Origin of the sequence: Streptomyces geranii (genome assembly GCF_002954775.1) — a bacterium.
GTDB lineage: Bacteria > Actinomycetota > Actinomycetes > Streptomycetales > Streptomycetaceae > Streptomyces > Streptomyces geranii.
Window position 1 is genome coordinate 113,972 of sequence record NZ_PJME01000005.1, and the last position, 57,671, is coordinate 171,642.

At 71.1% G+C, this 57,671-nt stretch carries 48 protein-coding genes (2 of these 48 running past the window's edge); 22 read left to right on the forward strand and 26 right to left on the reverse strand.

Annotated elements, in window-relative coordinates; all coding sequences use genetic code 11:
- The 4 genes in view from CW359_RS09485 to CW359_RS09500 are tightly spaced (at most 12 nt apart) and all read right to left on the reverse strand, a layout consistent with a single transcriptional unit that may run on beyond the window.
- Positions 1-759, reverse strand: the 5' portion of a protein-coding gene (locus tag CW359_RS09485; protein ID WP_105969370.1) for an NAD(P)/FAD-dependent oxidoreductase. The gene continues 525 nt to the left of window position 1, outside the view; the window shows 759 of its 1,284 coding nt (coding positions 1-759); its start codon is at positions 757-759; its stop codon lies beyond the left edge, outside the window.
- The gene (locus CW359_RS09490; protein ID WP_105969371.1) at positions 756-1,550 is read right to left on the reverse strand and encodes an amino acid ABC transporter ATP-binding protein; all 795 of its coding nucleotides are present in this window, start codon (positions 1,548-1,550) and stop codon (positions 756-758) included. The genes CW359_RS09485 and CW359_RS09490 overlap by 4 nt, the downstream gene beginning before the upstream one ends.
- Entirely contained in the window at positions 1,547-2,323 is a 777-nt protein-coding gene (locus tag CW359_RS09495; RefSeq protein WP_105969372.1) for an amino acid ABC transporter permease, read from the reverse strand. The genes CW359_RS09490 and CW359_RS09495 overlap by 4 nt, the downstream gene beginning before the upstream one ends.
- A 12-nt stretch (positions 2,324-2,335) precedes the next feature.
- Positions 2,336-3,268, reverse strand: coding sequence for a substrate-binding periplasmic protein (locus CW359_RS09500; RefSeq protein WP_105969373.1), 933 nt, complete (start codon positions 3,266-3,268; stop codon positions 2,336-2,338).
- A 171-nt stretch (positions 3,269-3,439) separates the two neighbouring features.
- On the opposite strand from CW359_RS09500, the gene CW359_RS09505 reads away from it, so the two are divergent.
- Positions 3,440-4,636 carry a CdaR family transcriptional regulator gene (locus tag CW359_RS09505; protein ID WP_198655159.1) on the forward strand — a complete coding sequence of 399 codons (1,197 nt, stop codon included), beginning with the start codon at positions 3,440-3,442 and terminating at the stop codon, positions 4,634-4,636.
- Positions 4,637-4,664: 28 nt separating this feature from the next.
- Here CW359_RS09505 and CW359_RS09510 read toward each other — a convergent pair whose 3' ends face one another.
- The 9 genes from CW359_RS09510 to CW359_RS09550 form a co-directional block, all read right to left on the reverse strand.
- A complete protein-coding gene (locus CW359_RS09510; RefSeq protein ID WP_105969375.1) occupies positions 4,665-8,540 on the reverse strand; it encodes a glycoside hydrolase family 2 TIM barrel-domain containing protein in 3,876 nt (1,291 codons plus the stop codon).
- A gap of 279 nt (positions 8,541-8,819) precedes the next feature.
- Positions 8,820-10,460 (reverse strand): thiamine pyrophosphate-binding protein, encoded by a 1,641-nt coding sequence (locus tag CW359_RS09515; protein WP_105969376.1) that lies wholly within the window; start codon positions 10,458-10,460, stop codon positions 8,820-8,822.
- Positions 10,457-11,242: a cyclase family protein gene (locus CW359_RS09520; RefSeq protein WP_105969377.1), complete on the reverse strand. Its 786-nt coding sequence runs from the start codon at positions 11,240-11,242 to the stop codon at positions 10,457-10,459. Before CW359_RS09520 ends, CW359_RS09515 begins: the two co-directional genes overlap by 4 nt.
- 65 nt (positions 11,243-11,307) lie before the next feature.
- A complete protein-coding gene (locus tag CW359_RS09525) occupies positions 11,308-12,504 on the reverse strand; it encodes a cytochrome P450 (protein WP_105969378.1) in 1,197 nt (398 codons plus the stop codon).
- Positions 12,505-12,571: 67 nt separating this feature from the next.
- Positions 12,572-13,438, reverse strand: coding sequence for a MurR/RpiR family transcriptional regulator (locus CW359_RS09530; protein ID WP_105969379.1), 867 nt, complete (start codon positions 13,436-13,438; stop codon positions 12,572-12,574).
- A 93-nt stretch (positions 13,439-13,531) separates the two neighbouring features.
- On the reverse strand, positions 13,532-14,482 hold the full coding sequence (locus tag CW359_RS09535) for an ABC transporter substrate-binding protein (RefSeq protein WP_232838320.1): 951 nt from the start codon (positions 14,480-14,482) through the stop codon (positions 13,532-13,534).
- 57 nt (positions 14,483-14,539) lie between these two features.
- Positions 14,540-15,229, reverse strand: coding sequence for an ABC transporter permease (locus CW359_RS09540; protein WP_105969380.1), 690 nt, complete (start codon positions 15,227-15,229; stop codon positions 14,540-14,542).
- Positions 15,226-15,891, reverse strand: coding sequence for an ABC transporter permease (locus CW359_RS09545; protein ID WP_105969381.1), 666 nt, complete (start codon positions 15,889-15,891; stop codon positions 15,226-15,228). Before CW359_RS09545 ends, CW359_RS09540 begins: the two co-directional genes overlap by 4 nt.
- A complete protein-coding gene (locus CW359_RS09550; protein ID WP_105969382.1) occupies positions 15,888-17,006 on the reverse strand; it encodes an ABC transporter ATP-binding protein in 1,119 nt (372 codons plus the stop codon). The genes CW359_RS09545 and CW359_RS09550 overlap by 4 nt, the downstream gene beginning before the upstream one ends.
- A gap of 136 nt (positions 17,007-17,142) precedes the next feature.
- On the opposite strand from CW359_RS09550, the gene CW359_RS09555 reads away from it, so the two are divergent.
- The 4 genes from CW359_RS09555 to CW359_RS09570 all read left to right on the forward strand — a co-directional run bounded on the left by CW359_RS09555 (position 17,143) and on the right by CW359_RS09570 (position 22,838).
- Positions 17,143-18,144: an ornithine cyclodeaminase family protein gene (locus CW359_RS09555; RefSeq protein ID WP_105969383.1), complete on the forward strand. Its 1,002-nt coding sequence runs from the start codon at positions 17,143-17,145 to the stop codon at positions 18,142-18,144.
- Positions 18,141-19,691 carry an HAL/PAL/TAL family ammonia-lyase gene (locus tag CW359_RS09560; protein ID WP_105969384.1) on the forward strand — a complete coding sequence of 517 codons (1,551 nt, stop codon included), beginning with the start codon at positions 18,141-18,143 and terminating at the stop codon, positions 19,689-19,691. Before CW359_RS09555 ends, CW359_RS09560 begins: the two co-directional genes overlap by 4 nt.
- Entirely contained in the window at positions 19,688-20,593 is a 906-nt protein-coding gene (locus tag CW359_RS09565) for an amidohydrolase family protein (protein ID WP_105969385.1), read from the forward strand. The genes CW359_RS09560 and CW359_RS09565 overlap by 4 nt, the downstream gene beginning before the upstream one ends.
- A 175-nt stretch (positions 20,594-20,768) precedes the next feature.
- Positions 20,769-22,838, forward strand: a complete 2,070-nt coding sequence (locus tag CW359_RS09570; protein ID WP_105969386.1) for a glycoside hydrolase — start codon at positions 20,769-20,771, stop codon at positions 22,836-22,838.
- A gap of 39 nt (positions 22,839-22,877) precedes the next feature.
- Here the strand turns inward: CW359_RS09570 and CW359_RS09575 are convergent, their stop codons facing one another.
- On the reverse strand, positions 22,878-23,696 hold the full coding sequence (locus CW359_RS09575; RefSeq protein ID WP_105969387.1) for a CoA-transferase subunit beta: 819 nt from the start codon (positions 23,694-23,696) through the stop codon (positions 22,878-22,880).
- Complete coding sequence (locus tag CW359_RS09580; protein ID WP_105969388.1) at positions 23,693-24,574, reverse strand: CoA transferase subunit A; 882 nt, start codon at positions 24,572-24,574, stop codon at positions 23,693-23,695. Before CW359_RS09580 ends, CW359_RS09575 begins: the two co-directional genes overlap by 4 nt.
- 108 nt (positions 24,575-24,682) lie before the next feature.
- Between CW359_RS09580 and CW359_RS09585 the strand changes: the two genes are divergently transcribed.
- The 5 genes from CW359_RS09585 to CW359_RS09605 are packed head-to-tail and all read left to right on the forward strand — an operon-like array spanning position 24,683 to position 29,668.
- Complete coding sequence (locus tag CW359_RS09585; RefSeq protein WP_232838321.1) at positions 24,683-25,798, forward strand: NAD(P)H-dependent flavin oxidoreductase; 1,116 nt, start codon at positions 24,683-24,685, stop codon at positions 25,796-25,798.
- Positions 25,799-25,835: 37 nt separating this feature from the next.
- A complete protein-coding gene (locus CW359_RS09590; RefSeq protein ID WP_105969389.1) occupies positions 25,836-26,600 on the forward strand; it encodes an enoyl-CoA hydratase family protein in 765 nt (254 codons plus the stop codon).
- Positions 26,601-26,603: 3 nt separating this feature from the next.
- Positions 26,604-27,740 carry an acyl-CoA dehydrogenase family protein gene (locus CW359_RS09595; protein ID WP_105969390.1) on the forward strand — a complete coding sequence of 379 codons (1,137 nt, stop codon included), beginning with the start codon at positions 26,604-26,606 and terminating at the stop codon, positions 27,738-27,740.
- Between the two features lie 9 nt (positions 27,741-27,749).
- Positions 27,750-28,790: an acyl-CoA dehydrogenase family protein gene (locus CW359_RS09600; RefSeq protein ID WP_105969391.1), complete on the forward strand. Its 1,041-nt coding sequence runs from the start codon at positions 27,750-27,752 to the stop codon at positions 28,788-28,790.
- Positions 28,787-29,668, forward strand: coding sequence for an SDR family oxidoreductase (locus CW359_RS09605; RefSeq protein ID WP_105969392.1), 882 nt, complete (start codon positions 28,787-28,789; stop codon positions 29,666-29,668). Before CW359_RS09600 ends, CW359_RS09605 begins: the two co-directional genes overlap by 4 nt.
- 262 nt (positions 29,669-29,930) lie before the next feature.
- On the opposite strand, the gene CW359_RS09615 is transcribed toward CW359_RS09605, so the two are convergent.
- Both CW359_RS09615 and CW359_RS09620 read right to left on the reverse strand, forming a co-directional pair.
- Positions 29,931-31,337, reverse strand: coding sequence for a cytochrome P450 (locus CW359_RS09615; protein ID WP_105969394.1), 1,407 nt, complete (start codon positions 31,335-31,337; stop codon positions 29,931-29,933).
- 156 nt (positions 31,338-31,493) lie between these two features.
- Complete coding sequence (locus CW359_RS09620; RefSeq protein WP_105969395.1) at positions 31,494-32,600, reverse strand: NAD(P)/FAD-dependent oxidoreductase; 1,107 nt, start codon at positions 32,598-32,600, stop codon at positions 31,494-31,496.
- A gap of 175 nt (positions 32,601-32,775) precedes the next feature.
- Between CW359_RS09620 and CW359_RS09625 the strand changes: the two genes are divergently transcribed.
- The 11 genes from CW359_RS09625 (at position 32,776) to CW359_RS09675 (ending at position 44,282) form a co-directional block, all read left to right on the forward strand.
- Complete coding sequence (locus tag CW359_RS09625; RefSeq protein WP_105969396.1) at positions 32,776-33,756, forward strand: NADPH:quinone reductase; 981 nt, start codon at positions 32,776-32,778, stop codon at positions 33,754-33,756.
- 108 nt (positions 33,757-33,864) lie between these two features.
- Entirely contained in the window at positions 33,865-34,464 is a 600-nt protein-coding gene (locus tag CW359_RS09630) for an acyltransferase (protein ID WP_105969397.1), read from the forward strand.
- 263 nt (positions 34,465-34,727) lie between these two features.
- The gene (locus CW359_RS09635) at positions 34,728-35,894 is read left to right on the forward strand and encodes a hypothetical protein (RefSeq protein WP_105969398.1); all 1,167 of its coding nucleotides are present in this window, start codon (positions 34,728-34,730) and stop codon (positions 35,892-35,894) included.
- The gene (locus CW359_RS09640) at positions 35,891-36,661 is read left to right on the forward strand and encodes a WecB/TagA/CpsF family glycosyltransferase (protein ID WP_105969399.1); all 771 of its coding nucleotides are present in this window, start codon (positions 35,891-35,893) and stop codon (positions 36,659-36,661) included. Before CW359_RS09635 ends, CW359_RS09640 begins: the two co-directional genes overlap by 4 nt.
- Complete coding sequence (locus CW359_RS09645) at positions 36,661-37,920, forward strand: nucleotide sugar dehydrogenase (protein ID WP_105969400.1); 1,260 nt, start codon at positions 36,661-36,663, stop codon at positions 37,918-37,920. The genes CW359_RS09640 and CW359_RS09645 overlap by 1 nt, the downstream gene beginning before the upstream one ends.
- A 4-nt stretch (positions 37,921-37,924) precedes the next feature.
- Positions 37,925-39,055, forward strand: a complete 1,131-nt coding sequence (gene wecB, locus CW359_RS09650) for a non-hydrolyzing UDP-N-acetylglucosamine 2-epimerase (protein ID WP_105969401.1) — start codon at positions 37,925-37,927, stop codon at positions 39,053-39,055.
- 51 nt (positions 39,056-39,106) lie between these two features.
- Positions 39,107-40,045 (forward strand): YveK family protein, encoded by a 939-nt coding sequence (locus tag CW359_RS09655; protein WP_105969402.1) that lies wholly within the window; start codon positions 39,107-39,109, stop codon positions 40,043-40,045.
- Entirely contained in the window at positions 40,008-41,561 is a 1,554-nt protein-coding gene (locus CW359_RS09660; RefSeq protein ID WP_105969403.1) for an oligosaccharide flippase family protein, read from the forward strand. The genes CW359_RS09655 and CW359_RS09660 overlap by 38 nt, the downstream gene beginning before the upstream one ends.
- A 5-nt stretch (positions 41,562-41,566) precedes the next feature.
- A complete protein-coding gene (locus CW359_RS09665; protein WP_232838322.1) occupies positions 41,567-42,709 on the forward strand; it encodes a right-handed parallel beta-helix repeat-containing protein in 1,143 nt (380 codons plus the stop codon).
- Positions 42,706-43,533 (forward strand): glycosyltransferase family 2 protein, encoded by an 828-nt coding sequence (locus tag CW359_RS09670; protein ID WP_232838323.1) that lies wholly within the window; start codon positions 42,706-42,708, stop codon positions 43,531-43,533. The genes CW359_RS09665 and CW359_RS09670 overlap by 4 nt, the downstream gene beginning before the upstream one ends.
- Positions 43,534-43,604: 71 nt before the next feature.
- The gene (locus tag CW359_RS09675) at positions 43,605-44,282 is read left to right on the forward strand and encodes a class I SAM-dependent methyltransferase (RefSeq protein ID WP_105969405.1); all 678 of its coding nucleotides are present in this window, start codon (positions 43,605-43,607) and stop codon (positions 44,280-44,282) included.
- A gap of 59 nt (positions 44,283-44,341) precedes the next feature.
- On the opposite strand, the gene CW359_RS09680 is transcribed toward CW359_RS09675, so the two are convergent.
- Positions 44,342-45,241, reverse strand: a complete 900-nt coding sequence (locus CW359_RS09680; protein WP_105969406.1) for a glycosyltransferase family 2 protein — start codon at positions 45,239-45,241, stop codon at positions 44,342-44,344.
- Positions 45,238-47,304 carry an O-antigen ligase family protein gene (locus CW359_RS09685; RefSeq protein ID WP_105969407.1) on the reverse strand — a complete coding sequence of 689 codons (2,067 nt, stop codon included), beginning with the start codon at positions 47,302-47,304 and terminating at the stop codon, positions 45,238-45,240. Before CW359_RS09685 ends, CW359_RS09680 begins: the two co-directional genes overlap by 4 nt.
- Before the next feature lie 125 nt (positions 47,305-47,429).
- Here CW359_RS09685 and CW359_RS09690 point away from each other — a divergent pair, with 125 nt between their 5' ends.
- On the forward strand, positions 47,430-48,107 hold the full coding sequence (locus CW359_RS09690) for a hypothetical protein (protein ID WP_105969408.1): 678 nt from the start codon (positions 47,430-47,432) through the stop codon (positions 48,105-48,107).
- 41 nt (positions 48,108-48,148) lie between these two features.
- Here CW359_RS09690 and CW359_RS09695 read toward each other — a convergent pair whose 3' ends face one another.
- The 7 genes from CW359_RS09695 to CW359_RS09725 form a co-directional block, all read right to left on the reverse strand.
- Positions 48,149-49,195, reverse strand: a complete 1,047-nt coding sequence (locus CW359_RS09695; protein ID WP_105969409.1) for a glycosyltransferase family 2 protein — start codon at positions 49,193-49,195, stop codon at positions 48,149-48,151.
- 93 nt (positions 49,196-49,288) lie between these two features.
- Complete coding sequence (locus tag CW359_RS09700) at positions 49,289-52,846, reverse strand: DUF4082 domain-containing protein (protein WP_232838324.1); 3,558 nt, start codon at positions 52,844-52,846, stop codon at positions 49,289-49,291.
- Positions 52,847-52,974: 128 nt separating this feature from the next.
- Complete coding sequence (locus CW359_RS09705) at positions 52,975-54,087, reverse strand: DegT/DnrJ/EryC1/StrS family aminotransferase (protein WP_105969411.1); 1,113 nt, start codon at positions 54,085-54,087, stop codon at positions 52,975-52,977.
- A complete protein-coding gene (locus CW359_RS09710) occupies positions 54,084-54,776 on the reverse strand; it encodes an acetyltransferase (RefSeq protein ID WP_105969412.1) in 693 nt (230 codons plus the stop codon). The genes CW359_RS09705 and CW359_RS09710 overlap by 4 nt, the downstream gene beginning before the upstream one ends.
- Positions 54,773-55,912 carry a DegT/DnrJ/EryC1/StrS family aminotransferase gene (locus CW359_RS09715; RefSeq protein ID WP_105969413.1) on the reverse strand — a complete coding sequence of 380 codons (1,140 nt, stop codon included), beginning with the start codon at positions 55,910-55,912 and terminating at the stop codon, positions 54,773-54,775. The genes CW359_RS09710 and CW359_RS09715 overlap by 4 nt, the downstream gene beginning before the upstream one ends.
- Positions 55,909-56,895, reverse strand: coding sequence for an NAD-dependent epimerase/dehydratase family protein (locus CW359_RS09720; RefSeq protein WP_105969414.1), 987 nt, complete (start codon positions 56,893-56,895; stop codon positions 55,909-55,911). Before CW359_RS09720 ends, CW359_RS09715 begins: the two co-directional genes overlap by 4 nt.
- A 62-nt stretch (positions 56,896-56,957) precedes the next feature.
- Positions 56,958-57,671 carry the 3' portion of a Gfo/Idh/MocA family protein gene (locus tag CW359_RS09725; protein ID WP_232838325.1) on the reverse strand. Its footprint extends 372 nt past the window's final position, so 714 of the gene's 1,086 nt are visible here — the last part of the coding sequence; its start codon lies off the right edge, out of view; it ends in the stop codon at positions 56,958-56,960.

The following is a 57,671-nucleotide window of genomic DNA, read 5'->3' on the forward strand; positions in this document are numbered from 1 at the left end:
CGTCGAGCAGGGGATGTCACCCTGGTCGGTGCGCAGGGCGGTGACCTTTCCTCCCTCGGTCCTGAAGCCAGTCACCTCCGCGTTCTCGTGGACCTTCACCCCGGCCGCGCCGAGCGCCTCCCCGAGGGCCCGCGCGAACGCCTCCGGGTCCACCACCCCCTCCCCCTCCACCAGATACGCCGCACGCACCCGGGGCGACAGCGCCCCGTCCAGCAGATGCGCCTCGGCGCCCGTGGTGACGTCGGACGGCATCGGGTAGTGGCCGTCCGCCATCTCCCGCTGGACCGCGAGGTGGTGTCGGGCCTCGGACTCGGACAGGAACGCGTGCACCATGCCGGGCCGGGTCAGCGTCGTGTCCACGCCCGCCTCGCGCAGCCCGTCGAAGAGGTCGAAGGTGGGCCGGTTCAGCTCGGCCATCGCCGCGTAGCCGCGCCGGAAGGCCGCCGGAGTGCTGCTTCGCCAGAACCGCCACAGCCACCGCGCGAACGCCGGGTCTGGCAGGGGCCGTAGATAGAGCGGTGAGTCGGGGCGGCCCAGTGAGTGCAGCGCGTAGCGCAGTACGCCGGGGGACGGCACCGGCGTCGAGTGGCTGAGGCAGACCCAGCCCGCGTTCCCTCGCGAGACGCCCGAGCCGAGGCCGCGCCGCTCGATCACGACGACCGGGAGTCCCGCCGCGGCCAGGTAGTACGCCGTGCACAGCCCCACCACACCGCCGCCCACCACGGCCACCGGACTGTCGTCCGGCACACCGCCGGTCATGAGGGGGAGCCGTACGACGCGAGGAACTCCCGGGTGCGGGGTTGCGCGGGTGCGCCGAGTACGTCCTCCGGGATGCCCTCCTCCACTATCCGGCCGCCGTCCACGAAGACGACGTGGTCGGACACCTCGCGGGCGAAGGGGAGTTCATGGGTGACCAGCATCATCGTCATTCCGTCCGCGGCGAGTTCCCGCATCACGCTCAGTACCTCCCGGGTGGCCTCCGGGTCCAGGGAGGACGTGGGCTCGTCGAAGAGCAGCAGTTCGGGTTTGAGGGCCAACGCCCTTGCTATCGCCACGCGTTGCTGCTCACCGCCGGAGAGCTGGTCGGGCAGCGCGAGGGCCCGGTGGGCGACGCCGACCCGGCGCAGGAGCGCGACCGCGCGTTCCAGCGCCTCCGACTCCCCGACTCCCGCCCGGCGTTGGGCCAGGACCACGTTCTCCACCGCCGTGAGGTGCGGGAACAGGTTGAACCGCTGGAAGACCATGCCGACCGTACGACGCAGCCGTGGCAGGTCGCGGCAGACCGTACGGCCGTCCTGGTGGACGACTTCTCCGGCGACCTCGATCGTGCCGTGCTCCGGCTGTTCGAGCAGGTTGACGCAGCGCATCAGGGTCGTCTTCCCGCCGCCGCTCTGGCCGATGACACTGACGATGCGCCCCCGGCCGATGGTGAGGTGGACGTCGTCGAGGACGAGCCGCCCGTCGAAGGACTTGCGCAGCCCCTCGATCCGTACGACTGCTTCCGGGAGCGCCCGCGGTGTGCTGCGCGCCGTTGCCAGTGACTCGGTCATACGGCACCTGCCTTCACGTCGGCGGCCGAGGCCCGGTCCGGAGCGGTGTCCTGGGCGAGCAGCGCACGCGCCGCCCGCAGGCGTCGGCGGCGCCACGGGGAGAGGGGGACGCCCGCTCGCACCTTCCGTTCCAGGAGAAGGAGCAGTTGGGAGAGGGGGTAGCAGAGGGCGAAGTAGATGGCGGAGATGACCAGGTACACCTCCAGCGCCCGGAAGGTGGAGGACGTGATGAGGCGCCCTTCGGACATCAGCTCGGCCGCCGAGACGGTGACGAGCAGCGAGGTGGACTTCAGCAGGTCGACCAGCATGGTGTTGGTGCCGGGCAGCGCCTGCCGTACCGCCTGCGGCAGGATGATCTGGCCGAAGATGCCCGCCCGGCCGAGGCCGAGCGCCTGTCCCGCCTCGGTCTGGCCGGTGTGCACGCCGCTGATCGCCGAGCGGAAGATCTCGGAGAGGTAGGCGGCGTAGAAGACGACCAGACTCAGACAGCCGGCGGTGAAGACGTCCAGCCGGATGCCCGCCGAGGCGAGGCCGAAGTAGCTGAGGAAGATGATGGCCAGCAGCGGGATGTTCTTGAACAGCTCGGTGTAGACGGCGGCGACGGCACGTGCGGGCCAGGCCCTGCTCAGCCGCAGCAGTGCCACCGCCAGACCGAGCAGTACCGCGCCGAGGAAGCTCACGGCCGTGTAGGAGAGGGTGCGCCAGAGGGCGTCGAGGAGGTCGGACCGGTAGTCGGACCAGGGGACTTCGAAGGCGGCGGCGAGGTCGGTCATGTCAGCGGCCCCTCACTGTGCGATGGACGGCGGGGTCCAGTCCTGGGGCCGGTCGACGCCCCGGCGGGCGGTGGCGACGTCGGCGGCGGGCCTGAGGAACTGCTCGGGGTCGCCGCCGTACTTCTTGACGAGTTTCGCCAGCTCGCCGTTGGTGTACATGGCGTCGATCTGCGCGGAGATCGCCTGTTCCAGCTTGGTGGCCTTCTTGGGCAGGTAGAAGCCGGTCTGGTAGGGCTGGAAGTACTGGTAGTCGGGCTTCGCCTTGACCTCGGCAGCGGTCGGCGGGGTCAGGTACTGCGTGCTGATCTTCAGTTCCGGGCGTTCCTTCTGCGCCGCGATGATGATCAGCGGGTCGAGGAAGCCGACGTCGACCCGGCCCGCGCCGAGGTCGTCGAAGACGCCGTTGGCGTCGGGGTAGGCGTGCAGCTTGGCGTCGGGCACGGACTGGATCGACTTGACCCACACATAGCCCTCGACGGTGCCGAGCTGGAGGCCCTTGAGGTCGTCGACCGTCTTGTACGTCTTGCCGTTGCGGACGGCCATCGCCGGGGGCGAGTAGTAGGGCGGGTCGGTGAACAGCCCCTGCTTCTGCCGTTCGGCGGACCAGGCGACGCCACCGATGGTGATGTCGACGCGCCGGGACTGCACTCCGGCGAGCATGCCGGCGAAGTCGGTCACCTGGGGCTTGATCTCCAGACCGAGCTTTTCGGCCACGTAGGTGAGGATGTCGCCGTCCAGGCCGACGATCCTGTCGCCCTGGACGGTGGTGTAGGGGGCGTAGGGCTGGACGGCCACCTTGATGACACCGGGCGTGAGTGTGCCCAGCGCGGCGGTCTTCGCGGACACGTTCGTCGGGGCGTCGTCGTCGCCTGAACCGCAGGCTGTGGCCGTCAGCATCAGGAGTGCGGCCGACAGGGCGGCGGCGAGTGGGCGTATACGGGTCATGGGCGTGAGCCTTCCGCGCTGTGCCCCCGGCAGGGAGGTGATGAGGCCCATACGCTAGGCACCCGGACACCGTGCGTCACCGGTCACTCCGTACGAGGTTATGGCCGAATTCGATCGATCTCCTGTACGTTGCGTCCAGTCGCCGAGGGGATGAGGACCGGAGGAACACGCGTGCTGAGCCCGTCACTCGCGCAGGAGATCGCCGGGGACACCTCCGCCGTCATCGGCTTCAACGTGCTGATCACCGACGCGGACGGCATGGTCATCGGCAGCGGCGACAGCAGCCGGGTCGGCACCTTCCACGAGGCCTCGGTCGAGGTGATCCGCACCCAGGAGTCCGCCACGCACAACGCCTCGCAGGCCCACCAGCTGCGCGGAGTCCGCCCCGGGGTCACCTTGCCGCTGGTCACGGGCGGGCAGGCGGTGGGCACGGTCGGCATCACCGGAACCCCTGCCCAGGTGCGCCGGTTCGGCCTGCTGGTGAAGCGCCAGACGGAGATCCTGCTCCGCGAGTCCGTGATGCTGCGCTCCCGGCTGCTCGCCGAGCGCGCGGCGGAGACCCTGCTGGCCGACATCGCCGCGTACGACCCCCAGGTCGTGGAGGGCGACTTCCTCGTCTTCCGGGCCGCCGAACTGGGCTTCGACCTGCGGTTGCAGCGGGTCGCGGTGGCGATCGAGGTGAGCGTGCCCGACGCGGGCGCCCGACGGCAGGGAGCGCCCACCCGGGACATGGCCCTGGTCCGCTCGGAGCTGCTGCGTACGGTCCGTGAGGTCTTCGCCGATCCGCAGGACATCGTGGCCTCGACCGCCCCCGGCTGGGTCGGTGTCCTGCGCCGCCTGCCCGCCCGGGCCGAGGTGGCCTCCCTGGTCGCGGACTGCCGGCGCCTGACCGATGTCGTCACGGCGCAGGACGGTCTCACCGCGCGCGTGGGCATCGGCGAACCGGCCGTCTCCGTCGCGGGACTGCGCGACTCCTGGCAGGACGCCCGCGACGCGCTGCGCCTCGGCCCCCGGGTGACCGGCGGCCCCCGGGTGCATCTGATCGCCGACCTGCGCGTCCACCAGGTCCTGGCGGCGGTGAACCAGCCCGCCCGGCGGCGTCTGGTGGACCTGACGGCCGCGAACCTGCGGGCCCAGCCGGACTGGCCGGTGCTGCGCGACACGATCACCGCGTGGTGCGAGAGCGGCTTCAACCTGGTCCGGACGTCCGCCGCCCTGCACATCCACCGCAACACCGTCGTCTACCGCATGAACAAGATCGAGCAGCTGACCGGCCGCCCGCTGCGCGAGCACCGGACCACCATGGCCCTGTATCTCGCCTGCTTGACCGACGAGTTGGGCGAGGGCGCCACCCCCGAGGAAGGGTGACGTCCCCGCGCCCGAAGCAACTGCCCGGCTACTCCGTCGCGGTGGGCCGCCGCGAGGCAGCCGTCGCCTCGTCGACGTCCGTCAGCGGGCGCAGCCGGTAGCTGTACGCGTAGTCGCGGTTGGCGAACAGCTTGAACTCGTCGTGGGTGTGCGCACCCCAGCTGTTGTCGCCGCCGACGCCCATCTGCCGGTGGTTCAGCCGCAGGACGACCTCCTCACGCGGGGTGAGCTGGTAGTCGTGCCGGGCCCCGACCGACAGGTCCTCGGGGGTGAAGTGCGAGGCGTTGACCTCCAGGAGGGGTTCGGCGGAGACCAGCAGGCCGGTGCCCTTGCGGTCCGTCAGGGCGATCCAGCGGACGTCGGTCTTGTTGCCGTTCTCCTGCGGACGCAGATAACCGCTCCACTGCCCGTCGACGGTCCCGGAGTACAGGCCCACGTCGGTGGCGTTGTTGCGGTCCCAGTGGTTCTCCTCGGGGCCGCGCCCGTAGTAGTGCAGCCGGTCGAGCCGGCCGGGCAGGAGCAGCAGCGTGCCCACCTCCGGGATGTACGGCAGTGAACTCGCCCCGGGATGCAGGGTGTTGTCGACCTTGATCTCGCCGTTGCCGAAGACGGTGTAGGTGGTGGTGTACGTCGAGGCCGTCGTCGTGGGCAGGGTGCCTGCGACCTTGATCTCGACGGCCCGGTCCCGCAGGGCGCGCACGGTGACACCGGTGACCGTGCGCCGGGTGCCCGCGTCGCGCCAGGTCTGGTTGCGGGTGTGCTGGCCGTTGCCCCGGTCGTTGTCGGTGGGCGCCCGCCAGAAGTTGGGGACGGGCCCGGCGGCGATCAGCTGGGTGCCGCCCGCCTTGTAGGAGGTGATGGCGCCGGTCTTCTTGTCGACGGTGACGGAGAACGCCTTGCCCTTGACGGTGACCGACGTGTCGCCGTCCTGGTGGCTGAGCGCCGGGACGCTGTCCAGCGGCTTCGGGGTGACGGCGGGGCTACCGGCGTCTATGGGGAGTTGCTGCCGGGCCACTTCGAAGCCGGACTTGGCCCACTTGGTGGATTCCCGTGTGTGGAAGGACAGTTGGAGGAAGTACTCGGCGCCCGCTGCCGGCTTGCTCGGCAGGGTCAGCGGCACGGTGATGGCCTTCGCGGACAGTGGCGGCACGTCCAGCTGACCGCGGCTCAACTTGCCGCGCTGCACGACCTCGCCGTCCCGCACCAGCTCCCAACGCCCGTCGAATTCGCGGAGGTTGGTGAAGAGGTACTCGTTGGTGAGGGTGACGGCACCCGGCACCGACCCCGAAGTCGCTTGCACGGCCTGGTAGATGCGCTTGACCTCGGCCGACTTGCCGGTGAGCCCGCGGTCGGCGGTGACGATGCCGTCCCCGGAGAAGGCGCCGTCGTTCGGGTTGTCGCCCCAGTCACCGCCGTACGCGTAGAACGTCTTCTCGCGGGGCCGCTTCTCGGCGACTCCGACGGTCGCCGCGTCGAACCAGAACCGCACGCCTTCGTCGCCGGGACCCCGGCTGTCGGAGGCCAACTCGGCGGCGCTCAGGGCGCGGGCGTAGACGCGGGCCCGGCGGATGGTGCCGCTGAACTCGCGGGTGGGGTTGTCGACATCGGTGGCCAGGGCGAGGGGCGCGGTGTTGATGTCGGGCCGCCGGGTGGTGGTTCTCGTCGCCCGGGCCACGCCGTCGGCGTAGAGGGTCAGGGTGCCCGTCGTCGCGTCGAAGACACCGGCGATGTGGTGTTCCTTGCCGGTCCAGTCGTCGGGCAGGGACCAGTAGGCGCTGATCCACTGGCCGCCGCCGTAGATGAAGAACTCCAGGCCCCGGTCCGACTGCTTGAGGGCGTACTGCGTGTCGCCCTTGGCGATGACGGGCTGGTGGTAGCCGAGGAAGTGCGGGGTGACCCACGCCTCCAGCGTCAGGGAGCCGGTGAGGTCGAGGCTCGTGTCGCGGGCGAACACGGTGCCACCGGAGACGCCCTGTTCGCGGCTGAAGGTGCCGCCACCGGCGACGGCCTCGCCCCGGAGCGCGGCGGGGCCGGACTCGGTGAGCAGTTTGCGGGTCGGGGTGGGCCAGGCGAGGGCCTGGTCGACGAAGTCCCAGATCCAGCCGCCCTGGAGGACGGGGTAACGGCGGACGAGGTCCCAGTACTTCTTGAAGTTGCCGTTGGAGTTCCCCATGCCGTGCGAGTACTCGATCATCACGTACGGCCGGGTGTCGTTGGTGTCCTTGGCGCGCTGCTCGACGCGCGCCGGGCTGTCGTACATCTCGGAGCGGATGTCGCTGATCCCGGGGCGGTCGTCGCCCTCGTACTGGATGACGCGGGTGGTGTCGTAGGAGTGGATCCAGTCGTACATGGCGTTGAAGGTGGTGCCGCCGCCCGCCTCGTTGCCGAGCGACCAGATGACGACCGAGGCGTGGTTCTTGTCCCGGTGGACCATGTTCTGGGCGCGGGCCACGCACGCGGTGGTCCACTCGGCGTGGTTGCCGGGGTACTCGCCCCGGACGCCGTGGGTTTCGAGGTTGGTCTCGTCGACGAGGTACAGGCCGTACTCGTCCGAAAGCTCCAGCCACAGCGGGTTGTTGGGGTAGTGCGAGGTGCGGACGGTGTTGATGTTCAGCCGCTTGATGATGCCGATGTCCTCGACCATGTCCGCGCGGGTCAGCGCAGAGCCGTGGACGGGGTGCATCTCGTGCCGGTTGGTGCCCCGGAGGGAGACCGGCTGACCGTTGATGCGCATCAGCCCGTCCTTGAGGGCGAACTCGCGCAGCCCGACCCGGTGGGAGAGGGTCTCGATCACCTTGCCCGACGGGTCACGCAGACGCAGAACAGCCGTGTAGAGATTGGGGTGTTCGGCCGACCACAGGCGCGGCGCGGGTACCGCCTTGGCAGCCTGTACGGACTTCTCCTCACCGGCGCCGAGCGCGACCGTCTGCTGGAGCGGACGCGACCACACCGGGTGCCCGCCCGCGTCGTACAGCTGGGTCTCGACGGAGTACTGGCCAGCTCCCTTGCCGCCGTAGTCCCGGACGTTCGCGGTGACCGACAGTTCGGCCGCCGTGTAGTCGTCGCTGAGCGGGGTGTCGAGCCGGAAGTCGCGCAGGCGCACTGCGGGCGTCGAGTAGAGGTAGACCGAGCGGAAGATGCCGCTCAGCCGGATCATGTCCTGGTCCTCCAGCCAGTCGCCGTCGGAGTAGCGGTAGACCTCGACGGCTATCTGGTTGGTGCCGCGCTTCAGGTACGGGGTGATGTCGTACTCGGAGGGGTCGTAGGAGTCCTCGTGGTAGCCGACCAACTCCCCGTTGATCCATACGTAGTGGGCCGACTTGACGCCCTCGAAGTGCAGGAACGTCCGCCGTCCGGACCAGTCGCGCGGGATCGTGAAGGTGCGCCGGTACTGGCCGACGGGGTTGTGGACGGTCGGCGCGACCGGCGGCTGAGCCTCCTCGCCCCGGCCGTTGGCGCCCCACCAGGGGTAGTCGCTGTTGATGTAGATCGGGCTGTCGTAGCCGTGCAGTTGCCAGGCGGAGGGCACGGGGATGGTGGACCAGGTGCTGTCGTCCACGTCGGTACGGTGGAAGTCGACGTCCCGGTCGTCGGGGCGGTCGACGTACGCGAACTTCCAGGTCCCGTCGAGGTTCAGCCGGTACGGGGATCGGGTGCGGTCGGCGGCCAGGGCCTGGGCGACGTTCGCGTACGGCATCAGCGTGGTGTGCGCGGGCTCGGTGCCGAGCCGGAAGACGTCGATGTGGCCGTTCCACTCGGGGGTGGCGTCCGACGCGTCCAACGCGCCCGCTGCGACGGCCTGTTGGGCGGTGGCCGCTCCGGACAGGGCGAGCGCGCCCAGGACGGCGGCCCCTCCCTCCAGAAGACGGCGGCGGCTGACGGCGAACTCGTGGGGGTGCGGCATGACCGTGGCCTTCCTCGGTACGACAGACAGGGCGCTGCACGGACTGAGGGTGTGTCAGATTGTGTTCGGTACTGTTGACAAACCGACCCGGAATCCGGCAGCGCTGTGGTCTTCGGTGGCGGCTCAACCCACCTGGGCGGTGCGGGAGTTGATATTGGGTCAGCACACAACTGCTGGTGACAGTGGGAGCTGCCGAGCCAGGCTCACCCTAGGACTTCGAACACAGCCGAAGCAATAATCTTGTCGGACTCTGTTGGATCCTGATGACTCATCCCGCGCTCAGTGGCCCCGGAACGCCTCCTCCAGCCACCACGAGCCGTGGTCCCTGACCACCTTGGCGTCGATGAGCAGCGGCGCGGATCGTGGTCCCGCCACCCAGTCGGCCACGGCCTTCAGGTCGCCCGGCACGCGCACGGTGACCGCCTCGAAGCCGTACCCCCGGGCCACGGCGGCGATGTCCGTCGGCGGGAAGGTGACCGTGTCGAGCGGGTGCCCGTCGGGCCCGAAGTGGTGGACCTCGGCTCCGTAGCCGTCGTCGTTGTAGACCACGACCACCATGGGCAGCCCGAGCCGCCGTACCGTGTCGAGTTCGGCGGCGCCCATCAGCGCGCCCCCGTCCCCGAGCGCGGCCACCGGCAGCCGGTCCGGGCGGGCGAGGGCAGCGCCGATCGTGGTCGCCAGCCCCAGACCGATCGACTGGAACGCCTGCGTGAAGCAGAAGCCGTGCTCGTCCGGCACCGACAGATACGCGCTCGGGTACCCCATGAAGTTGCCCGAGTCGACGCCGACGACCCGCTCGGCGGGGAGGAGGTCGTCGAGGGCGATGCTGAGCGTGCGCGGGTCGATCCGCTCCCGGGTGCCCGTGTCCTCGTACGGCACATCGCGCAGCCGCACCCGGGCGGCGATCGCCTCGCGGACCTCGGCCGTGCGGTAGCCCTGCCGTCGGTCGCCGCGCGCGTCGAGAGCGAGCCGCGCCGTCAGTGCCACGTCGCCGGTGACGCCGAGCCAGACCTCCCGGTGGGCGCCGAGCGCCGCCGTCTCGTCGTCGACCTGGACGACCGTCGCCCCGGGCCCGATGAGGGCGCCGTGCCGCATGGTCCACATGTTGAGGGCGCAGCCCCAGCCGACGATCAGGTCGGCGCCCCGGATCAGTTCGGCGGCGAGGGGCGAGGCGAAGCCGCCGGAGACGTCGAGCGTCCAGGGACTGCCGTGGAAGAGGCCGCGTGCGACGGCCGAGGTGGCGAGGAGCGCGCCGTGCCGTTCGGCGAGGTCCAGGAGGGCGTCGCGGGCGCCGGGGCCGCGGGCGCCTCGGCCGGCGACGAAGACCGGGCGCCGGGCGTGCCCGAGGAGTCCGGCCAGTGCCGTCACGTCGGCCTCCGACGGCTCGACCGGCTGCCGTGCGGACGGTGGTACGACCTGGGCCAGGGCTCCGTCCGGGACGTCCAAGGTCTGTACGTGGAGCGGGAGGTTGAGGAGGACGGTACGTCGTTCGTGGACGGCGCGTCGGACGGCGGCGCAGGCCACCTCCACGGCGTCCTCGGCCGAGGTGACCCGAGCGGTGACGGCGCCCACCGCCCGGGCGAGGGCGTCCTGGTCGACGTAGAAGTTGGACCTCGGCTCGGTGACCTCGGCCGCCAGCACGACCAGCGGGGTACGGCTCTTGGCGGCCTCGGCGATGCCGGTGACGGCGTTCGTCAGACCGGGGCCCTGGTGCACGCTCAGCACCGCCACCGTGCCGCTCGTCCGCGCGTACGCGTCGGCCATCGTCGCCGCGCCGCCCTCGTGCCGTGCGGCGACGAAGCGTGCGCCCGCCGCCACCAGCGCGTTGGTGACATGGAAGTTGCCCGAGCCCACGACGCCGAAGACCCGGTCCACCCCGGACGCGGCCAGCGCCCTGCCGACGGCCTCCGCGACCTTCATGACCGCTCCACCAGGGCGAGCACGCGTGCCGGGGCCCCGGACCCGCTGACGATGGGCAGCGGGCCGGCGACGACGACCGCGCCGGTCGGCGGCAGTTCGGCCAGGTTCCGCAGCTGGGTCAGGCCGTACTTGTCGCTGCCCATCAGATACGAGTGGCAGGGGAACGCCGGGTCGAAGGAGTGCGCGCCTCCGGCGTCGGTGCCGACCGTCTCGACGCCGAGGCCGATCACCGGCGACTCCTCGGCCACCCAGCGGGCGCACTCCACGGACAGGCCCGGGGTGTGCGGGCCGTTCTCGTCCGCGTTGAGGAAGGGTTCCTGGGCGTGTGCGCGGGCGTCCCAGCCCGTACGGAGCAACAGCCAGCCCCCGTCGGGGAGTTGGCCGTGTTCCGCCTCCCACGCCTGCACGTGGTCGACCTCGACCAGGAAGTCCGGGTCCTCGGCCGCCTCGGCGGTGAAGTCCAGTACCGCCGCCGGTGCGACGAGGCGGCCCGCCGGGACCGAGGCCACGTCGGCGAGGTCCTTGCCGGTGACCCAGTGGTTCGGGGCGTCGAAGTGGGTGCCGGTGTGCTCGCCGCTGCGGAAGTTGTTCCAGTACCAGGCCGGTCCCCGGTCGTCGTACCGGCTGATCTCCTCCAGCTCGAACACGGCGGTCTGGCCGAACTCGGGCGGCAGTTGCAGCACGGGGGTGGACGACGACAACGGCGAGGTGAGGTCGACGACTTGGATCGACCCGCCGCGCAGACCCGACACCAACGAAGCGAGGACGGACGGCTGGGACATGGAGGCCTCCTGGGACGCTGCTGGAGCCCTCAGCATCCCAGCCAGGCGCGGTGTCCGACGGGGTGTCAGGAGGCGGGGTGTCGGGCGGGCGCGTCCCAGAGGACGTTCAGGGTGGCGGGCTTGCGGAAGACCAGGCCCTGCGGGGTGCTGGGGTGTTCCGGGTCGAGGCGCAGGCCCGGCAGGCGTTCGAGGAGGCGGTGGAGGGCGATCCGGGTCTCCAGCCGGGCCAGATGTGCGGCGAGGCAGTAGTGCGGGCCGTGGGCGAAGGCCAGTTGGAGGCGGGCGTTCTCGCGGCGCACGTCGAAGTGGTCGGGGTCGGGGAAGACGGCCGGGTCGCGGTTGGCGCCGGTGAGGGAGACGGTGACCAGGTCTCCCCGGCGGATGGTGGCCGGACCGAGTTCGGTGTCGCGGGTGGCGTAGCGGTCGACGACCGCGGCGCCGGGTTCGAGGCGCAGCGACTCCTCGATCGCGCCGTCGAGGAGGCCGAAGTCGGCCCGGACGAGGGCGAGTTGGTCGGGGTTCCGGAACAGGTGCAGCAGGGCGTTGGTGATCATCGCCTCGGTGGTCTCGATGCCGCCGAACATCAGCACGGCGGCGTTGGAGGCGACCTCGGGCACGGTCAGGCGTCCGGCGGCGGTCAGGAGCAGGGAGGCGGTGTCCCGGTCGGCGACGGTGGCCTCGACGGCGGCCCGCAGTTGGGCGTAGGCCGCGGTACCGGCGGGGCTCGCCGCGTGACCGGCGGTGATGTCGGAGACCGACTGCACGATGGCGTCGTACCAGGTGAGGACGGTGTCGGCGGTGGTGCCGGTGAGGCCGAGCGCCTCGGTCACGACGGCGACCGCGAGGGGTCCGGCGAAGGCACGCCGGAGTTCGGCGGCGCCGGTCGGCGGGAGGGCGGTGATGAGCCGGTCGGTCTCGCGCTCGATGCAGGCGGTGAAGCCCTCCCGGACCTCGCGCGGGCGGAAGGGTGCGTTGAACGGCTCGCGGTGGCGGGCGTGTTCGTCGCCGTCGAGGGAGAGCATGCTGGGGCCGACGACCTGGGCGGTGGAGAAGCGCGGGTCGTCGACGGTGAACGTCCCGGAGTCCCGCATCACGGTCAGTGCGAGATCGCGCCGGGTGACCAGCCAGCCGCCCAACTCCGGTAGCCAGGAGACCGGTTCGTGGGCGCGGAGCAGGGCGAGGCGGGCGTGCGGGTCGTCGGCGAGTTCGGCGAGGGTGGTCCCGGCGCCGAGCGGGCTGGAGTCGACGAGGTGGGCTGTCATCGGGGGCGAACTGCCTCTCGGTGGCTGGTACTTGGGCATGATTCCTTCACCCCTGGAGATGAGCCGTTCACTCGACGAACAGTCCTCGCGCGGCGGCCCGGGCGTCGAACTCCTCCAAGTGGGCCTGCGCGTCCGGCAGTGCGTCGCACATGGCCTCCAGGAGCACCTGACCGAGGAGCATCGGGGCGCTCACGGTGTCGAAGACCAGACCGGTGCCCACGGCGGCCGGAAGCAGCACATCGCTGTGGGCGGCGACCGGGGCGAACGTACCGTCGGCGATCGTCACCACCGTCAGCCCCGCGTCCCGGGCGTGGTCGAGGGCGTCGAGGAGTTCGCGCGGATGGCGCGGCAGCGCGAAGCACAGGAGGGCGCTCGCACCGGCCTTGCGGGCGGCGTCTATCCGGTCGGCGAGCAGGGAGCCGCCCTCGTCGAGCAGCCGTACGTCGGGGTGGACCTTGGCCGTGAAGTAGGCGAAGCCCCGGGCCTGGGCGGCGGAGGCGCGCAGGCCGAGCACCGGCAGCGGGCGGGACGCGGCGAGGAGCCGTCCCGCGCGTTCCACGGGGCCGGGGTCCGCGAGCAGGGAAGCCAGTTGCCGCAGGTTGTCGATCTCGGCCTGTACGGCCTGCTGGTACGGGTTGTCGGACCGCTCAGGCGTGTCCGTGCCGGTGGGGGCCACGTCCCGGAGGTGTCTGCGCAGTGCCGGGTAGCCGTCGAAGCCGAGGGCGACCGCGAAGCGGGTCACCGACGGCTGGCTGACGCCCGCCAGTTGGGCCAGTTCCACGCTCGACAGGAAGGGCACGTCCGCCGCCTGCCTCACCAGACAGTGCGCGATACGGCGTTGCGTCGGGGTGAGTCGACGTCCCTCGAAGAGCCGGTGCAGCCGTGCGGAGGAACCGGCCGCCTCGGCCGTGTCGGTGCCGACGCCGTCGCTCATCTGCTCCCCAGCCGGTCGTGTTCGGGACCCTCTCCCCCGCCCGGTGGGCCGGGCCGGGGAGAGGGCGGACGATATTGCCACAGCGCAGCCGGGTCAGCTCACGAGACCGGCGCTCGTCAGCCAGTCCTTGGCGACCGTGCTGGAGTCCTCCTTGTCGTTGACGAGCTTCTTCATCATCTCCAGCAGGTCCTCGGTGGTCAGCTTGGCGGAGACGCTGTTGAGCGCCGCCTTGGCCGTGTCGTCGACCGCCGACTTGTAGACCAGGGGCGTGACGTTCTGCGAGGAGAAGAGGTTCTTCGGGTCCTCCAGGACGACCAGCTTGTCCTCGACGATCGCCGGGTCGGTGGTGTACAGGTTCGCGGCCTGTACCTCGTCGTCCTTGAGCAGCTTCACCAGGGTGGTCTGGGCGCCCGCGTCCAGCGGCTGGAACTTGCCGAACTCGACGCCGTAGACCGACTTCAGGCCGACGCCGCCCTGTGTGCGGGTCTTGAACTCCGAACCGGCCCCGATCGTCATGTCCTTGGCGACCGGCTTGAGGTCGGCGATGGTCTTGAGCTTGTACTTGGCGGCGGTCTCGGCGGTGACGGTCACCGAGTCCTTGTCCTCGGCGGTGGCCGAGTCGAGGATCTCCACCGAGGAGGGGAGCTTCGCCTTCAGTTCGGTGTTGACCTGCTCCGTGCTGGTCGCGGTGCTGTTCTTGTCGACCGCCACCGAGAGCAGGGCGCCGTTGTACTCGGGGACGACTCCGATGCCGCCCTTGACGACCTGGTCGTAGTAGACCTCGCGGGCGCCGATGTCGAACTTCCGGGTCACCTTGAGGCCCTTGGACTCCAGGGCCTGGGAGTAGATCTCGGCGAGCAGCTGGCTCTCGGGGAAGTTCGCCGAGCCGACGACGATGGATTTGCCGTTGCCGCCGCTGTCGGCGCTGTCACCGGTCAGCGGGTTGCTGCTGTCACTGTCGCCGCCGCCTCCGCAGGCGGTCAGCGAGAGTGCGGCGATCAGACCGAAGGCGGCGCTGCGGTAGATGCCTCGCTTGGTGCTCATGGGGTTTTTTCCTTTCTCGGAGCCCGCGGGCTCGGCAATTCTTCATGACGAATGAATTCAGGATTTCGACGCCGCGACCTGGAGGCCGGGCGAGACGATGACGCGCCGGAGCGCGGTGAAGGCGACCTGGACGACGAGTGCCAGTGCGACGACGACGGTCGAGCCGCCGATGACCAGTTCGTAGTCGTTGCGGGAGAGCCCGTCGACGATGAAGCGGCCGAGTCCGCCGAGCCCGGGGTAGGCGGCGACGGTCGCGGTGGCCACGACCTGGATCGCGGCGATCCTGAGGCCGAGGAGGATCAGCGGCAGCGCCATCGGCACCTCGACCCGCAGCAGCACCTCCCACTCGGTCATCCCGACCCCGCGTGCCGCGTCCCTGGTGTCGGGGTCGACGCCCCGGACGCCCTCGTAGGTGTTGATGAGGATCGGCGGGACGGCGAGCGCGACCAGGGCGATCAGTACGGGGGTGGTGCTGAGCCCGGCGAGGGTGACGACGAGAACCACCAGACCGAAGGTGGGGATCGCCCGCGCCAGGTTCGCCACGGTCGCCACGGCGAACGCCCCCCGGCCGGTGTGCCCGACGAGCAGCCCGAAGGCGAGTCCGATCAGCGCGGCGAAGAACAGGGAGATACCGCTGTACGTCAGATGTTCGATCAGCCGGTGCGGGATGCCGTCGTCGCCGTGCCACTGCTGGGAGGACGTCAGCCAGTCCCACACGAGCCGGACCTGGTTCAGGAAGTCGTTCATGACGCCCTCACCTTGTTCCGGGACCACGGGGTCAGCAGCCGCTGCGCGAGCACCAGCAGTGCGTCGGTGGCGAGGGCGAGCAGCATGATCAGCACGATGGCCGTGATGATGGGGGTCGGGAAGTCGAGTTGGAGACCACGGGTGATGTAGTACCCGAGTCCGCCCTGTCCGATCAGCTGTCCCACCGCCACCAGGCTGATGGACGACACGGCGGCGACCCGGACCCCGGCGATCACGACGGGTACGGCGATCGGCAGCTCGACCTGGACGACCCGCCGTATGGCGCCGAAGCCCATCGCGGTGGCCGCGAGCCGGACCGGTTCAGGAACCGAGGCCAGCCCGTCCACCACGTTGGGCACCAGCACCGACAGCGTGTACAGCGTCAGCGGGATCATGACCGTGCGTTCGGTGAGCCCCGTATAGCGCACGAAGATCATGAACAGGGCCAGCGACGGGATCGAGTACAGGATGTTGGCCACGGTCAGCACCGGCGGGTACAGCCAGCGCCAGCGGTGGCACAGGATGCCGAGCGGGATCGAGATGATCAGGCCGAACAGGACCGGCAGCAGGCCGAGGCGCAGATGGATTCCGGTGTAGTCGGCCAGCTCGGCGGCGTGGTCGCCGATCCACTGCCACCGGATCAGCGGTTCGTCGTCACTCATCGTTTCGCACCGTCCGCCCCGCCGGTGCCCGCGTCCGCGCTCCCGCCGGAGAGTTCGTGGGCGTCCGCGACCCCCACGACCGCGCCGTCCGCGTCAACGCCCACCGCGAGCCGGGCGGGCGACAGGAGTGCCGAGTCGAGGGCGGCGCGGGCCGAGTCGCCGGCGAGGCTGAAGGTGTGGCCGAGCGGTGCCAGGGTCGCGTCGGCGAGGGTGCCGCTGTCCGGCAGGTCGGCGACCGCGGCCCAGCCGAGCGGGCGGCGGTCGCCGTCGACGACCAGTACCCAGGGCTCGCCGGCCGTCCGCGCGGACGCCACGGACGAGGTCGCGGGCAGTACCGGACCCTCGCGCAGCGGCACATCGGCCCCGTCGACGAAGGACAGTCTGCGGATGCCCCGGTCGTGTCCCACGAAGTCGGCCACGAAGTCGTCGGCGGGGTCGGCGAGCAGCCGCTCGGGCGTGTCGAACTGGGCCAGCTTGCCGCCGGTCCTGAACACGGCGATCTTGTCGCCGAGTTTGATCGCCTCGTCGATGTCGTGGGTGACGAACACGATCGTCTTGTGCAGCTCCTTCTGGAGGCGGATGAACTCGGCCTGCAGTTCCGCCCGGACGATCGGGTCGACCGCGCTGAACGGCTCGTCCATCAGCAGTACGGGCGGGTCGGCGCCGAGCGCTCTGGCCACCCCGACGCGCTGCTGCTGACCCCCGGAGAGCTGGTTCGGATAGCGCTTGGCCATGCTGCTCGGCAGCCCCACCAGTTCCAGGAGTTCCGCCGCCCGCGCGCGGGCCTTCTTCCGGCTCCAGCCGAGAAGCAACGGAACGGTGGCGATGTTGTCGAGAATGGTGCGGTGCGGGAAGAGTCCCGCGTGCTGGATCACGTACCCGATGCCACGGCGCAGCTCGGGGGCGTTCACCTCCCGGATGTCCTGGCCGCGCAGGCTCACCGTCCCGGACGTGGGCTCCACCATGCGGTTGACCATGCGCAGTGTGGTGGTCTTGCCGCAGCCGGAGGGACCGACCAGGACCGTGAGGCCACCCTCGGCCAACTCCAGCGACAGTTCGTCCACCGCTGTCGTCCCGTTTGGATAATTTTTGCTCACCGCATCGAATCTGATCAAGGCTGCCCCTTACCCGACTGCATATGGTCATGCAGAGTTATCCGTGACTGAATGACAGTCAATGCCCATCTGTAAACGGCACGTTACAGTCACACAAAATCAGGCCAGGGCGTCCGAAATGTAGGGAGACACCGCCATGAAACCGGTCTGGTTCACCTTTCTGAACGGCTCGGACATCGACCAGCTGGAATTGACCGACGGCGAGATCCTCGACGCCGTAGAGCAGGGGCTGCGCGCCCAGGGGCAGGGCGAGACGGTGATCGAACCGCGCGTCCATCTCGTCCCCGACCCCGCCTTCGACGGCCACTTCAATGTGCTGCGCGGCTATGTCGCGCCGCTCGCGCTGGCGGGCGTCAAGATCGTGGGCGACTACGTCGGCAACTACAAGGCCGGGCTGCCCTCCGAGATGGCCCTGCTCAACCTCTTCGACCCGCGCACCGGCATGCCGGTGGCCGTGGTCGACGCGACCGCCCTCACCGAGATGCGCACCGGCGCGCTCACCGCTCTGGGCGCTCGCCATCTGGCCCGCCCGGACTCCCGGGTGCTCGGTCACATCGGCGCCCGGGCCACCTCGTACTGGAACGTCCGGCTGCTCGACCGGCTCTTCGACCTGACCGAGATCCGCGTCCACTCGCGCCGCCCGGAGAGCTGCGAGGCCTTCGCGGAGCGGCTGGAACGGGACCTGGGCAAGCCGGTCGTCGTCACGAAGGACTGGCGGAGCTGCGTGGAGGGCGCGGACATCGTGGTGGAGGCCTCCCGCCTGGAACGCCCGGAACCGCTCCTGAAGACGGAGTGGATCTCACCGGGCGCCCTGGTCGTGCCCTACGGCACGAACAGCGCGGTCGAACTCTCCCTCACCGACATCATGGACAAGATCGTCGTCGACGACTGGGGCCAGGCCCACGCGGGCCCCTTCGGCGCCCTGCGCACCCACGTCGACTCCGGCAGGCTCAACAAGGACAACCTGCACGGCGAACTGGGCGAGATCGTCGCAGGCCGCAAACCGGGCCGCGAGAGCCCAGACGAGACCAATCTCTTCTGGCACCGGGGCCTCTCCCTCTCCGACATCGCACTCGGCGCGGCCATGCTCAGAAAGGCCGAACAGCTCGGCCTCGGCCAGAAGCTCCGCTTCTCATGAGGGCACCCGTCGTCGTCGACGGCCGGACACTGTCGTACGAGGCTGTCGTCGCCGTCGCCCACCACGGCGCCCGGGTCGCCCTCGCCGACGACGTCCTGCCACGCCTGGAGCGGGAACGGGCCGTCGTCGAGGACGTCGTCGACCGCCAGGTACCGACGTACGGCCTGACGACGGGCCTGGGCACCCGCTCCTCGTACGCCCTGCCGCGCGCCGAGCTGGCCGAGTTCAGCGTCCGCACGGTCCGGGGCCGGGCCAACGCGGTGGGCGATCCGCTGCCGGTGCCCGTCGTCCGCGCCACCGTCCTGGCTCGCGTCAACGGCGTCGCGGGCGGTGGCAGCGGAGTGCGGCCCGAGATCGTACGGCTGCTGGTGGCGATGCTCAACGCGCACGTGCACCCCGTCGTCCCCGAGGTGGGGTCGATCGGCGCCTCCGACCTGTGCCAGCTCGCGCATGTCGGGCTGGTCGTCATCGGGGAGGGCAGCGCCGAGTTCGCGGGCGAGGTGCTCGACGGCGCGACGGCACTGGAGCGGGCCGGTCTCGCGCCCGCCGAGCTGGGCCCCAAGGACGGGCATGTGCTGTGCAGCGCGAGCCCGCTCGCGGCCGGACAGGGGGCACTCGTCCTGCACGAGGCCGCCGCGCTCCTCGCGCTCGCACAGGCGGTCACAGCACTGACGTACGAGGGATTCCGGGCGAACACGAGTCCGCTGGACGCCCGGGTACTGGGCCTGCGTCCCGCGCCCGGTCAGGCGCGCGCCGCGCGTGAGCTGCTCGCCCTGCTGGACGGGGGTGAGCTGGGCGATCCGCGCAACGCCCGGCGCGTCCAGGACCCGGTCAGTCTGCGCTGCGCCGCGCAGGTGCACGGGGCCGCGTACGCCGCCCTGGACTTCGCCGGGGCCGCGCTCGACCCGGAGCTGAACGGCTGCGGCGACAACCCGGTGGTGCTGCCGGACAGCGGCGAGATCCTCTCCTCCGGAAACTTCCACACCCCGGCGCTCGCGCTGGCCCTCGACACCCTCGCGCTCGCCCTGGCCCAGACGGCGGCGGTGTCCGCCGAGCGGATGCGGCGGCTGCTCGACCCCGGGGTGAGCGGGCTGCCCGCGAACCTCTCGCCGTACGGGCCCGAGCGCTCGGGGTTCGCGCCCCTGACCAAGACCGCGCAGGCGCTCGTCGCCGAGATCCGGCTACTGTCCGCGCCGGTGTCCACCGACCCCCGGCACGGCGCGGACGCCGTCGAGGACGACTCGACCAACGCCTCGCTCGGCGCCCGGCGGCTGGCCGCGCTCCTGGACCGGCTGCGGCTCCTGCTCGCCGTGGAGGCCCTGGTCGCCGCCCAGGCGGTGGACCTGGCGGCGCCGTCGGCGCTGGGCCGGGGACCCCGGCTGCTGCACGACGCGATCCGGACAGTTGTGCCCCCTCTCGACGACGACCGGCCCTGCGGGGTGGACGTGACGGCGGTCGGCGACGGCATCCTGGGGTCCGACGACGTCCGGGGAGCGCTGCACGCGCTGCTGGAAGAATCGTCACCCCCGGTCGGAGGAGCGTCATGACCAGCGTCGACGTACACCAGCACCTGTGGACCCCCGAGCTGGTGGCGGCCCTGCGCGAGCGCCGCGAACCACCCTTCCTGGACGGCTGGACGCTGTACCTGCGCGGTGAGCCGCCCTTCCGGATACCGCCCGCCGACCACGACATCGCCCGCCGCGCCGAGCTGGCCGCCGCCGACGGAACGGGCCGGGTGCTCGTCTCGCTGTCCGCCCCGATCGGCGTGGAGTGGCTGCCCGCCGCCGAGGCCCGGCCACTGCTGGACGCCTATCACGAAGGATCGGCCGGGCTTCCGAAACCGTTCGGCGCCTGGGCCGCCGCCGGGGTCCGGGACATCGACGCGGACGCGACGGCCAAGGACCTCGACGGAGGCTTCGTGGGCCTCCAGCTCCCGGCGAACGCCCTTGCCGACGCGGCCGGTTACGCGCGCTGCGCCCCGCTGCTCGACCTGCTGGAGGAGCGCGACCTGCCGTTGTTCGTCCACCCCGGACCGGCGGCCGGTGGGCCGGAGGGGCCCGGCTGGTGGCCCGCGATGGTGCCGTACGTCCAGCAGATGCACTCCGCCTGGTTCGCCTTCCGCGCCTTCGGCCGGCCGCGTCACCCCCGGCTGCGGGTGTGCTTCGCGCTGCTCGCCGGGCTGGCCCCGCTGCACGGGGAGCGCTTCGCCGCCCGGGGCGGCGGCCAAGAGGCGGCGGAGGTGGACCCCGGTGTCTTCGTCGACACGTCGTCCTACGGTCCCCGTGCCGTCGACGCGGTCGTCCGCGCCCTCGGCACCGGTGCCGTCGTCCAGGGCTCGGACCGGCCCTACGCGGAGCCGCCGCTGCATCCCGGGTTCGGGCTGGGCGGGGCGGCGGCGTACGCGTTCCGCATCGCCAATCCGCGGCGGCTGCTCACCGGGAAGGGCTGACCGAGGAGAGCTGACCGGGGAGCCGGCCGCGGAAGTCCAGAAGTATCAAAGTGTCGAAACATTTCGATGTGAAATGCGAATGATGCGAGGGGGATTGACGCGCGCCGGGCGCCTCCTAGTATCCGTGACGATCTCGCACACCTCTTAACCCCCACCCAAGAGGAGCGCATTTCGCATGTCATGCCTACATCACAAAGGAGCGGGGTGGCGCCGGACACCGGCGCTGGCGCTGCTGTCCGCGACCGTCCTGCTGGCGACCGGCACCGCCACGGCCCTACCCGCCGCCGAACCCACGGCCGAGCCCTCGGCAGGCATCCGGGCCAGCACCCTGGGTGCCCAAGCGGCCCAGTCCGGGCGGTACTTCGGGACCGCGGTGGCCGCCGGGAAGCTCGGCGACACCGTCTACACCGGCATCCTGAACCGTGAGTTCAACATGGTCACGCCGGAGAACGAGCTGAAGTGGGACACCACCGAGCCCTCGCGCGGCTCGTTCAACTTCGCACCCGCCGACCGGATCGCGAACCACGCCTCGGCGAACGGGCAGCGGCTGCGCGGCCACACCCTGGTCTGGCACTCCCAACTGCCCGGCTGGGTCGGCTCGATCACGGACGCGAACACCCTGCGGACCGTCATGAACAACCACATCACCACGGTGACGAACCGCTACAAGGGCAGGATCCACTCCTGGGACGTGGTCAACGAGGCCTTCGCCGACGGCACCAGCGGCACCCACCGCCCGTCGGTGTTCCAGAACCTGCTGGGCGACGGCTTCATCGAGCAGGCCTTCCGCACCGCGCGGACCGCCGACCCGGCGGCGAAGCTCTGCTACAACGACTACAACATCGAGAACTGGACCGCCGCGAAGACCCAGGGCGTCTACCGCATGGTCCGCGACTTCAAGGCCCGGGGCGTGCCCATCGACTGCGTCGGCTTCCAGGCACACTTCGGCACCGGCGGCCCGCCGTCGAACTTCCAGACCACGCTGTCGAGTTTCGCGGCGCTCGGCGTGGACGTACAGATCACCGAACTCGACATCGCGCAGGCGCCGTCGGCCGCGTACACGAACACCGTCCGGGCGTGCATGAACGTGTCGCGCTGCACCGGGATCTCCGTATGGGGCATCCGGGACACCGACTCCTGGCGGAGCGGGGAGAAGCCGCTGCTGTTCGACGGCGGCGGCAACAAGAAGGCGGCCTACGGGGCGACGCTGACCGCGCTGGGCGGCAGTGCGGCCACGGTGGCGGCGAAGCCCGGCGCGAGCACCCGCTCGGCCGGTTCGGCCGCCGCGCTGCCCGCCAACTTCGCCTGGAGTTCGAGCGGTTCGCTGATCGCGCCGAAGTCCGACTCCGCTCATCCCAACATCGCCGGGATCAAGGACCCGTCGGTCGTGTACTACAACGGCAGGTACCACGTGTTCGCCAGCACGGCGAGCGCCGCCGGCTACAACCTGGTGTATCTGAACTTCACCGACTGGTCGCAGGCCGGTTCGGCCACGCACCACTACCTGGACCGGTCCGCGATCGGCACCGGATACCGGGCCGCGCCGCAGGTGTTCTACTACGCGCCGCAGAAGCTCTGGTATCTCGTCTACCAGACGGGGAACGCGTCCTTCTCCACCAACCCGGACATCAGCAACCCCAACGGCTGGACCGCGCCCCGCCACTTCTACTCGGCGATGCCGGACATCATCAAGCAGAACATCGGGAACGGCTACTGGGTCGACATGTGGGTGATCTGCGACAGCGCCAACTGCTATCTGTTCTCCTCCGACGACAACGGCCATCTGTACCGCTCGCAGACGACCGTCGGCCAGTTCCCGAACGGCTTCACCAACACCGTCATCGCGGCCCAGGACGCCAACAGATACGCCCTGTTCGAGGCCGCCAACATCTACAAGGTGCAGGGCACCAACCAGTATCTGCTGCTCGTCGAGGCGATCGGCTCGGACGGGAAACGCTGGTTCCGCTCCTGGACGTCCACCGGTCTCGCCGGGTCGTGGACGGCGCTGGCGGCGACCGAGAGCAACCCGTTCGCCCGGGCGAACAACGTCACCTTCCCAGCCGGGACTTGGACGCGGGACATCAGTCACGGCGAGATGATCCGCGCGGGGTACGACCAGACGCTGACGATCCCCGGCTGCAGGCTCCAGTACCTGTACCAGGGCCTGAACCCGAGCGCGACGGGCGACTACAACACCCTGCCGTGGCGGCTCGGCCTGCTCACGCAGACCAACTCGCCCTGCTGACAGCGCAGTAGCTCTGGTGAGGTGCCGGGGTGCCGGGTCCTACGATCCGGTGCTCCGGCTCACCTCGCGGTCGCGCAGGCCGCGCGGGTCGATCACCTCGCGGATGAGCCGCAGTTCGGTCTCGTCGGGCAGCCGGGTCTCGGTGGCGCCGCTCGCGTCGATCTCGAAGCCGGTGTTCGCCCGGACCTCCGCCTCGGTGACACCGGGATGCAGCGAGCGCACACGCAACCGTCCGTCCTCCGCGTAGTCGAGGACGGCGAGGTTGGTGATCACCACGCCCAGGTGGTGGAACCGCAGGCCCTGTCCGCCGACACCGCGCGCGCGGTCGTTGCCCACCCCGCAGACCACGTCGACCCGCTCGACGAAGACCTTCGGGGTGTGCCGGGCCACCCAGTAGTCGGTGCGGTGGTTGGCGGTGTTGCCGGGAGCGCCGCGTACACCGATGAGCTGGCGGGTGGGGCGGCGCCAGTCGCCGATGAGGGAGATGTTCTGGTTCCCGTACCGGTCGAGCTGGCTGGCCCCCATCATGCTCTGCCGACGACCGCTGGCGACGATGTCGAAGATCTTCCGGTACGGCACCCAGCCTTCGACCACGCCTCCGTCGGCGGCTGTTCGGCCGAGTGGCGGCGGGTCGCTCATGAAGTAGGCCTCGCCGTCGGTCAGGACCAGGTCCGGGCTGGTCGTCAGCCGGGCGAGACGGGCGCCGATCGAGGGCACCACCCCGGCCGTGTGCGCGAGGATCTCCCCGGCACCGCGCCAGACGTCGGCGCAGGCTGCGGCGCACACTTCGGCGCGGGTGATGTCCGTCCCGGCCCCGGCCGCCTCCGTCGCCGTCTGGTCGCGTGTGCTCTCCGTCATCGCCCCTCCCCCTGTCGTCCGTCGCGGTTGGCGTGAAACTCCACCACGGCCTCGTGGTACGCCTGTTCGTCGCCGTCGAGGAACGTCTTGCGGAACAGCTGCCAGGAGTCGGCGTCCCTGGCCGCCGAGGCGTAGTGCGCCTGGAATGCCTCGTCGCGCGCGTAGTCGGGGTCGCAGGAGGTGAAGTGGGCGCCCCGGGGCACCTCGATCACCCCGTTGACGAACAGTCGGCTGATCAGCAGCGACTGCGCGGGACCTCCGGCGAGCAGTTCCCCCGGCTCGACGATCCGCTCGGTGCTGACGTAGCAGCGGTCGGCGGCCATCGCGAACAGGTCGTCGAAGTACGGGTCCGGGCCCAGGTACTGGGCGTTGCCCGCCGCGTCGGCGCGGTTGACGTGGACCAGGGCCACATCGAGGCGCAGCGCCCGCATCGCGACGTACTCCTCGTCGGCGTACGGGGAGGCGATGGTCACGAGGTCGGGGTTCATCGTGAGGACGTCCGAGCCGAGGCCGGCCCGGGTGGGCAGGAAGGAGAGGCGGCTCGCGGCGGCCCGCAGGCCGGTGACGAACATGCCCTCGTCGTACTCGGCGGTCTCCACCTCACCGCGCTCGCGTACGGCGCGGAAGTGCGGGTCGAGGGCGATGCTGTCCAGCGAGACGAAGCCGTAGACGAGCTTGCGGACCCGGCCCGCCGCGCACAGCAGCCCCACGTCCGGGCCGCCGAACGAGACGACGGTCAGGTCGCGTGCCTCGCCGCGCAGGAGTTCACGCACCAGCGCCATCGGTTTGCGCCGCGATCCCCAGCCGCCGATCCCGATCGTCATGCCCGATTCGACGGTGCCGGCGAAGTCCGCCAGGGACATCGACTTGTCACCCATGGACTGTTCCTCCCGAGCGTCCAAGTTATCCACAGCCTTACCTAGCAAACAATTGTTAGGTTACGTTGGGTCGACCGACAACCCCTCGGCAGCGGAAGGAGTTCCGGCATGAGCGACCCCATGACCCCCTTCGTCCCCCTCGCCCCCGTCCATCCCGCCCTGCGCACCGCGCTGTGCGATCTGGTCGGTGTCCGGTACCCGATCGTGCAGACCGGCATGGGGTATGTGTCCGGGCCGGAGCTGACGGCGGCCACGGCGGCGGCCGGCGGGCTCGGCATCCTGGCGAGCGCCACGCTCTCCCTGGAGGAGACCCGGGACGCGGTCCGGGCCGTCCGGGAGCGCACCGACGCGCCGTTCGGGGTGAACATGCGCGGCGACTCCCCGGACGTACTGGAGCGCGGCCGGCTCCTGGTGCGCGAGGGCGTGAAGGTCGCCTCCTTCGCGCTCGCTCCCCATGAGCGCGTGATCCGTGAGCTGAAGGACGCCGGGCTGATCGTCATACCGTCCGTCGGGGCCCGCCGCCATGCCGAGAAGGTCCAGGCGTGGGGTGTGGACGCGGTCCTCGTGCAGGGCGGCGAGGGCGGCGGCCACACCGGGGGCGTGCCGACCTCGATCCTGGTCCCGCAGGTCGTGGACGCCGTCGACATCCCGGTCGTCGCGGCGGGCGGGTTCCGGGACGGGCGGGGGCTGGTGGCCGCGCTCGCGCAGGGCGCCGTGGGCATCGCGATGGGCACGCGGTTCCTGCTGACCAGCGACAGCACCGTGCGGGACTCGGTCAAGGCCGAGTATCTGAAGCGGGGCGTCACCGACACCGTGGTCACCCCGGTGCTCGACGGCATACCCCAACGCGTCCTGCGCACGGAGGCGGTGGAGCGGCTGCTGCGGGAGCGGGCGCCCGCGCGGCTCGTCCGGTCGCTGCGGCACGCCGTCGCGTTCCGGAAGGTGTCCGGGACCTCATGGCCGAACCTGGTCCGTGAGGGGCTGGCGATGCGGCGGAGCCATGAACTGGGCTGGTCGCAGGTCGTGATGGCGGCCAACACCCCGATGATGCTGCGCGCGAGCATGGTCGACGGCCGCACGGACCTCGGCACCCTCGCCTCGGGCCAGATCGCGGGCGTCATCGACGACCTGCCCAGTTGCGCGGAACTCGTCGAACGCATAGTCGCGGAGGCCGAGGCGGTCCTGACCCGCCTGACCAAGGGCGAGGCACAGAGCGAACGGTGAGCAGGACAGGAACGGCGACCAGGACGGGAGTGAGCGCATGGGCACGGAGATCATCAGGGCCGCCGTCGACGAGCGCGGAATCGCCGAGGTGGTCGTCGACTGCCCGCCGGTCAACGCCCTGCCGGTGGCGGGCTGGTGGCAGCTGGCGGAGACCCTCGGGCGGCTCAGCCGCGACCCTGACGTACGGGTGGTGCTGCTGCGGGCCGAGGGGCGCGGCTTCAACGCCGGTGTGGACGTCAAGGAGTTGCAGTCCGACACCGGCCACGCCGCGATCATCGGCGCGAACCGCGGCTGCTTCGCCGCGTTCGCCGCGGTCTACGAGTGTGCGGTGCCGGTGGTCACGGCGGTCCAGGGTTTCTGTCTGGGCGGCGGGATCGGTCTGGTCGGCAACTCGGACGTGGTCGTCGCGTCGGAGGACGCCTACTTCGGGCTGCCGGAGGTGGACCGGGGTGCGCTGGGCGCAGCGACGCATCTCTCCCGTCTCGTGCCGCAGCACCGGGCGAGGGCGATGATGTACACCTGCGCCACCGCGTCCGCCGCCGAACTGCACGCCTTCGGCTCGGTGTTCGACGTCGTACCGGCCGACCGCCTCCGGGAGCGGGCCCTGGAGGTCGCCGCCGACATCGCCGGAAAGAACCCGACGGTGATCCGGGCCGCCAAGGAGGCCTTCAACGGCATCGACCTGTGGGACGTCAAGCGCAGCTACCGCTACGAACAGGGCTTCACCTTCGAGATCAACCTGTCGGGCGTCGCCGCCGAGGTCCGCGACGGCTTCGGCGGCCGTACGGGCGGGGAGGGCTGAGCCGTGGATCTCACCTGGAGCCCGGAGGAGGACGCCTTCCGGCGGGAGGCCAGGGAGTGGCTGGCGGCGAACGTGCCGCGCGACCCGCTCCCGTCCGGTGACACCCGTGCGGGGTTCGCCGCCCATCTGGAGTGGGAGCGCACGCTGTTCGAGGCCCGCTGGTCGGTGGTGTCCTGGCCGGAGGCGTACGGCGGGCGGGACGCGTCGCTGTGGCAGTGGCTGGTGTTCGAGGACGAGTACCACCGGGCGGGCGCACCCGCCCGGGTCACCCAGAACGGCATCTTCCTGCTGGCCCCGACCGTCTTCGCGTTCGGCACGGAGGAGCAGCAGCGCCGCATCCTGCCGAGGATGGCCGCCGCCCAGGACCTGTGGGCGCAGGGCTGGTCCGAGCCGGGCGCGGGCAGCGACCTGGCCGCGATCCGCAGCCGGGCGGTCCGTGACGAGGGGGCGGGCGGCTGGCGGCTGACCGGCCAGAAGACCTGGACGACCCGTGGCGCCTTCTGCACCCACCTGTTCGGTCTCTTCCGTACGGACCCGGAGGCGGAGCGGCACCGGGGGCTGACGTACTTCCTGGTCCCGCTGGACGCGCCAGGTGTCACCGTGCGCGGGTTCGAACGCCTCGACGGTGACGAGGGGTTCGCGGAGGTCTTCCTCGACGACGTGCTCGTGCCCGACGCGGATGTGCTGGGCGGGGTCGGGGAGGGCTGGCGGGTGGCGATGGCGACGACGGGGTCCGAGCGCGGGCTGACGCTGCGCTCGCCGGGCCGGTTCCTGCACACCGCCGACCGGCTGGTCGACCTGGCGCGCACCACGCCGGAAAGTACCGGAGCACACCGGGACCGGGTCGTGCAGGCGTGGATCGAGGCGCAGGCCTACGAGTTGTTCACGCTTGAGCAGGTGACCTCGATCGTGGAGGGGCGGCCGGTCGGTGCGGAGTCGAGCCTGAACAAGCTGTTCTGGTCCCAGCTGGACATCGCCCTGCACGAGACTGCGGCCGAACTGCTCGGCCCCGAGGCGGAGATCGACGGTCCCTGGAGCCGGGGTTTCCTCTTCTCCCTGGCGGGCCCCATCTACGCCGGCACGAACGAGATCCAGCGCAACATCGTCGCCGAGCGGCTGCTCGGCCTGCCGAGGAGGTGACCGGAAGCGATGCGTTTCGCCGTAGCCGAACGGGACGCGGCGCTGGCCGAGGCGGCCGGCGAGGTGCTGGCCAAGCAGGCCGGTGCCGAACGGATCCGGGCCGGGTGGCCGGGGGGTGACGCGGAGGCGGTGGACGCCGTGTGGCGCACGCTCGCGGGAGTGGGCGTGAGCGGCGCCCTGGTCCAGGAGAGCGCGGACGGCCTCGGCCTCGGCCTCGACGAGAACGCGCTCCCGCCGCTGATGGAGGCCCTGGGCCGCAGCGGTCTGCCGGTACCGGCGGCCGAGACGGTGGCCGTGGGCGCTCCCCTGCTCGCCGCGGCGGGCGCACCCCAACTCCCGGACGTGCTGAAGGGATCGGCACTGATCACGGTGTCCCTCACCCCCGGTGCCCCGGTCCCCTTCGCCGCACGCGCCGACCTGATCGCCGTACCGGACGGCGAGGGGTTACGTCTGTTCGCGCGAGACGAGGTGGCGTTGGAGCCGGTCGGCTCGGTGGACGGTTCCCGGTGGCTGGCCCAGGTCGGTGCCCCGGCAGGCGGGGGGCTGTTGCTGGCCGAGGGGCCGGCCGAGCTGGCCGTCGCGCACCGGCGCGGGGTGCTGGCCACGGCCGCCCTGCTGCTCGGGCTCGGTGGTCGGATGCTCGAACTGACGGTGGCGCATGTGCGGGAGCGGCAGCAGTTCGGGGTGCCGGTCGGCTCGTTCCAGGCGGTCAAGCACGCCCTGGCCGATGTGGAACTGGCGCTGCGGTTCGCCCGGCCCGCGGTCCTCGCGGCGGGCTGGGCGCAGGCGGCGGGCGACTCGGAGGCGGCCGTACGGACGTCGATGGCGAAGGTGCTCGCGTCGGAGGCGGCCCGGAAGGCGGCCCGTACGGCGATCCAGTGCCATGGCGCCATGGGGTACACGACCGAGTACGACCTCCATCTGTACGCGAAACGGGCCTGGGCGCTGGCGGCGGACTGGGGCGGGCCCGCGGAGCACCGGGAGTCGATCGGACGGCGGCTCGGTCTCGCCGGTCCGGCGGATCACGTCAGCGAAGGGGCGGACGCATGAGCGGAATCTGTCGGGACCGGGTCGTGATCGTCACCGGGGCAGGGCAGGGGCTCGGGCGTGAGCATGCGCTCGCGCTGGCCGCCGAGGGGGCGTTGGTCGTCGTCAACGACCTGGGTGAGGCGGCGAAAGCGGTGGCCGAGGAGATCGGGGCGGCCGGTGGCACCGCAGTCGCCGATCTGGGGGACGTGAGCGACTGGGGGTACGCGGAGCGGCTGGTCGGGCGGGCCGTCGCCGAGTTCGGGGCGCTGCACGCGCTGGTGAACAACGCGGGCATCAACCGTGACCGGATGCTGGTCTCCATGACCGAGGCGGACTGGGACCTGGTGCTGAAGGTCGACCTCAAGGGGCACGCGGCGCCGTTGCGGCACGCCGCCGCGTACTGGCGGGAGTCGAGCAAGCAGGGTCGGCCGGTCGACGCGCGGGTCGTCAACACCACCTCCGGAGCGGGGCTGTTGGGCAGCGTCGGCCAGGGCAACTACGGTGCCGCGAAGGCGGGTGTCGCGGCGCTCACCGTGATCGCCGCCGCCGAACTGGCCCGGTACGGGGTCACCGTGAACGCCGTCGCGCCCTCCGCCCGCACGCCGATGACCGAGGCGGTCGAGGCCTTCGCCGAGCAGATGCGGGCGCCGGAGTCCGGCTTCGACTCGGCGCATCCCGGCAATGTCTCGCCGCTGGTGGTGTGGCTGGCGTCGGCGGAGTCGGGCGGGGTCACGGGGCGGGTGTTCGAGGCCGAGGGCGGTGTCATCGGCGTTGCCGACGGGTGGCAGCACGGGCCCCGGCGGGTGCGTGAGCGGCGCTGGTCGCCGGCCGAGGTCGGGCCGGCGGTGCGCGCGTTGCTCACCGAAGTGCCCTTGCCGGGGGCGGTGTACGGGGCCTGAGTGCGGGCTTGTGGTGCGTCCCGAGGCCTTTTTCGCCCCCGCCGCCCCTACCCGTCCCATCCCTGGGGGGGGGGCCCCCCCCCCCCCCCACACCCCCCCCCCCCCCCCCCGGCGCCCCCCCCCCCGGGGGGGGGGGGGGGGGGGGGGCGTGGGGGGGGGGGGGGGGGCCCCCCCCCCAAAATCGGCCTGGACGGCCTCGTCCTCGCACACCGGACGGGCTCAAAGATCAAGCCCAGCCCGGTGTCCGAGGTGCCCGGGAAGCTCACCGACCCGTGCGGATCAGCCCCGTCAGATAGCGCCAGAGCGACGACCGTTGGCGGGCCGACGGGTCCGGCAGGTCGGTGTCTGTCGGTGGGGTCGCCGGGTCGTGGTCGTACGCCAGGCGGCGTTCTGTCACCGGGGCCAGTTCGTAGCGCACCGGCAGTGATCGCAGGCCCCGCATGAACGGCGAGGAGCGCCAGGGGAGTTGGTCGACCGGGAGGGCGAGGTCCAGGTGGGTGAAGCGTTCGAAGAGGCGGTCGACGCCCACCGCCGCGACCGTGGAGGCGAGTTCGCGTGCCGGGCACTGGCGTGGGCCCGCGCCCCAGGACAGGTGTGCCCGGGTGCTGACCGTGGTGCTCGGGCAGACGTTCTTCGCGAAGACGGGGTCCGCGTGTGCGGCGGCCGAGGAGACCCACACCGGGTCGCCCTCGCGGATCGTGTAGTTGCCGAGCGGCGTGTCCTTGGCGGCGAAGCGGGGGACGAAGTTGACCAGGGGCGGCTTGCGCATGACCACCCGGTTCATGGTCTCCTTCACCATCCCGGCGGAGAGGCTGGCCCGTACGCTGCCCTCGCCCGAGATGACCTCGACCACCGTGTTGGATATCAGGATGCCGACGTGGTCGGAGGTCATGCCCAGCAGCATGAACAGCTCGCGGGCCAGTTCGTCGACCGAGAGGCCGGGGTGTGCGGCCAGCAGGTAGGAGGGGAAGTCGTCCCCGGGCCGGTCCAGTTTCGTCGCCGCCAGTTCGGCCAGGGTCGCCAGCAGCCGCTCCAGGGCGGGTTCGGCGTCCGGGCCCGCGTCCAGTACCCGCCACATGTCCATCAGGGCGTCGTCGCCCTGGGAACCGGGGATGCCGAGGAGGTGGCTCGCCACCATCAGGGGCAGCGGCCGGGAGAACTGGGCGGACAGGTCCGCGAGGCCTGTGGTGCCGCCCTGGCCCATGAGGCTGATCAGTTCGTCGGCGTAGGCCGTGACGGCCCGCTTCAGGCGCCTCGCCTGGGGGTGGCCCTGGTCCTGGAAGGGCTTCAGCGCGATGTCCCAGGCCGCCCGCAGCGGCCGGTAGCCGGGGCCGCCCTGGATCAGCACATGGTTGACCTCAAGGGACGGTCCGAGCGGCCAGTCGGAGGGGACCCGGCCCTCCGAGCGGGCACGCCAGTTCTCCAGGCCCTTCGGCCAGCCGTCGTCGTCCTGGAGGACCTGGAGGGACTCCTGGTAGCCCAGGACCAGCCAGGCGGGCACGCCCAGCAGATCGACCGGTGCGACCGCGCCGTGCCGCTGCCTCAGCCGCTCGTACACGAGCGAGGGGCGCGTCTCGTAGTCCCTGGTCAGCAGCGGTTCAGGTGACATCTCCTCCAACCGTGCGCCGTCCACGTCCACGGATCCGCCGTCGCCCCACTGGGATTTCATCGTCGCGTCGCCCCTCCAACACTCCCCGTACCGGCTTGGGTTCAACCGGTAGTTGGAAACGGTGGGGACCATACCGCAGGGCGTACGGCGCGGTAACAACGGGGGCGGGGGCCGCGGTCGCGGGTCCGGCGGTGGCTCGGCCCGTGGGTACGGGGGTCAGGCCGCGGTGTAGCCGAGCTGGCGGCGCATATAGGGGGTCATAAGGGTTTTGGCCTTGGCCAGAGTGGCCGTGCGACCGCCGAGGACCGCGGTCTCGCCGCCGGGGACGGGCAGCATGGTCACCCCGTCGGCGGGGCCGAAAGGCACCACCAGCGGGGTGCGGTGGATGGGCCGGTAGAAGCGGGGTTGTCTGCGGTGCCTGCCCGGATTCTGCAGGTAGGCGCGGATGTTGTGGACGGCGAGGTCCGCCTGGGCGAGCGCGACGGGGGTGATCTTCAGCTCGCTGACGTCGTTCACGTCCCCGACCGCGAACACATCCGGCCATCCTTCGACCCGGAGCGTCCGGTCGACCCGCACATGCCCGGAGGGGTTCAGCCAGTCGCTGTGTCCGGCCATGCGCAGCCAGAAGGTGTTGGGGGTGGTGCCCGTGGCCCAGAAGGAGCGGTCGGCGTCGATGATGTTGCCGCGGGCGTCGCGGTAGGTGCCGAAGTCGTTGCCCGGCGACATGAAGGAGTCGAGCCGTACCTCGACGTGGTGCGACTCCAGCCAGGCGAGGGCCTTGCGTCCGGCCCGTTCGCTGCCCGTGGCGTGCAGCAGGGCCGATCCGGAGTGGGCGAGGGTGACGCGGGCGTCGGGCCTGGCGAGGCGTATCTCGGCGGCGAGTTCGACCCCGGAGGGCCCGCCGCCGACGACGAGGACGTGCTCGGCGGCGGCGATGTGCCGCTGATGCCCGGCGAAGGACTCGGCGGCCTCCTCGACGGTGGTCCCGGCGAAACGGGCCGGCTCGGGGTAGTCGGCGCCGGTGGCGATCACCACGACGTCGTACGGGAGCCGCTCGCCCGTGCCCAGCACCACCTGCCGCTCGGCCGTCTCGATCCGGACCGCCTTGCCCACCACGACCCGGCCGTTGCGCAGCAGCCGGTCGTACGGGATGAACGGCGTGATGGTCCACTCCGGGTGGACACCCGCCCGCAGGGAGGCAATACGGTGGAAGAAGACCTCCTTGCGGTCCACCAGCGTGACCCGCGCCGTGTCGTCCAACCGTTTCGCCAGCCGCACGCCGGCATAGCCGCCGCCGATCACCACTACGTCGCCGTCACGCACGCCGGTCTCCTGTGCCTGTGGGGGGAGCGAGTGACACGGCGCGGTGGGGTGGACTCCGACGGCCACTCGACTGCCCCGAGCGTAGCGCTTGAAACTTAAAGATCCGACGTGTTTCTGTGTGCATTCCGTGAAGCACTGCGGAAGCACTCCCCAGAGAGACACCGGAGGTACGTCCATGCTCGCATCCTGGTACGACGAACAGGGCCCCGCCGCCGACGTCCTGCACGTCGGCGATCTCCCCGACCCCGAGCCGGGTCCCGGCGAGGTCCGCGTCCGGGTGAGCGTATCCGGCGTCAACCCCGGCGACACCAAGAAGCGGCGCGGCTGGCTCGGTTCCTCGATGCCCTACCCGAGGGTGGTCCCGCACAGCGACGGCGCCGGGGTCGTCGACCGGGTCGGCGACGGGGTCGACTCCCGCCGGGTGGGACAGCGGGTGTGGGTCCACGGCGCCCAGTCCTACCGGGCGTTCGGCACCGCCGCCCAGTACACCGTCGTACCCGACCAGCAGGCCGTGCGGCTGCCGGACCACCTCGGCGACGAACTGGGCGCGAGCCTCGGCATCCCCGGGATCACCGCCCACCGCGCGGTCTTCGCCGACGGCCCGGTCGACGGCCTGCTCGTCCTCGTGCACGGCGTCCTCGGCGGCGTCGGCTCCCTCGCCGCCCAACTCGCCCGCTGGGACGGCGCCACCGTGATCGGCACCGTACGCCGCGCGGCCGACCTGGACCGGATCGATCCGGCCATTGTCTCCCACGCCGTCGCCCTGGACGCCGAGAACCCGGCGGCGGAGATCCGCGCGTACGCGCCCGGCGGGGTGCGGCGGGTCGTCGAGGTGTCCCTGTCCGCCAACGCGGACCTCGACAACGCGGTCACCGCGCCCGACGCCGTCATCGCCGCCTACGGCACCCACGCCGACCGCACCGAGATCCCCTTCTGGCCGCTGCTCTTCGACAACATCACCCTGCGTCTGCTCGGCAGCGACGACTTCCCGGCCGCCGCCAGACGACAGGCCGCCCGCGATCTCACCGCGGCGGCGGCCGTCGGCGCCCTCGGCGTCGACATCGGCGCCCGCTACCCGCTGGCGGACATCGCCGAGGCCCACGAGCGGGTCGACGCGGGCGGGCGCGGCCGGGTGCTCGTCGCCGTCCCTGACTGACCGAAAGCAAACGTTCATATATGAACCCTCCCGTATCCAAGTTCGGCATACATATGGTGATCCCGTGAAACATCTTTGCCGTTCCGATGCGAGGAAGGGTTCAACCACTTGAGCTTCAGAAGCCAGCCGACCGCTCAGGTCGACGAGACAGCCACGGTCGGCGACGGGACGACCGTCTGGGATCTGGCCCAGATCCGGGAGGACGCCCGCCTCGGCACCGGATGCATCGTGGGCCGGGGGGCCTACGTCGGCCCGGGCGTGCTGATCGGCGACAACGTGAAGCTCCAGAACTACGCGCTCGTGTACGAGCCCGCGGTGCTCGGTGACGGGGTCTTCGTCGGCCCGGCGGCGGTCCTGACCAACGACTACTTCCCCCGCTCGGTGGACCCGCAGGGCAAGCTCAAGCGCGGGGACGACTGGGAGGCGGTGGCCGTCCTGGTCGACGAGGGGGCCTCGCTGGGGGCCCGTTCGGTGTGCGTGGCGCCGGTCCGGGTCGGCCGGTGGGCGCTGGTGGCGGCGGGCGCGGTGGTGACCCGGGACGTGCCGGACTTCGCGCTCGTGGCGGGTGTTCCCGCGCGCCGGATCGGCTGGGTCGGCCGGGCCGGCGTACGCCTGATCGAGCGGGCGGACGAACCGGGCGTATGGGAATGTCCTGGGACAGGAGAGCTGTTCGACGAGAAGGATGGCGAACTCATGGAGCGCGCATGACGCCTGTTTCCCACAAAACGCAAATCTTCGAACATCCTCAGGCATAACATGTGTGCGAAGTATGCAGACCAAGCACAATGAGCACACGGACCAGTGCCCAGGGGGGGTTACCGGGTAGGGACAGCTGTGCCTGCGGCGAGGGGTGAGGACCGCCCCGACGCCTGATGTTCGACGTCTGTCTTCCGCCGTGCGGCCATGTGCGCCCCGGCGATCTCCAGTCTGTTCAAGCAGAGGACCCACAGGGGGGTTGGTGTGCCCAAACGATGACCACAACACGTCTGGCGGCGCTCGGTCGTGAGGAGCCGCCGCTGCTTCCGCTCGCGCAACGGCTCCTCGGAGTCGCCGAGTCCGGGCTCCCGTCGATGCTGCTTCCCGGCGGCGAGGCCTTCGTCTTCACCATGTCCGGGCAGCAAACACCCGGCGGTTCCTGGACCCTGGAGCGGCGCGGGACCAGCACCCGGTACGCGGCCATCACCGTGCTCGGCGCCCGGTTCCTCCCCGAGGACCGGCAGCGCGCGGTGCTCGGCGGGCACACGGCCCAGGAGTTCGCGGGGCTGCTGGTCGAGTCGCTGCCCGCGGTGACCAATCTCGGTGACGCGGCGCTCATCGCCTGGGCCGCCGCCGACACCGAGCACCCCAAGCTGTCCGACGCCCTCGCGCGGGTCGACGCCCTGGACGAGGAGGGCCGGCCGCAGTACACCGTGGAGGCGGCCTGGGTGCTGTCCGCCCTCGCGGCGGCGCGTGACACGGCCGATGTGGAGAGACGATTCCACGCGGCCCGTGACCGGCTGCTGAAGGCCCGGATCGGCGACATCCCGCTGTTCCCGCACGCGACCGGGCCCGGACTGGTGCCCGGCTACCGGGCGCATGTGAGCTGCTTCGCCGACCAGACGTACCCGCTCCAGGCCCTGGCCCGCGCGCACGCCAGCGACGACCGGGGCGGCGACCCGGAGGCGCTGGCCGCCGCCGAGGCGTGTGCGGCCCGCATCTGCGAACTGCAGGGCGACGGCGGGCAGTGGTGGTGGCACTACGACGCGCGCACCGGCGGTGTCGTGGAGGGCTACCCGGTCTACAGCGTGCACCAGCACGCGATGGCACCGACCGCCCTCTTCGACCTGACCGACGCCGGGGGCAGCGACTTCGGCGCGGCGATCCGCAAGGGCCTGCGCTGGATGACGGACGTGCCCGAGCTGGCCGCCGCCGACGACGAGTCGATGATCCGCGACGAGCTGGGCGTCACCTGGCGCAAGGTCTACCGGGGCGACCCGAAGAAGGCCGTACGCGCCGCCCGGGGCCTCGGCACCCGTTTCGCGCCGGGCCTGCGGCTGAAGCCCCTGGACCGGGTGTACCGCCCCCGTTCCGTGGACCGCGAGTGCCGCCCGTACGAGTTCGGCTGGATGCTGCACGCCTGGCAGGGGGGACGAATATGAGCCAGCGCCGGACCCTGTTCGGGGTCGAGCTGGACCCGCTGACGATGGACGAGACCGTCCTGCGCTGCCTCGAAGCGGTGCGCGACGGCAGGAAGCTGGAGATCGGCGTCGTCAACGCCGCGAAGCTGGTGAACATGCGGCGCGACCCGCGCCTGGCCGCGGCCGTGTCCGGCTGTGACCTGGTCCTCGCCGACGGACAGGCCGTGGTGTGGGCCGGGCGGGTGCTGCGCGCCCCGCTGCCCGAGCGGGTGGCCGGGATCGACCTGTTCATGCGCCTGCTGGCCGAGGCGGAGTCGGCGGGCATGTCGGTGTACTTCCTCGGCGCCAGGGAGGAGGTCCTCGACGAGATGCTGCGCCGGGTCGCCGACCGCTTCCCCGGTCTGAAGGTGGCGGGCAGCCGCAACGGCTACTTCGACGACTCCCAGCAGGAGGCGATCGCGGCCGACATCGCGGCCTGCGGCGCCCAGATGCTCTTCCTCGGCATGACCTCGCCGAAGAAGGAGATCTTCACCGCCGCCCACGGCGAACGCACCGGCGCCCGCGTCGTGCACGGCGTCGGCGGCTCCTTCGACATCCTCGCCGGGGTCACCAGGCGGGCCCCCGCCTCCTGGCAGCGGCTGGGCGTCGAGTGGCTCTACCGCGCGCTGCAGGAGCCGCGCCGCCTGGGCCGGCGCTATCTCACCACCAACGCCACCTTCGTCCTCATGACGGCGCGGGAGCTGATCAGGCTCACCCCGTCACCCGCTTCCGCGAACAGGAGCCACTGATGCGCGTAGTCGTGGTCGGACAGGGATACGTCGGCCTGCCGCTGGCCATCCGCGCCGCCGAGGTCGGGCACGAGGTGATCGGGTACGACGTCGACTCCGAGCGGGTCAAGAGCCTCGCCGCCGGTGAGTCCTTCGTCGAGGACGTCTCCTCCGAGCGGATCCGGGCGGCGCTGGATTCGGGCTCGTACCGCCCGAGCGAGTCGGCGCGCGACTGCGGCGGTTTCGACATCGCCGTGGTGACCGTGCCGACCCCGCTGCACGAGGGCACCCCGGACCTGCGCTACATCAGGGAGTCGGGGGCCACCCTCGCCCGCTATCTGCGCCCCGGGGCCACCGTCGTCCTGGAGTCGACCACGTATCCGGGCACCACCCAGGAGCTGTTCGCGCCGATCCTGGAGGACGGCTCGGGCCTCACCGCGGGCACCGACTTCCACCTCGGGTACAGCCCTGAGCGGATCGACCCCGGGAACACGGTCTGGGGCTTCAAGGAGACCCCGAAGGTCGTCTCCGGCGTCAACGAGGCGTCGCTGAAGGCGGTTCAGGACTTCTACGCCGACCTCGTCGACACCACCGTGCCGGTGGGCTCGCCGAAGGAGGCCGAGCTGGCCAAGCTGCTGGAGAACACCTTCCGGCATGTGAACATCGCGCTGGTCAACGAGATCGCGATGTTCGCCCACCACCTGGACATCGACGTCTGGCAGGCCATCGACGCGGCCTCCACCAAGCCCTTCGGCTTCATGAAGTTCACCCCGGGTCCCGGCGTCGGCGGCCACTGCCTGCCGATCGACCCCTCCTACCTGTCCTGGCGGGTGCAGCGTGAACTCGGCCAGAGCTTCCGGTTCGTGGAGCTGGCCAACGACATCAACAACCACATGCCCGAGTACGTGGCGAGACGCATCAGCGACCACTTCAACGGGAGACGCCGGTCCGTGAACGGCTCGCGCGTCCTGCTGCTCGGTCTGGCGTACAAGAAGAACACCGGTGACGCCCGCGAGTCGCCCGCCCTGCGCATCGCCCAGCTGCTGCTCGACATGGGCGCCCAGGTCAGGGCGGCCGACCCGCACGTCGTCGAGAGCCTGCCGGTGGACACCCGGCTGGTGCGCGTCGAACCGGTGCCGGAGGAGCTGTCGGCGGCCGACGTGGTGGTCCTGCTCACCGACCACGACAGCTTCGACTACGAACTCGTCGCCGAACACGCCCCCTTCGTCCTGGACTGCCGCCGCCGGCTGTCGTCGGGGCCCACTGTCGAGGTGCTCTGAGCCCATGCGAGTCGTCTGTGTCGCGGGGGCACGCCCCAACTACATGAAGATCAAACCGGTGATGGACGCCCTGGAGCGCCGGGGCGCCGAGGTCGTCCTCGTCCACACCGGCCAGCATTACGACCCGGCCATGAACGACGTGTTCTTCGCGGACCTCGGCATCCGGCCGCCCGACCGTTTCCTCGGGGTCGGCTCCGGCAGTCACGCCGAGCAGACCGGACGCGTGATGACCGCGTTCGAGCCGCTGCTCGCGGAGGTGGCCCCGGACATCGTCGTCGTGGTCGGCGACATCAACTCCACGCTGGCCTGCGCCCTGGTCACCGCCAAGGCCGGGCCGCTGCTGGCCCATGTCGAGTCCGGGCTGCGCAGCCGGGACTGGAGCATGCCGGAGGAGGTCAACCGGGTCGCCACCGACCGGGTCAGCGACTATCTGCTGGCCCCCTCCCCCGACGCCGCCGAGAACCTGCGCGCCGAGGGGTACCGGGAGGACCAGATCCACCTGGTCGGCAACGTCATGATCGACACGCTGCTGGCCAACCTGGAGCGGGCCAGGGCCTCGGACGTGCTCGACCGGTTCGGACTGGCCAAGGGCGAGTACGGCCTGGTCACCCTGCACCGGCCGGCAAATGTGGACGACCCCGAGGTCCTCGCCGGGCTGCTGAAGGCCCTGGGCGAGATCGCCGGGCGCCTTCCGCTCGTGCTGCCCGTGCATCCGCGCGCGGCGGACAAGCTGGCCGAGCTGGGTGTCCCCGGCGGCATCAGGCTCGTACCGCCCGCCGGATACCTGGACTTCATCGCCCTCCAGGACTCCGCCCGGATCGTGCTGACCGACTCCGGCGGCATCCAGGAGGAGACCACCGCGCTCGGGGTGCCGTGTGTGACCCTGCGGGACAACACCGAGCGGCCCATCACCGTCGAGCAGGGCACCAATGTGCTGGCAGGCCGCGATCCGGCGCGGATCGTGTCCACCGTGCACCGTGTGCTGGACGCGCCGCCCGCCCCGCGCCGGCCCGAACTGTGGGACGGCCGGGCCAGCGACCGTATCGCCGAAGTGCTGCTGGGGGGCGGCACGGCGGGCACCCGGCCGAGACCGACCGACCAGCTGAGACCCGAGGACCCGACGTTCCCCATATGATCCGCTTGAAATACATGCTCGTCGAACGTTTGGTCGTAAGGGGGGACCGCCATGGATCTCGCTGAGATCTTCCGGGTCATGCGCAGGCGCTGGTACGTCCTGCTGCCCGGACTGCTGCTGACCGGCGGCCTGATCGCCGCCGTGCTGCTGCTGATCCCGGTCACCTACCAGTCGCAGAGCACGGTGCAGCTCCTGAACTCCCCGAAGGCCACCGTCGCCTACGGCGGCAACCCCTTCCTCAGCACCCAGACCTCGCTGACCGGCATGGCCGACAGCCTGGCCCGCAACCTCAACTCCGACGACTCCGTCCGGGAACTCAAGTCCCGCGGTGCCACCGGTACGTTCGAGGCCAAGATCGCCGACAACGCGCAGGGTCCGCTGATGTGGCTCACGGTCACCGGCACCGAGAAGAAGGCCGTCCTGGCCTCGGACCGCATCCTGACCAAGTACGCCGGGGAGCGGCTGGAGCAGTTCCAGGAAGAGCAGTCGGTGGAACCGAAGGCCATGATCCGGATGACGACGATCGTCGTCCCGCAGCCGCCGGTGGCGCAGACGACGACCCGGCTCCAGTACATGGTCATGGCCGGGGGTCTGGGTCTGGTGCTGAGCCTGGTCGCCGTCTTCTACGTGGAGGCACGCCGCAGGTCGCACCCGTCGAAGCGCGCGGCCGACGCCCCCGAGTCCACGACGGATTCACCGGACACACCGGATTCGACGGGTACGGGTTCGGGTTCGGGTTTTGGTGCGGCCGATGCGGCCGACCCCGCCGAATCCCCTGTCACCGCCCCCCGGTCTGCGTCGGAGGAGTCCGCCGTGGAACGGACGATCGCCCTGCGCACACCGCCCGCCTGGGCACGCTCCGCCGGGTCCAGGTCCGCCGGGGAGCCGCAGGCGGGGCGGTCCGCCACGGCCGTGGCACCCGCCACCGAGCCGCTCGACGAGGAGTCGACCAGTGGACAGCGTTCGCACACCGGACAGCGGGACCGCTGAGCCGAGCGGCGACCCCGCTCCCCCGGCTGCCCCCTCGCTCGGCGGGAAGGTACGTTCGGCGGCCCGCTGGAGCCTGATCAACACCGTTGTCATGCGCCTGGGCAACTTCGCGACCGGCATCGTCCTGGCCCGGTTCGCCCTGGGCCCGGCGGAGTGGGGCGTGTACGGCATCGCCCAGACCGTGCTGCTGGTCCTGCTCTCCGCGAACGAACTGGGCGTCGGCCTGGCCATCGTGCGCTGGGAGGGCGACGCCCGCCGGTTCGCGCCGACCGTGCTGACCCTCAGCGTCATCTCCAGCGGACTGCTCTACGTCGCCCTGTTCGCGGCGGCACCGACGGTCGCGGGCCTGCTGGGCTCGCCGGACGCGGCGGGCGTGCTGCGGGTGATGTGCCTGTGCGTGGTGATCGACGGGATCGCCCAGGTACCCGCCAACTTCCTCACCCGGGAGTTCGCCCAGGGCAAGCGGATGATCATCGACGCGCTCAACTTCGTGGTGAGCACGTCGGTGACCCTGCTGCTGGCCTTCGCGGGCTGGGGCGCGATGAGCTTCGCCGTCGGAGCCGTGGCGGGCAACGTAGTGACCCTGATCGGCTGCTGGCTGGCCGCCCCGGGGACCCTGAAGTTCGGCTGGAACCCCGAACAGGCCCGCGCGCTGCTGCGGTTCGGGCTGCCGCTGGCGGGGGCGAGCATGCTGGCCCTCGCGGTGGTCAACGTCGACACCATGGTGGTGGGCGCGACACTGGGCAATGTCGCCCTGGGTTTCTACGTCCTCGCCTTCAACATCTCCGGCTGGCCGGTCCGGATCATCTCCGAGGCGGCCCGCCGGGTCTCCTTCGCCGGGTTCTCCCGGCTGGCCGAGACGCCCCAGGCACTCGCGCAGGGCTTCAGCCGCGCCCTGGGCGTGGTGATCACGGGCACCGTCCCGGCGTGCGTCCTGCTGGCCGGCCTCGCGGGTCCCGCCGTCCAGCTGATCTACGGGAGCGAGTGGGCGCCCGCCGCAGCCGCGCTGCCCTGGCTGATGGCCCTCGGGCTGATCCGTATCGGCAGCGAACTCGCCTACGACTGCCTGGTCGCGATCGGACAGCGCCGGTCGCTCTTCCTGGTGCAGGGGCTGTGGCTGGTCGCCCTGGTGCCGGTGCTGCTCGTCGGCGCCCGGACGAACGGCATCGTCGGCGCCTCGCAGGCCCATGTGCTGGTCGCGGGCGGTCTGGTGGTGCCGGTGTTCCTGGTCGCCCTCAGCCGGGGCGGCATCGGGGTCGGCCGGATCGCCCGGGCCTGCGCGTGGCCCTTCCTCGGCGGGGCCGTGATGGCGGTGGTCGTCCTCGGCCTCAGGCAGCTGTTCGGGGACGGCACGTTGGCGCTCCTCGCCATCAGCACGATCGCCCTGGCCTGCTACGCGCTGTGCGTCCTGCCCAGCCGGGGCTTCCTGCGCGGCGACCCGCCCAAGCGCGACGCGGATCGGGACCTGGACCGGCCCGCCGTATCCGCTGGGACTCCCCAAGAGGACACGAGGTGAACCTGATGTCACGGCACATCAGCCGGAACTCCCTCACGGGACTGGCACTGGCCGCTCTGCTGGCCTTGCTGGGCGCGGGCTGCTCGGGATCGTCGGAGCCGGCCGCGTCGCCGGGCTGCACGGACGGGTGGCCCGCCTGTACGAGCGGCCCCCCGGCGCCGTCGAGCAGCGCGCCGCCGACCTCGGCGAGCCCCTCGCCGACGACCGGCAAGGCGACGAGCCGCCCCAACGCCTCGCCGTCCCCGACCGCAACGCCCACCCCGACGGGGAAGCCGACCGCGACGACGAGTGCGGGCGGCGCGTCCGGCGCCCCCGCGGCCAGGACCGGCTGCGCCTCCCCCGGCGACTGCGGCTTCCCGGACGCCGACACCACCGGTCCACGGATCGCGCTCAAGCCGCACAAGGCCGGGAACTGGTCGATCCGTACCGACGGCATGGTCATCCGGGGCCAGGACATCACCGGCTCCCTCGACATCTACGCGAACAACGTCACCGTCATCGACTCCAGGATCACCTCGGACAACTGGTGGGGCATCAACCTGCGCCCCGGCTACAGCGGTCTGAAGGTCCTGCACTCCACCATCACGGCGGTGCCCGGCAAGGGGCCCGACAACGGCGGTGTGGACTACGCGGTGTCGAACATGGGGGAGAGTTCCATCGAGGTCGGCTGGTGCGACGTCTCGGTGTTCGGCGACGCCCTGTCCATGGGCCAGGGGAACCTGCACGACAACTACGTGCACGACCTCGTCCCCTTCATCAACCTGGGCGGCGAGTGGCAGCACACCAACACGGTGATCAGCGGCGGCGGCAACACCGGCCATCTGATCATCCGTCACAACACCCTGCTCAACCCGAGCCCCCTCAAGCAGGGCGCCTCGGGCAGCATCGGCCTGTTCGCGGACACCGGGGTGGTCCGCAACGTCACCGTGGACGACAACTGGATAGCGGGCGGCGCGTACGCCCTCTACGGCGGCAGCACCGGCGCCACCGGGATCAAGGTCACCGACAACATCTTCTCGACCCAGTACTTCCCCGCCTCCGGCGGCTACGGGGCGGTCGCCCACTGGAACGCGGGCGGCGCCGGAAACGTGTGGAGCAACAACCGGATGTCCGACGGCAGAGTGGTCCAGCCGGAGCCGGCCTCGTGAGTGCCATCGAGGTGGTGACGCGCCGGGTCGCGCGGGCGCCCTGGACACTGCTCAAGTCGGTGTTCGGCTGGCTGGTGCTCTTCGAGGCCAGGAACAAGGTGCTGCTGGCCGCCGGTTCGGTGCGGTTGCGGCGGTTCGAGGACGCCGAGACGCGGCGACTGGCCGCCGTCCTTCCGGCGCCGCCCTCGGCTCTGGTCGCCACGGTCATCGCCACCCATCGGCGCCCCGAGGCGCTGCGGGCCGCGGTGCGCTCGGCACTGGAGCAGACGGTTCGCGACCAGGTCGTGATCGTGGTCGACGACGGGGCGGGGCTGGCCGAACTCCCCGACGATCCCCGGCTGTTCGCGGTCTCGCTGGCGCACAACACCGGTGTGGCGGGGGTCGTGCGCAACGTCGGCATCCGGCTCACCCGGTCGCGGTACGTGGCGTTCCTGGACGACGACAACCTCTGGGAACCCGACCATCTGGAACGGGCGTTGGCCGTCCTGGACGCCCCCGACGGGCCCGACCGGCCGGACGGCGTGTACACGGCCTTGCGCCGCGTCCTGCCCGACGGCAGCGAGAACGACGTCCTGTCGGTGCCCTTCGACCGGCGCCGCGCCGCGCGCGAGGCGTTTCTCGACACCAACGCCTTTGTCGCGCGCCGCAATCGTTCCCTCTACTTCAGCCGACTGCGCCGGACGCCGGAGGTGCTGCCCCGGGAGGACTGGGAGCTGATCCGACGGTACGGGCGTCGGTACCGGGTGCGGCATGTGCCGTATCCGACCGTTCGGTATCTGATGAATCCCGCGAGCTTCTACACGCAGTGGCGACAGCCCGGTTGAGGCTCGTCCGCTCCACTCCCTCTTCACTCCCTTCCGACCAGATCCGTTCAAGACCACAGGTGGTTGATCCCGTGCCCCGATCCCGCGCCCTCAGAAACAAGTTCGTCGACGCGCCCGGCTCGCTGGGCGAACGCATGCGCATCGCCCGCTGGGAGAGGTTCCGGCGCTGCTTCCCCGGTATCGAGAACATGAGCGTCGTCGACCTGGGCGGCACGGCCGAGATGTGGCTGCGTGCGCCGGTGCGGGCGAAGCACGTCCATCTGATCAACCTGGCCGAGCATCCCGCCGAGTTGCCCGACTGGATCACCGCGGAGGTCGCCGACGTCACCGACACGGGGGTCGCCGCCGAGCTGAGCGCCAAGGGGGGTTACGACCTGGTGTTCTCCAACTCGACCATCGAGCATGTGGGTGGGCACAGTCAGCGGCAGAAGTTCGTCGCCGCCGTCGAGCAACTGGCGCCGCTGCACTGGATTCAGACGCCGTACCGGTACTTCCCCGTCGAGCCGCACTTCGTGGCGCCGGGGTTCCAGTTCCTGCCGTTGGCGGCGCGGGCTCGGCTGGTGCGGAAGTGGCCGTTGGTCCACAGTCGGCCCGACAGTCCCGAGTCGGCGATGGACGCGGTGATCAACATCGAGCTGTTGACCCGGACGGAGATGCGGTATCTGTTTCCTGGGTCCGAGTTGTTGAGTGAGCGGGTGCTCGGGGCTCCCAAGTCGCTCATCGCTGTGCGGACCGAAGCCGTGCGGTGAGTTTTGTCGGGTGCGGCGGCGTCGTGGCTGGTCGCGCCGTTCCCGCGCCCCTGAGTAAGTCACGGTCCAGGTGGGCTCTTCAGTACTCCCCGTCTTACCAATGTCGCCGCTGCCGTTCTGCTTGCCGGGCGGCCCAGGGCCGCTCTGGACGTTTCGCGGAGGAGAACCGCCGTGCGGAACGCGGCCGTTGCCAAAGGGCCGTGGCGTTTGCGGTAGAGGCGGACCCTGTTGAGGGTGAGGAGGGTCCAGAGGCGGGGGGAGACCTGCGAGTCGCCTCCCAGGTGTACTGCTTCCGCCGCCGGTTCCAGTTGCGTGGCGTATCCGTGGTCCCTCGCTCGCAGGCAGAACTCCGTCTCCTCCGAGTAGAGGAAGAAGGACTCGTCCCACGGGCCGCACGCCGTCAGGCAGTCCCCCGATATCGCCATCAGCGCGCCTGTCGCCCAGTCCGCCCGTGTGGGCTGCTGGTAGGCGGCCGGGTCCGTCACCAGCTCGCTCAGGGCCGGGAAGCGGCCGGCCCTCGTGTTGCCGATCACCGCCTCGCCCAGGGCCCGGAGTACGGTCGATTCGCGGCGGAGTGAGTGGTGGGGGGTGGTCCTGTCCTCCTCGTACAGGAGGGGTACGGCTATGCCGACCCCGGCACCGAGGCTGTCGACGAGGCGTTTGGCGCAGCCCTGGCGCATGCGAATGTCGGGGTTGCAGATGAGGGCCGTGTCGTAGTCCCCTGCCGCGCCCAGTGCCGCGTTGACCCCGGCCGCGTATCCGGCGTTGCGGCCGGTCTGGACGACCGTGGCGTCCGGGGCCAGGGTGTGGAGGACGTCGACCGTGTCGTCGGCGGAGTCGTTGTCGGCGACGACCAGGTGCCAGTCGAGGCCCGCCATGCCGTCGGGCAGCGCGGCCAGGAACCCGGGCAGCACCGAGGCGCTGTTCCAGGTGACGACTATGACGGCGACGGAACTCATCGGGACTCCACGAGTTGGGGGAACTGCTGGGGTTCGGATGTCTCAAGGGGGGCGGTGGGCGTTTCGGTCCCGGGCTCTGGCGTCGCCGCTGCCGTCTCCTCCGCCGCCGCCTCGCGTCTGATGAAGCCGAGGTAGCTGCCGCCGGCGCCGAGGGTCAGGAAGAACATGCCCGCGTACATGGGGAAGCTGAGCGCGTCGAAGGTGGCGCTGATGACCAGGGCGACCAGGGCCGAGGCGAGGAACGCCTGGCCGAGTTCGCGGTCGGAGTCGGTGCGGGCGAGTCTGCGGATGGCGCCGCCGGTGTGGATGCCGGTGATGAACAGGACGAGCAGCGCGACCAGTCCGACGATGCCCATCTCGGCGAGGGTCAGCATGTACTGGTTGTCGGTGAAGAAGTACAGGTCGGGCGTGAAGGTGCCGAAGCCCCGGCCGAACCAGGGGCGTTCGCTGAGGTACGGGACGATCGCGCTGTACTTCACGGTGCGGGCCTGGGTGCTGCTGTCGGAGTTGGAGAGGAAGCTGGCGAACAGGTCGGTGATCGTGCCGATGAGCCCCGGGATGATCACCTTGAAGGCGGCCACCGAGCCGAGGATGATCCCGATCGCGGCCCAGCGGCGCTGCGGCCTCCAGCGGGGGACCATCACGAGGGCGACGATGAGGATGCCGACGATGGACGTCCTGGACACCGTCAGCGGCAGCGCGCCCGCCATGATCGCTAGCGGTGCCCAGCGGCGCAGGGCGCCCGCGTGCCGGCGTACCGGATCGAAGGCCTGGTGGACGGCGAAGGGCACCAGGAGGGCGAGCATTCCGCCGAACTCCAGGGGCTGGGCCGTGGTGGAGCGGGGGCGGGTGAAGGAGCCGCGGTCCATGACGCTGACGCCGGCGCTGCTCGACTGCAGGCCGGGGATGTGGATGGAGTCGGCGATGTTGGTCGCGGCGAAGAAGTCGTAGTAGCCGATCAGGGCGACCACCGTGCCCAGGACGACGAGCCGGCGCATCAGGGTCTCCAGCCTGCTGCGCTCCTGGATGCCCGCCGACACCAGCACCACCAGCGCCACCCACACGCCGAGCCCGATGAGCCCCCGGTCGGCGCCGAGGACCTCCTCGTGGGAGCTGTCGCGGGTCGCCTCCGCGAGGTAGGACAGGAGGACCGCCACGGCGAGCACGCACATCGCGACGCGCGGCAGTCTGGTGCCCTCGGCGGGGCGGATCCGGCCGCCGAGCCAGGTCGCCAGGTACCAGAGGAGGCCGAGCAGGGCGAAGACGTTGGCGGGGGTGCCGACGCCGCCGAGGGCGGGGAGGGTGAGGTTGGAGGGGACGAAGAAGGCCAGCACCAGATAGCCGGTGAGGATCGTCGTGGCGTCCAGGCGGCGGGTCAGCAGGCCTCTGGGGGCCCGCTCGGGGGGCTTGGCGCGATGGCGGCGGGGCAGGTAGCCGGCCTGGGCGCGGCCCCGGCGGCGGACCACCGCGACGCCCTCGGCCAGGATGGAGAGGAGGAAGGCGCTGACCATGCCGACGATGAGGACGGCCGCGATGTTCTGGTAGCGGGCCTTGGACTGCGAGACCGGGGTCTGCGGCAGGACGACCGGGGCGGCCTGCACCGAGTACTCCACCGGCACCTTGGAGGCGGCCTGGAGGGCTTTGAGCTGCTCCCCGGCGAACTTGGTGAGGGTGGTGGTCTCCCGCAGCACCTTCCCCCGGTCGGTGCCGGTGACGCTCAGGGTGAGCAGCGGGCTGTCGGCCTCGGGGGCGAACCCGGCCGTGTAGCGGTCGGTGACGCCGCGGGAGTGCAGTTCCTTGGCCGCGTCGCTCGACTGGAGCGTCCTGAGCAGCACGTCGGCCGTGACGACCAGCGAACCGCCCGCGTTCGATATGGGGTTGCCGAAGGTGGGCGCCATGTCGGCGACGGCGCTGGAGTCGAGGAGCGTGACGGAACTCTGCGACTGGTAGGACACCGGGATGGTCCGGTACAGGTATCCGCCCGTGAGCAGACTGAGCAGGGTGAGGGGCACCATGAAGTACCAGCGCCTGCACATGATGGCCCAGAGATCGCCAAGGCTCATGAATTCTCCCCCCGGCCCGGTGCTGTGGTACCGGAGGTCCGGGCTCGGGCACAGCATAGGCCTCGTGATGTGGTGGCGATCCGCCCCGGGGCCTGCGAGGATCGGGGCCGACGGAAGGAATCCCTGTGTCGCCTCGTGACGTCGCCGAAGCGCTGCTCCGCCGCTGGTACGTACTGGTGCTCGCGCTCCTGCTGACCGCCGCCGGGGCGTATCCGGTGGTCCGGCCCGCCCCGCAGTTCCTGAGTTCGGCCGTGGTCGTGCTCAAGCCGCCGGCGACGGGCAACCAGCCGAACCAGCTGACGAATCTCCAGCCGCCGCTCGCCACCCTCGCGTACGGGATCGTGCAGCAGCTCGAGTCGCCCGCCGGGCGCAAGGAGCTGCGGGCCGTCGGGGTCGACGGCTCGTACCAGCTGATCCCGCGCAACAGCGGCACCAGCGCGACCCCGCGCTATCTGATCCCCTCGCTCCAGGTGCAGGCGAGGGCCGCCGCGGCCGTCGACGCGGACACGGCGGTGCGCCGGATCATCGAGGTCTACGCCGAGCACGTGGCCGACCTCCAGTCCGCGCAGGGCGTCGTCGCCGGGGCCCGGATCAACGCGTCGGTGCTGGTCGCTCCGAGCGCCGCCCAGGTACAGGGCAACAAGAGCCGCGCGCTGGCCGGTACGGCGCTGTTGGGGGCGACCCTGGCGGTCCTGGGCGCGCTGTGGTTCGACCAGTTCGCGCTGCGCCGCAGGAACCGGAAGGACGGCTCCGGCTCCCCGGAAGCGGGCCGTTACGCGGGTGCGGTGCCGGTGGCCAACTGAGCCGGGTACCGGCACGGTGTGCTGGGCGGAGCGGGCGCGCATCAGATGCCGCGGCGCTTCCAGGACCGCCACCACAGCCACTCCCGCCCGCGTTCGACCACGGCCGACCAGATCAGCGGCTGGAGGTACGGCATGAGTCCGGCGCCGACGCGCCGGCGCCGGTGCAGGGCCTGGTACTCGGGCAGTGAGGTGAAGCCGGGGCGGCACTCGGCGGCGAAGGCCACGAGGTCGTCGACCGGGACGACGTCGGTGCGGCCCCGGTCGTAGGCGCGGTAGGCGCGGCGCAGGGCGTAGCGGGCCAGCCGGGTGTGCACCAGATCGGCCAGCCGCTCGGCCTGCGGGAGCCGGTCGCCGCACTTGGCGAGGACGGAGTCGAAGGCGACCAGGCGCTGGCGCAGGTCGTCGAGCTGGCCGCCGAAGTCGGTGGTCGACATGTTGTTGCCGTGCACGCGGTAGAAGGCCTGGTCGGCGCCGCTGATGTAGCCGACGTCGGCGTGGGCGGCGAGCCGCATCCACATCTCGATGTCGCCGGCGTGCGGGAGTGCGGGGTCGTAGCCGCCGACCTGGCGCTGGAGGCTGGTGCGGACGACGACCTCGGGCGAGGTGATGCAGCCGGTGCCCTCGCGGAAGCGGCGCTCCAGCCACCAGTGCCCGGGGTAGACGACCGAACCGGTGCTCTGGGTGCGGGCCTTGGGCAGTGGGCCGCCGTGCTGGAAGCGCAGGGGGCGGCCGTAGGCGAACCCGGCCTCGGGGTGGGCGTCGAGGAGGGCGGCGGCGCGGACGAGTGCGCCGGGGACCAGTCTGTCGTCGGCGGAGAGGAGGGCGACGTAGTCGCCGTCGGCCCACTCCAGGAGTCCCTCGTTGTAGGTGGCGATGTGCCCCTTGTTGGTCTCGTGGACGCGGACCTCGATGCGCGGGTCGGCGGCGGCGAGCTTGAGCGCGACCTCGGCCGAGTCGTCGGGCGAGGCGTCGTCGATGATGAGTACCCGGACGTCAACGCCGTCCTGCTCGTCCAGGACGCTGCTCACGCAGTCGGCCAGGAAATGGCCGTACTTGTAGCAGGGGATGACAACACTGACGGTGCTCATCGGTTGGCAGGCCAATCCCCGGCGGTGGCCTCCCGCGTGGGTGCGGGAGGCCACCGGCGGTGGGTTGTGTCGGTCAGTTCTTCATACGGACGGTCAGTGCTTCTTGCGGACGGTCTTGCTGGTCAGGGTCCAGACCTGGGACTTCACGGTGTGGTTCTTCTTGTCCCGGGCCGTGACCGTGATCTTGAAGCGCGTGCCGTCCGGCAGCGGGGTGGACAGATGGACGGACACCTTGTGGGTGGCCCGGTCGTAGGAGACGAACGCCTTGACCTTGAGCTTCTTGGCCGCCGCCGCCTTCGCGCCCGGCAGGACGGTCACCGTCGCCTTGACCGAGCCCACCTTGGCCGCGCTGGGCAGCGAGGTGACCAGCGGGCTCGACGCGTCGGCGGTGCGCGCCAGTGCGGAGGCGCTCACCTCCGAGGTGGTGACGGTCGACAGTGCCGCCGACGGGTCGTCGGCGGTGAAGATCGGGCCGACCCAGTAGTTCGCGGACCCGTAGGAGCCGTTCGGGAAGGCCACGTCACTGCCGTACCGGTAGAGCCCGTTGCGGGCCGTACTGATGTCGGCGGTGGCGGTCAGCGGATAGGACTTGTGCGCCGAGGCGAAGTAGCCGCCGTCGACCGCGTAGTTGCCGTTCGGCGCGTGGTAGGAGACGACGTACGAGGTGTCCGCGGTGATCGCCACCGGGGTCGCGAACGTCATCGTCTGCCAGCCGGTGGCCGACTCGGTGGTGAAGGTGCCGGAGGCGAGGAGCGTGCCGTCGGCGGACCAGAGGCTGCCGGTGTGGGTGCCGGTGTTGGTGGCGCCCTTGTAGAAGGTGACGCCGGTGACCCAGCCGCTCGCCGAGGACTGGAAGCGGGTGCCCAGTTCGAGGGAGTTGGCGTCGTCGGTCACGGCCGTCCTGGCCGGCACGGTGGAGGTGTTCCACAGCGTGCAGGGGCAGGTGACCGCGGGCGGCGTGGAGCTGGTGGTGAAGCTCCAGGTCACCGGGGCCGACATGGCGTTGCCCCACAGGTCCTCGGCCTGGACCGAGGCGGTGTACGTGGTGTTCAGCTCAAGTTCCGTCGACGGCGTGAAGGTCGCCTTGTTCGACGCGGGGAGCGTCTTGGTGCCCGGGACGGTGTTGCCGCTCGGGTCCTTGAGCGTGAACGCCAGGGTGTCGCCGTCGATGGCGTGGTCGAAGATCGCCGACACCGGTGCCGTGATCGCCGCGCCGGTCGCCCCGGAGGTCGGGGAGGTCGAGGTGACGACGGGCGGGGTGGTGCTGGCCGCCGCGGTGTCGAGCACCACGTCCACCCAGTAGTTGCTGCCCGAGGACGCCGAGTTCGGGAAGCCGCTGGTCGAGCCGTACCGGTAGACGCCGTTGCCGCCGTCGGTGCCGGACTGCAGTGCCGTGAGCGGGGCCAGTCCTGCCGCGCTGCCGGAGAAGTAGCCGCCGTCGTAGGAGTAGCCGCCGTTGGGGGCGAAGTACGAGGCGACGTAAGTGGTGTTGGCCTTGACGGTGACCGGGGTGGCGAAGTTCAGCTGCTGCCAGCCGGAGGCCGTCTCGTTGGTGAAGGTGCCGGTGGCCAGGCGGGTGCCGGAGGCGCTCCACAGGCTGCCGGTGTGGGTGCCCGTGTTGTTGGGCGACTTGTAGAAGCGGACGCCGGTGATCGAACCGGCCACCGTGGTACGGATCTTGACGCCCAGCTCCAGGGAGCTGCCGTCGCCCGAGTTGACGGTGCCGGGCACGGTCGCGGCCGACCAGACGGTGCAGGGGCAGGCCTGAGGGCCGACGGTCACCGGGATGGTGGTGACGGCGCCGATGTTGACGCTGTCGTCCACCGCGCGGACCTTGATGGAGGCGCTGCCCGGGGTGGACGGGGTCCAGCTGTAGGTCCAGGACGTCAGTCCGCTGGCGGCGTTCCAGGTGGTGCCGCCGTCGGTGGACACCTCGACGCGGGCCACCACTCCCCCGCCGGAGTCGGCGGCGGTACCGGAGATGGTGACCGGCTTCAGCGCCGGGACGGTGACCCCGGAGGCCGGGCTCGTCACGGTGATGGTCGGGCCGGTGGTGTCGGTGGACTGGGTGGCGCTGGTGAGGTTGCTCTGCAGGGTCAGCGGCTGGACGCCCATGTCGGCGAGGACGTTGACGGTCGCCTGCTGCATCCGGGAGTCCTCGGTGACGACGACGTCATCGGGGTCGTACACCGGAAGGTTGGTCAGACCCCACGACCACTGCACGGTCCCGGCCCCGAACACCAGGGCTCCGGAGTCCTGGTCGCGGAACTCGACGAGATTGTGCGTCGCCGTGCCGTTGCCGTACATGTTGCCCCAGTCGAGGCGGTACTTGCCGTCCTCGATGTCCACGGTCGTGGACGAGAGGTGGATCGCCCCGGCGGGTCTGGTGCTGTTGACGATGTCACTGTCCCACTCGTAACCGAGGGTTCCGGTGGGGAAGGTGGCCGTCTGGCTCGACGTGAGGTTGGCGATGGAGGTGTTGCGCCAGATCCGGTTCTTGCCGTACGAGCCGGGGACCGTGATCGCGTCGGCGCGGTAGCCGTTCACCGTGAACATGGAGCCGGTGAGGATGTTCGGCGGCTGGTATGTCTGACCGTACTGAGTGCTGGTCGGGTCCATCCAGGTGCCGGTCCACTGGCCGCTGGGGTCGGCGATGCCGTTGCCCTGGACCATCTTGGTCATCTTGTAGCAGACCAGGGTCCGGTTGGCGGTGCTGGTGCCGTCGTTGCTCGGGGTGAGCCGGGTCTTCCAGAACACCTCGTTGCCGCTGAAGTAGGCCTGTCTCACGCCTGCCTTTCGGGCGGCCAGGACGTTGTTGTACTGACTCTGCGTCCAGTACTCGTCGTGGCCCGAGGACAGATAGACCTTGTGGTTGTCCAGCAGGGTGTCACCGTGGGTCGACACGTCGACGCCGGACAGATAGCTGACGTCGTAGCCGTTGCGCTCCAGCCAGGACAGCATCATGAACTCGGAGCCGTAGATGCCGTTGTCGCCGCCGATGTCCAGCGGCCGGTTGTAACTGACCTCGTAGGCCCGGCCGTCGGGCGCGGGGCCCGCGCCGCCGTACAGGTCCTGACCGCCGAAGTCGTTGTACGCCTGCCAGGTCTGGTCACTGGTCTGGACGACGATGTCGGAGGTGCTGGAGTCCTTGCGGACGACGAACGGATACGGCATGAGGCCGTCGCCGTCCGTCTGTGTGAGGTTCGCGATGTACAGGCCGGAGACGGCGTCGCTGGGCACCGTCCAGTTGACCGTGACCGGCCAGTTGCCGCAGTCGACCAGGCCAGTGCTGGCCTTGGTGGTGCAACTGGCCCGGGTGGTCGTGTAGTTGGCCGGGTAGGTCACGGCCGCCTGGGCGGCGGTCGAGATCAGCCGGGCGCCGTCGCCGCCGTACCAGCCGAGCCGGTAGATCTCGACACGGTAGGTGACCGGCGACTGGATCTTGAACTGGACGGTGTCACCGGCCTGGACGCTCTCCTTGGTGGAGAACCCCTTGATGTCGCCGTAGGAGTTGGGCGCGTACCAGTCGGACATGGGGCTGCCCGGCTTGGAGTTCTCGCACACGATCGCGTTCGAGGCCGTGCCGCACGGATCGGATGCCGCCTGGGCGGGCAGTGCCGTCGGGAGCACCGCCCATATCAATGCTGCCACGACGGCGAGGCGCCCGCCCCGGATCCGTCTGCTCCATCTGTTCATGTGTACCTCTCAGCGGTGCTGTGCACTGTGCGGGGCCGGCCCGGGAGGCCGGTGTGGAGCGTGATTGTGGGGGCCGATCTGCTTCAGAGCGCCTTGGTGAGCGTTTCCACGACGCGTCGCTGCTGATCGGGGCTTATCTGGGGGAAGAGCGGCAGCGACAGGATGCGGTCCGCCGCCCGCTCCGCGTGGGGGAAGTCACCACGGGCGTGGCCGAGATGTCGGTAGGCCGCCGTGAGGTGCACGGGGGCGGGGTAGTGCACGCCCGCGCCGATGCCCTCGGCGTTGAGCTTGCCGACGACGTCGTCGCGGTCCGTGTCGGTGACCTCGACGACGTACAGGTGCCAGACGTGGACGTTGCCGTCGGCCGTCGTGGGGAGGACGACCCGGCCGGCCGCCGCGAGGTCGGCGAGCAGGTCGTCGTAGCGGGCCGCCGCCGCCCGCCGGGCCGCGTTGCCGTCCGCGAGGCGCGCGAGCTTCGCGCGCAGGACGACGGCCTGCAGTCCGTCGAGGCGGCTGTTGAACCCGGCTACGTCGTGGCGGTACTTGGCGACGCCGCCGTGGTTCGCGGTCGCGCGGACCAGGTCGGCCAGGTTCTCGTCGTCGGTGAGGACCGCGCCCGCGTCGCCGTAGGCGCCGAGGTTCTTGCCCGGGTAGAAGCTGGTCGCGGCGATGCCACCGCTGCCCGGGGAGCGGCCGTCGCGGGTGGCGCCCTGGCACTGGGCGGCGTCCTCGACGACCCGTACGTGGTCCGGGAGTCGGTCGCGCAGGCCGGTCACCTCGGCCAGCTGGCCGTACAGATGCACCGGGACGACCGCGCGGGTGGCCGGGCCGACGGCGTCCAACGCGGCCTGCGGGTCGAGCAGATGGGTGCCGGGCAAGCAGTCCGCCAGGACCGGGCGGGCGCCGATCCGGGCCACGGCTCCGGCGGTGGCGATGAAGGTGTTGGCGGGGATCACGACCTCGTCGCCGGGTCCGATCCCGCTCGCGCGCAGGGCGAGTTCGACGGCGTCGGTGCCGTTGGCGACGCCCACGCAGTGCGCGACGGCGCCGAAGTCGGCGTACTCGCGCTCGAAGGCCCGTACCTCGTCGCCGCCGATGAAGGCGGTGTTCGCCAGCACCCGTTCGAAGCCGGCCCGTACCTCGTCGGCGACCTCCTCGTGTGCCGCCTTGAGGTCGACAAGCGGTATGTGGTTCATCTCAGCGGTCCCCCCACTGTCGTTCGTGTCGCGAGTTCGTCCAGCGCGGGCGCCTCCGCCGCGCGCAGCCGCCTGGCCGGGCTCCCGACCCAGACCTCGCCCGGCGGGACGTCGCCGAGCACGGTGCTTCCCAGGCCGATCTGCGACCAGGCGCCGACCGTCGTGCCCTCCCTGACCAGGGCCCCGGAGCCCACATAGGCGCCGCGTTCGAGTCGTACGCCGCCGCCGAGCCGTACGCCGGAGGTGATCGTGACGAAGTCCTCGACCACGTCGTCATGGGTGAGGACGGCCTGCGGCATCACGGCGACATGCGCGCCGACCTGTACGGCGGCGGTCAGGACGCAGTGCGCGAGCAGGACCGAGCCGGGGCCGACCCGCGAGGTCGACGACACGGCCGCCGTCGGGTGGATCACCGTGGCGTAGCGGTCCAGGGGGAGGCCGAACCTGCGGACCAGTCGGGCGCGGGCCGCGTAGTCCCTCGGGTTGCCCACGCAGATCACCACGCGGGCCCCGGTCAGCTCGTGCACCAGGTCGCAGCCGCCGAGCACCGGCACGCCGTCGACCTCCGTGCCGTGCAGGTCGGGGTTGTCGTCGAGGTGTCCGAGCAGCTCGAATTCGCCTGTGTCCCGTACGGCCTGTGCGGTCTCCCGGGCGAAACCGCCCGCGCCGACGATCAGCAGCCCGCTCATCCATGGGCCTGTTCGCGCAGCGCCGCCACGACCCGGTCCTGCTGGGCCTCGGTCATGGTGTGGAAGAGGGGCAGGATCAGCGAGTCGCGGCTGATCCGTTCGGTGACGGGCAGCGGCGCGCTCGGGTGGTCCGCGTAGGCGGGTTCGAGGTGCGAGGCCATGATCCCGCGCCGGGCGGAGACCCCGGCGTCGGCGAGCGCGGCGAGCAGGTCGTCGCGGCCGACGGGGAAGTCCTCGGCGAGCAGCACCCAGTAGGACTGGAAGTTGCTCTGCCCGTGCGCGGGGTCGGTCACGGGGGTGAGGCCGGGGATGTCCGCCAGCAACTCGTCGTAGCGGGCCGCCAGTTCGCGGCGGCGGGCGATCATCGTGTCGAGCTTGCCGAGCTGGACGAGGCCGATGGCGGCCTGGACGTCCGTCATGCGGTAGTTGAAGCCGACTTCCAAGTAGCTTTCCAGGACCGGCTTGTTGCTGGCGTGGCGCTCGGCGGCCGAGGCGTTCATGCCGTGCTCGCGCAGTCGGCGCAGCCGGGCCGCCCACTCGGCGTCGTCGGTGGTGATCATGCCGCCCTCGCCGGTGGTGACCACCTTGCGGGGGTGGAAGGACCAGGCGGCGATCAGCGCGCCGTGCCCGACGGGCTTGCCGCCGACGGTCGAGCCGATGGCGCAGGCCGCGTCCTCGACCAGCGCGAGGTCCCACTCGGCGCAGGCGGCGCGCAGCGCGTGCACGTCGGCCGGGACCCCGCCCTGGTGAACGGCGAGTACGGCCTTCGTGCGGGGCGTTCGGACCGCGTCCACGGTGGCCGTGGTGAGGTTGCCGGTGGCGGGGTCGACATCGGCGAACACCGGTTCGGCACCGACGTAACGCACGGCGTTGGCGGTGGCGATGAACGACAGCGAGGGGACGACGACCTCGTCGCCGGGCCCGATCCCGAGGGCGACGAGCGAGAGGTGCAGGCCGGTGGTGCAGGAGCTGACGGCGATGCCGTGCTCGGCGCCCACCCGCTCGGCGAAGGCCCGCTCGAAGGCGGCGACACGGGGGCCCTGGGCGACCCACCCGGACAGCACCGCGTCGGAGGCCGCCTTCGCCTCCTCCTCGCCGAGCCAGGGGATCATCACGGGGATGCGGTCGGTGCTCACTTGGCGGACTCCTCTGAAGGGGAGCGCTCCGCACGCCACCACTCGACCAGGTCCTTCAGGCCCGTACGCAGGTCGATCTCGGCCCGGAACCCGAGCCGTTCGGCGGCCTGCGAGGTGTCCGCGAGGCGCCGGGTCACGCCGTTCACCGCGCGGGCGGGCCCGTGCTCGGGCTCAAGGCCGGACGCGCCCATCGCCTCCAGGAGGCCCTGGGCGAGTTCCTTGAGCGAGGTCTCCGTGCCGCTGGCGACGTTGAACACCTCGTCCGTCAGGTCCGACTCGGCGGCCAGGACGTTGGCTCTGGCGATGTCGCGGACGTCGACGAAGTCCATGGTCTGGGCGCCGTCGCCGAGGATCAGCGGCGGCTCGCCCGCCTCGATGCGCTCCATCCAGCGGATGAGCACCTCGGTGTAGAGGCCGTGGATGTCCATCCGGGGGCCGTAGACGTTGAAGTAGCGCAGAGCCACGTAGTCCAGTCCGTACATGGCGTGGAAGCTGCGCAGCTGGCCTTCGTTGAAGGCCTTCGCGGCGCCGTAGAAGGTGTCGTTGTTGTACGGGTGGTGGCGCTCGGTCGTCGGGAAGGTCTCGGCCATGCCGTAGACGGACGCCGAGGACGAGGCGATCACCTTGGCGACTCCGGCCTGGGCCGCCGCCTCCAGGACGTTGAACGTGCCGTCGACCATGACCTCGTTGGCGAGCCGGGGCTCCTCCGCGCACTGCGTGATACGGATCGCCGCGAGGTGGAACACCAGGTCGGCGCCCTCGGTGACCTTCCGTACGGTGGCCGCGTCCCGGATGTCGCCCTCGACGATCTCCACGACACCGCTGGGCAGCGCCTTGGCGAGGTTGGCCCGCCGGCCGCGCACGAAATTGTCGAGTACGACGATCTCGCGGGCGCCGCCCTCGGCCAGCAGGTCGACCAGGTTGGAGCCGATGGTGCCCGCTCCCCCGGTGACCAGGATCTTCTTGCCTCGTACGCTGCTCAACTGCGCTGCCCTCTCGGTCAGTCGGACTGTCGGTGAAGTGGAACGGTCGGTGCCCGGCGCGGTCAGTGCCCGGCGCGCAGGCCGACGACCGCGCCCTTGAACTCCAGGCTCCGGGAGGCCGCCTCCAGGATGTCCAGCACCCTGAGGCCCGCCCGGCCGTCGGTCAGCGGCGCCCGGCGTTCCCTGATGGCGTCGCCGAACTCGTCGACCATGCTGCGCAGGGCTTCCTTCTCGCCGATGGCGGGGGCGACCATGTCGCCGGAGCGGTAGGAGATGAGCATGTCCCGGCGCTCGTCGTCGCCGATCTCCTGGGGCGCGGCCAGGTCGACGCCCCGGTCGAAGATCGCCACCCGCTGGGCGGGGTTGAGGTCGTCCCAGATCAGGGTGCGCTTGGCGCCGCCCACCATGGTGGTGCGGACCTTGGTCGGCGAGAGCCAGTTGACGTGCACGTGGGCGATGGCCCCGGTGTTGAGCTGGAGCGTCAGATAGGCGACGCAGGCCTGTCCGGCCCCGATCGGGTCGGCCCCGTGGGCGGCGACGGCGACCGGCTCGACGTTGTCGGGGAGGATGAAGTCGAGGATCGACAGGTCGTGCGGGGCGAGGTCCCACATCACGTCGATGTCCTTCTGGACGAGCCCGAGGTTGATCCGGACCGAGTCGACGAAGTGGATCTCGCCGAGTTCCCCGGAGCGGACCAGTTCCCGGATCCGGCCCACGGCGGGCGTGTAGCAGTAGGTGTGGTCGCACATAAGGGTGAGCCCGCGCTCCTCGGCCTC

Coding starts and splice junctions, on each gene's coding strand:
- CW359_RS09570 (WP_105969386.1), top strand. CDS start 20,769: ATGTCATGCCTACATCACAAAGGAGCGGGGTGGCGCCGGACACCGGCG.
- CW359_RS09680 (WP_105969406.1), bottom strand. CDS start 45,241: ATGAGTTCCGTCGCCGTCATAGTCGTCACCTGGAACAGCGCCTCGGTG.
- CW359_RS09575 (WP_105969387.1), bottom strand. CDS start 23,696: ATGACGGAGAGCACACGCGACCAGACGGCGACGGAGGCGGCCGGGGCC.
- CW359_RS09525 (WP_105969378.1), bottom strand. CDS start 12,504: ATGACAGCCCACCTCGTCGACTCCAGCCCGCTCGGCGCCGGGACCACC.
- CW359_RS09590 (WP_105969389.1), top strand. CDS start 25,836: ATGGGCACGGAGATCATCAGGGCCGCCGTCGACGAGCGCGGAATCGCC.
- CW359_RS09535 (WP_232838320.1), bottom strand. CDS start 14,482: ATGAGCACCAAGCGAGGCATCTACCGCAGCGCCGCCTTCGGTCTGATC.
- CW359_RS09710 (WP_105969412.1), bottom strand. CDS start 54,776: ATGAGCGGGCTGCTGATCGTCGGCGCGGGCGGTTTCGCCCGGGAGACC.
- CW359_RS09615 (WP_105969394.1), bottom strand. CDS start 31,337: ATGAAATCCCAGTGGGGCGACGGCGGATCCGTGGACGTGGACGGCGCA.
- CW359_RS09500 (WP_105969373.1), bottom strand. CDS start 3,268: ATGACCCGTATACGCCCACTCGCCGCCGCCCTGTCGGCCGCACTCCTG.
- CW359_RS09545 (WP_105969381.1), bottom strand. CDS start 15,891: ATGAGTGACGACGAACCGCTGATCCGGTGGCAGTGGATCGGCGACCAC.
- CW359_RS09520 (WP_105969377.1), bottom strand. CDS start 11,242: ATGTCCCAGCCGTCCGTCCTCGCTTCGTTGGTGTCGGGTCTGCGCGGC.
- CW359_RS09625 (WP_105969396.1), top strand. CDS start 32,776: ATGCTCGCATCCTGGTACGACGAACAGGGCCCCGCCGCCGACGTCCTG.
- CW359_RS09640 (WP_105969399.1), top strand. CDS start 35,891: ATGAGCCAGCGCCGGACCCTGTTCGGGGTCGAGCTGGACCCGCTGACG.
- CW359_RS09510 (WP_105969375.1), bottom strand. CDS start 8,540: ATGCCGCACCCCCACGAGTTCGCCGTCAGCCGCCGCCGTCTTCTGGAG.
- CW359_RS09655 (WP_105969402.1), top strand. CDS start 39,107: ATGGATCTCGCTGAGATCTTCCGGGTCATGCGCAGGCGCTGGTACGTC.
- CW359_RS09585 (WP_232838321.1), top strand. CDS start 24,683: ATGAGCGACCCCATGACCCCCTTCGTCCCCCTCGCCCCCGTCCATCCC.
- CW359_RS09695 (WP_105969409.1), bottom strand. CDS start 49,195: ATGAGCACCGTCAGTGTTGTCATCCCCTGCTACAAGTACGGCCATTTC.
- CW359_RS09600 (WP_105969391.1), top strand. CDS start 27,750: ATGCGTTTCGCCGTAGCCGAACGGGACGCGGCGCTGGCCGAGGCGGCC.
- CW359_RS09665 (WP_232838322.1), top strand. CDS start 41,567: ATGTCACGGCACATCAGCCGGAACTCCCTCACGGGACTGGCACTGGCC.
- CW359_RS09555 (WP_105969383.1), top strand. CDS start 17,143: ATGAAACCGGTCTGGTTCACCTTTCTGAACGGCTCGGACATCGACCAG.
- CW359_RS09495 (WP_105969372.1), bottom strand. CDS start 2,323: ATGACCGACCTCGCCGCCGCCTTCGAAGTCCCCTGGTCCGACTACCGG.
- CW359_RS09515 (WP_105969376.1), bottom strand. CDS start 10,460: ATGAAGGTCGCGGAGGCCGTCGGCAGGGCGCTGGCCGCGTCCGGGGTG.
- CW359_RS09645 (WP_105969400.1), top strand. CDS start 36,661: ATGCGCGTAGTCGTGGTCGGACAGGGATACGTCGGCCTGCCGCTGGCC.
- wecB (WP_105969401.1), top strand. CDS start 37,925: ATGCGAGTCGTCTGTGTCGCGGGGGCACGCCCCAACTACATGAAGATC.
- CW359_RS09605 (WP_105969392.1), top strand. CDS start 28,787: ATGAGCGGAATCTGTCGGGACCGGGTCGTGATCGTCACCGGGGCAGGG.
- CW359_RS09580 (WP_105969388.1), bottom strand. CDS start 24,574: ATGGGTGACAAGTCGATGTCCCTGGCGGACTTCGCCGGCACCGTCGAA.
- CW359_RS09705 (WP_105969411.1), bottom strand. CDS start 54,087: ATGAACCACATACCGCTTGTCGACCTCAAGGCGGCACACGAGGAGGTC.
- CW359_RS09530 (WP_105969379.1), bottom strand. CDS start 13,438: ATGAGCGACGGCGTCGGCACCGACACGGCCGAGGCGGCCGGTTCCTCC.
- CW359_RS09540 (WP_105969380.1), bottom strand. CDS start 15,229: ATGAACGACTTCCTGAACCAGGTCCGGCTCGTGTGGGACTGGCTGACG.
- CW359_RS09685 (WP_105969407.1), bottom strand. CDS start 47,304: ATGAGCCTTGGCGATCTCTGGGCCATCATGTGCAGGCGCTGGTACTTC.
- CW359_RS09565 (WP_105969385.1), top strand. CDS start 19,688: ATGACCAGCGTCGACGTACACCAGCACCTGTGGACCCCCGAGCTGGTG.
- CW359_RS09560 (WP_105969384.1), top strand. CDS start 18,141: ATGAGGGCACCCGTCGTCGTCGACGGCCGGACACTGTCGTACGAGGCT.
- CW359_RS09635 (WP_105969398.1), top strand. CDS start 34,728: ATGACCACAACACGTCTGGCGGCGCTCGGTCGTGAGGAGCCGCCGCTG.
- CW359_RS09490 (WP_105969371.1), bottom strand. CDS start 1,550: ATGACCGAGTCACTGGCAACGGCGCGCAGCACACCGCGGGCGCTCCCG.